This window comes from Allobosea sp. GW823-FHT02B03 (assembly GCF_058797755.1).
In genome coordinates this window covers 508,248-562,775 of sequence record NZ_JBXAJY010000006.1, presented here as the reverse complement: position 1 = coordinate 562,775, position 54,528 = coordinate 508,248, and the positions used below count along the sequence as shown (strand labels likewise).

Genomic DNA, 54,528 nt, shown 5'->3' with positions numbered 1-54,528 from the left:
AGGAATGCTGGCAGGCCCTCGGCTTGCCCGGTCTCGCCGGCGAGGCCGCCTGGCCGGAAGCGGAAACGGATTTGTTACGCGATGACAGCATCATCCTGCCGGTACAGATCAACGGCAAGAAGCGGGCCGAGGTGACCGTGGCGGCGGATGCCGATACGGTGGCGGTCGAGGCTGCTGCCCGCGGCTCGGAAGCCGTGGTCAGGGCGCTGGAAGGCCGGGCGATCCGCAAGATCATCGTGGTTCCGGGGAGAATCGTGAATGTCGTCGTCTGAAGCCGGAACCATCCACCGTCGCGGCCGGCCGTTCGCGCTGGCCGCCGCGCTCACGCTGGCGGCGCTCGCGGGCGGCTGCTTCCGGCCGCTTTATGCCGACGCCACGGTGAGCAAGGTCGGCGACAATGTCCGCAATGCCATGCTCAGCATCGAGGTTCCCGAGATCAAGGGCCTCGTCGGCCACTATCTGCGCAATGAGCTGGTCTTCGAGTTCGATGGCGGCGGCGCTCCGGACCTGCAGAAGAAGTTCCGCCTGGTCGCGAACACCACCGAGTCGCTCGAGGTGATCACCGTCGACTACGCAAATGGCCGCGCCGATTCGGCGATCCTCGTCGCCACGGCCGACTGGCAGTTGCTGCGAAACGGCTCCAACGAGGTCATCGCCTCCGGCCAGAGCGTGGTGCGCGCGCCCTATGAGCGCTCGACCCAGCGTTTCGCCAATCTGCGCGCTGCGCGTGACGCGCAGATCCGGGCCGCCAAGAATCTGGCTCAGCTGATCCGCGCCCGCGTCGCCGCCGACCTGACCGCCTGAGCCGGCGGCACCGCCGCCATGGCGACGATCAAGGCGCATGAGGCGGACCGGGCGCTGGCGCGGCCGGACCCCGCCTGGCGACTCTTCCTGTTCTACGGCCCCGATGCCGGGCTCGTCTCGGAGCGGGCGACGGCGCTCGCCCGCGCCAGCGTGGACGATGTCCAGGATGCCTTCCAGCTGGTCCGCATGAGCGGCGACGACATCGCCGGCGACCCGCTGAGGCTGGTCGACGAGGCCAATACCATCGGCCTGTTCGGCGGACGGCGGGCGATCCGTGTCTCGGTGACGTCCAAGCCCCTGCTCGCGGCGGTGGAGCCGCTGCTGGCGACGCCGTCCAGGGACGCCGTGGTCATCGTGGAGGCCGGCGATCTGCAACGCTCCAACCCGCTCCGGACTGCCTGCGAGAAGGCCCGAACCGCCCTCGCAGTCCCCTGCTATGGCGATGCCGCCCGCGATCTCGGCACGATCGTCGACGAGATGGTTCGTGCCTCCGGCAAGTCCATCGACCGGACGACGCGCGACTCCCTGGTCGGCCTGCTCGGCGGCGATCGCCAGACCTCCCGGCAGGAGATCGACAAGCTGATCCTCTATGCCGGCCAGGACACCGCCGTCACGCTAGCCCATGTCGAATCGGTGGTCGGCGATACCGCCCAGCGCGAGCAGGCAAGCGTCATCGACGCGGTCTTCGCCGGCCGCTTCGCCGCCCTGGATCTCGCCTTCGGCAAGCTTGCCGGCGAGGGGCTCGACATGGGTGTTCTGCTCGGCGCGGTGCTGCGCCATGCGCTGGCGCTGATGAAGGCCCGCTTCGCGCTCGATGCCGGCCGCAGCGCCCGCGATGCCGTGGCGGCGATGCGGCTGCCCTATCCGCGCCTGGCACCGGCGGAAGCCGCGCTTGGCGCCTGGAATGCGACGAAACTCAAGGATGCGGTGTCAGTGCTGGGCGCCGCCATGATCGCGGTCCGCCGCGATGGCGAGATGGGCAAGCCGGTCGCGATGCGAGCGCTCTGGACGCTCGCCCGCATGGCCGGGCCCGGCCGAGGCTGATCAGTCCTTCAGGCGCCGGCACAGCGCGTCGAGCTGCTCCAGCGTCTTGTAAGCGATCTTCATTTCGCCGCCGCCATTGGCCCGGTGCTTGATCGAGACGCCGAGCCCGAGCGCCTCTTCCAGTGCCTTCTCGACAGCGCGGGTATCGGGGTCCTTTTCCCGCTTCGCGACCGCCGCAGTGTTCGGCACGCTTTTGGTCTCGCCGCGTGCCTCCTCCTGGCCGAGGCGCTCGATATCGCGCACCGTCAGCCCCTGCTCGACGATGCGCTTCGCCACCTGTTCCGGGTCCGAAACAGAGAGCAGCGCCCGGGCATGACCGGCGGAAACCGCTCCTTCGCTGACCATCTGCCTTACGGGTTCGGGCAGCTTGCTGAGGCGCAGCGTGTTGGCGACATGGCTGCGGCTCTTGCCGATCACCTTCGCAAGATCGTTCTGGGTATAATCGAATTCGGCGATCAGGCGCTCATAGCCGGCCGCTTCCTCGATGGCGTTGAGATCGGCGCGTTGCACGTTCTCGACAATGGCGATCTCGAGCGCTTCGCGGTCATTGGCCTCGACCAGGATCACCGGGACTTCGTGCAGCTCGGCCCGCTGCGCCGCCCGCCAGCGCCGCTCACCGGCGATGATCTCGTACGCATCGAGCATGCCCGGGAAGGCCCGCACGATGATCGGCTGGAGGATCCCGCGTTCGCGCACCGAGGCCGTCAGATCGTCGAGCTCGGCATCGTCGAAGATCCGGCGCGGATTGCGGGCGCTCGGACGCAGGAACTCGACCGGCACCTTGCGCTGGCCGCGCGAGCGCTCGATCGCCCCGATCTCGTCACCGACATCGCCGATCAGCGCGGCGAGACCACGGCCAAGACGTGAGCGTCCCTGCTCCTCCGCCATCGTCAACCTCTTGAACTTTCTATATTTTCGGAACTAGGCCGCGGCCCGCAGGGTCCGCTCGCGCTTGATCACCTCGGAGGCCAGCCGGAGATAGGCCTGCGAACCCGCACAGCGCAGATCATAAAGCAGTGCAGGCTTGCCATAGGACGGTGCTTCTGACACCCGCACATTGCGCGGGATCACGGTCTCGTAGACCTTGTCGCCGAGGAAGTCGCGAACATCGGCCATGACCTGGCCGGAGAGATTGTTGCGTGGGTCGTACATGGTCAGCACGACGCCCTGGATGATCAGCCGCGGATTGAGGCCAGCGCGCACCTGCTCCACCGTCTTCAGGAGCTGGCTGAGGCCCTCCAGCGCGAAGAACTCGCACTGCAGCGGCACCAGCACGGCATCCGATGCCGTCATCGCGTTGATCGTGATCAGGCTGAGCGAAGGCGGGCAATCGATCAGGATATAGGTCAGGTCGTTGCAACGCTGGTCGTGCTCGAGCTCGTCGACCGCCTTCTTCAGGCGCTGCACCCGGTCCTTTTCCCCTGCGATCTCGAGCTCGACGCCGAGCAGGTCGAGCGTCGACGGCGCAATGAACAAATTGGGAACGGCCGTTGCCTGCATCGCGGCGCCAAGGCCGATATCGCCGCAGAGCACGTCATAGGTCGAGGCGCGCCGGCTTTTCCGGTCGACGCCGAGCCCGGTCGAGGCGTTGCCCTGAGGGTCGAGATCGATGATCAGCACCTTCTCGCCGATCGCCGCCAGCGCGGTGCCGAGATTGATTGCCGTCGTGGTCTTGCCGACGCCGCCCTTCTGATTGGCGAGGGCCAGGACACGAGGCCGGCCGGAGCTTGGCCGAGGGCCTAGGTCGTTCATGAGTCGGTCCGCTTCTGAGCGTTGCGGATCACCAGGATACGCGCCGCCGAATCCGTAACGGAAGGAAACGTTGATGCCTGAATCTTCCAATATTTAGAAGCGTCGGTCAATTCGGCATCTAGATGTTGTCCCTTCGGAAAGACCCCGATCACACCGGTTCTCAACAGCTCTTTGCACCAGTCCAGCAGGAGCGGCAAAGGCGCGAGCGCCCGCGCCGTCACCACATCGACCTTGCCGAGAAATTGCGGCATCGCATCCTCGATCCGAGTCGCATGAACCGTCACCGCCGCGCCGGTCAGTCGGGCCGCATGGCGCAGAAAGGCGCATTTGCGGGCGTTGCTCTCGACCAGATCGATATGTCCGCCGACCTCCGCCAGCCGGATTCCAAGAACCAGACCGGGAAAGCCGCCACCGGAACCGAGGTCGAGCCAGCGCCGGGCTTCAGGGGCATGATCGAAGAGCTGAAGCGAATCGGCGATATGCCGGGTCCAGACCTCGTCGAGTGTCGCGGTCGAGACCAGGTTCTTGGCCCGCTGCCAGCGTTCGAGCTCGGCGACGAGGACAGCCAGGCGCTCCTCTGTTTCACGTGAAACAGGAGTCAAGCTCAAACCGCGTTGGCGGTCCGAATTATCAACTGAACGCACAGTCATGATGCCGCTTCGGTGACGGTTGCGGATTTTCTCCGCCGCGCATGCGCTGCCAGCAAGGTCAGGGCCGCCGGCGTCATGCCTTCGATCCGGCCGGCTTGCGCCAGATTGGCGGGCTGGGCGGCTTCGAGCTTGGCGCGTAACTCATTGGAAAGACCAGAGATTTCAGCGAGGTCGAGATCCCGCGGCAGGCTCAGCGCCTGGTCGCGCTGATAGGAATCGATCTCCGCCGACTGCCGGTCGAGATAGACCGCATAGGTCGCGTCGGCGCTGACGCGCATCGTCACATCCTCGGGATAGCCCGCGAGATCGGGCCAGGCGCTGGCCAAGGCTCCGAACTCGACACCGGGATAGGAGAGGATCTCGAAAAGGCTGCGCTTGACCCCGTCTCGATTGACCTGGAGGCCGGCCCCCGCCGCCTCGGACGGGGTCAGCACGCGCTGCTTCAGCTGCGCCGTCAGCTTCGCGATCTGGTCCTGCCGCGTCGCGAACTTGTCCCGTCGCGTCGCACCGACCAGGCCGAGCGCGATCCCAAGGCCGGTCAGGCGTTCGTCGGCATTGTCCACCCGCAGCGAGAGCCGGAACTCGGCACGCGAGGTAAACATCCGGTACGGCTCCGTAACGCCTCGCGTCACCAGATCGTCGATCATCACCCCGATATAGGACTGCGCCCGGTCGAGCACGATCGGCTCGCTGCCGCCGGCGCGCCTTGCGGCGTTGAGCCCGGCGAGCAGGCCCTGGCCCGCCGCCTCCTCATAGCCGGTGGTGCCGTTGATCTGCCCGGCGAGGAAGAGCCCACGGATCGCACGCGTCTCGAGCCCGGCGGTCAGGGCGCGCGGATCGACAAAATCATACTCGATCGCATAGCCCGGCCGCAGCATCGTGGTGCGCTCGAGCCCCGGGATCGTCTTCAGCAGGCCGAGCTGCACATCCTCGGGCAGCGAGGTCGAGATGCCGTTCGGATAGACCGTCGGATCATCCAGCCCCTCAGGCTCCAGAAAGATCTGGTGGCCGTCACGGTCGCCGAAGCGGCCGACCTTGTCCTCGATCGACGGGCAGTAGCGCGGGCCTCGCCCTTCGATCTGGCCGGAGAACATCGGCGCGCGATGCAGGTTGGCCCGGATCAGCTCATGGGTCGCCAGCGTGGTCCGGGTGATGCCGCAGGAGATCTGCGGCGTCGTGATCGCGCTGGTCAGCGCCGAGAACGGCTCCGGTGGGTCGTCTCCGGCCTGCATGTCCAGTGCAGCCCAGTCGATGGTTCGGCCATCGAGGCGCGGCGGTGTACCGGTCTTAAGCCGTCCCAGCGGGAAATGATGCCGTTCCAGCGTCAGCGAAAGCCCGACCGAAGGCGCTTCGTCGACGCGCCCCGCGGCGATCTTGGTCTCGCCGATATGGACGAGGCCGCGCAGGAAGGTGCCGGTCGTCAGCACGACCGTTCCACAGCCGAATCGACGGCCATCGGCGAGGACCACGCCGCGGACCTCTCCCTCGTGGACATCGAGATCGAACGCTTCGCCCTCGATCAGATCGAGTCCGGAACAACCTGCGAGCGCCGCCTGCACCGCCTCGCGATAGAGCCTGCGGTCGGCCTGGGCCCGCGGCCCACGCACGGCCGGGCCCTTGCGCCGGTTGAGCATGCGGAACTGGATGCCGCCCTGGTCGGCGCAACGCGCCATGATGCCGTCGAGCGCATCGATCTCACGGACGAGATGGCCCTTGCCGAGCCCGCCGATCGCCGGATTGCAGGACATCACCCCGATGGTCGCGAGCTTGTGGGTAAGCAGGGCCGTGCGTGCGCCCAGCCGCGCGGCCGCGGCGGCGGCTTCCGCCCCCGCATGGCCACCGCCGACGACGATCACGTCGTAATGCGTCGTTCCGTTGCTGTCAGACATGGTTCTTCGCTAGCCAAGCCTTTCGGCGCGGTCAATGAAAACACCGGTGATCACGGCCTCGTGCGACGAAATCGCTGCCTGGCAGCCGGCTTACTTGCCGATGCAGAAGCCGGAGAACAGGCTGTCGAGCACGTCTTCGACATCGATCCGCCCGACCAGCCGCTCCAGGGCACGCGCCGCCAGCCGCAATTCCTCGGCGATCAGCTCGGGCTGGCTATGATCGAGAGCCTCCGCACGGATGATGGCCGAGACCGCTTCGCCAACCGCGATCCGCTGCCTCTCGCGGGTCAGCAAGGCCGGCTCGGGGCTCGCCATGTCCCGCAGGCGCGCACCGATCAGCTCGATCAGTTCGTCGACGCCTTCTCCGCTTCGCGCCGAGACCCCAACCTCTCCGGTCCGCTGCTCGCCCGGCAGATCGATCTTGGTCACGATCGCAAGGCTCGACGCGCCCTCCGGCAACGGTACCGGGTCCGAATCGATCGCACGCAGGTGCAGGGTGAGATCGGCATCGGCCACGCGCTGCAGGGCTCGTCTCACGCCTTCGACTTCGATCTCATCTGCGCTTTCGCGTAGCCCAGCGGTATCGACCAGCAAGACCGGTATGCCGCCGAGATCGAGTCGGACCTCGATCGCGTCGCGGGTCGTGCCGGCGATCGGCGAGACGATGGCGACGTCGCGGCGTGCCAGCGCATTCAAGAGGCTCGACTTGCCGGCATTGGGCGGCCCGGCCAGCACGACGACGAAGCCCTCACGGACGCGCTCACCGGCCCTGAAGCTGCCCAGCGCGGATTGAAGACTCGGTAGTACCGTCCGTGCAATGCCGACCGCCTCCGCGATCAGCGGCCCCGAAACATCGCCTTCATCGGCAAAATCGATCTCCGCCTCGAGCAGCATCATCGCCTTGATCAGCGCGGTACGCCATTCGGCCGCGGCGATGCCGAGCGCGCCTTCCATCTGGCGCAGCGCCTGCCGACGCTGCCATTCCGTCTCCGAATCGATCAGGTCGGCCAGGCCTTCGACGGCGGCAAGGTCGAGCTTTCCGGCCTCGAAGGCACGCCTTGTGAATTCGCCGGGCTCGGCAAGGCGCAGGCCGGGCAGGGCGGTCAGGGTCGACAGGAGCCGCGACAGCACGGCGCGCGAGCCGTGGACCTGGAACTCAGCGACATCCTCGCCGGTGAAGCTCCCAGGCCCCGGAAAGTAAAGCACGAGCCCCTGATCGATCACCTCGCCATCGCGGTCGCGCAGGGCGGAGAGCCGGGCCAGCCGCGGTTTCGGCACCGTTCCCAGAATCGTTTCGAGTACGAATCGGACCTGACTGCCCGAGACCCGCACCACCGCGACGCCTGCTCTGCCGGCGGCGGAGGACAGCGCCACGATCGTCGGATAGGCTGTGCCAGTCATACCGCGCTCCTTCACCGGCCTATTGCGTCAGTTTGGCCGGCCCCGACCGGGAAGCCCGCTCATGAACCGCCTCAGGCACGCCGCCAGCCCCTATCTGCTGCAGCATCGCGACAATCCCGTCGACTGGTGGGAATGGAGCGAGGAAGCCTTTGCCGAGGCGAAGGCCAGCCGACGGCCGGTCCTGCTTTCGGTCGGCTATGCCGCCTGTCACTGGTGCCATGTCATGGCGCATGAAAGTTTCGAGGATCCCGCGACCGCCGCGGTGATGAACGAGCTCTTCGTGAACATCAAGGTCGATCGCGAGGAACGGCCGGACATCGACCATGTCTACATGAACGCGCTGCACAGCCTCGGCGAGCAGGGCGGCTGGCCGCTGACCATGTTCCTCGATTCGGACGGCGCGCCCTTCTGGGGCGGCACCTATTTCCCGCCCACGGCGCGCTATGGAAGGCCGAGCTTCGTCTCCGTGCTGCGCCAGCTCGCCGGCATCCACCAGCAGGATCCCGAGCGAATCCGTCGCAATGCCGAGGCCATACGCCATGCGTTGCAGCAGAGCGAGAGCAGGCCGGCAGACGAAGCCGTGCCGGAACCCGATCTCGATGGCCTCGCCCGCGGCATAGCCCGGCGTTTCGACCGCGACCATGGCGGGCTCGCCGGAGCGCCCAAATTCCCCAACCCCGGCCTGATCGAGTTCCTCTGGCGCCATGCCGAACGCAGCGCCGACCATGATTCGCGCCAGGCGGCGAACCGGACGCTGGAGCAGATGGCCCGTGGCGGCATCCATGACCATCTCGGCGGCGGCTTTGCCCGCTATGCGGTCGACGAGCGCTGGCTCGTGCCGCATTTCGAGAAGATGCTCTACGACAATGCCCAGCTCCTGCCGCTCTACGCGCTCGAGGCGGCACGAACCGGCGAGCCGCTCCTGCTCGAAGCGGCGGAAGGCATTGTCGGTTGGCTGGAACGCGACATGCTCCTGCCCGAAGGCGCATTCGCCGCGAGCCTCGACGCCGATTCCGAGGGCGAGGAGGGCAAGTTCTACGTCTGGACCCCGGCCGAGCTCGCGCGGCTGCTCGAAGCCGACGACGCTGCCCTGTTCGGGCAGCACTACGACGTGACCGCCGAGGGCAATTGGGAAGGCCACGCCATTCTCAACCGGCTGGAGACGGCCGATCCTTCGCCGGACATCGCGATAGTCCTCGCCGAGCTTCGCGCAAACCTGCTGGCCGCCCGCAACAAGCGCGTTCCGCCCGGTCGCGACGATAAGATTCTGGCCGACTGGAACGGGTTGATGATCTCCGGCCTCGTCCGCGCCGCCGGAATCCTCGGCCGCAAGGACTGGCTTGCGCTCGCCGTCGGCGCCTTTCGTTTCGTTGCCGAATCCATGGCGGATGGCGCCGGTCTCGCGCACTCTTACCGTGGCGGTCGGTTGATCGCGCCGGGCTTCGCCCTCGACCATGCCGCGATGGCCGAGGCCGCTCTGGCGCTGCATGACTCAACTGGAGATGAGCACTACTTCGCTCTCGCCAGACGTTGGAGCTCGCATCTGGATGGGTACTACCGCGAGGCCGACTCAGGCCTTCTGCGCATGACTCGGGCTGACTCTGCGGAACTTCCGGTCATACCCAGGCCGACTCACGACGATGCGGTGCCGAATGCCAACGGCCTGCATGCCGCCAACCTCCTGCGGATCGCCGCGCAGACCGGCTTGGCCGAAGATCGCAAGCAGGCCGACCGATTTCTCTCGGCCATACTCGCCGTTGCCGCACGCGCGCCGATGGCCCATGGCTCGGTCCTGAACGCCTATGATCTCGCGCGCAACGGCGTCGAGATCGTACTGGCCGGGCCCGGTCGCGAGGCGGCGCTGGCACTACCGCATCTGACGACGATGCTGGTCACCTGTCCCGATCCGGACGGCCTACCGCCCGATCATCCCGCCCACGCCTATGCCAAGCAGGCCGGCAATGGCGCCGCCTTCATCTGCCGGCATGGCCGCTGCCTCCCACCCGTCACGGACCCGAATCGATTGGCCGAAGCGGTTGCAGCTGCGCCGTGAGCTTCGACGAGGACGTCGTCACGAAAAAGGCCCCGGCTTTGCGCCGGGGCCTCTGCATTCCGTGGTGACGATGATCGCCGGTCAGGTGTTCATCGAGTCGAAGAACTCGGAGTTCTGTTTGGTCTGGCGCAGCTTGTCGATCAGGAACTCGATCGCGTCCTGCGGGCCCATCGGGTTGAGGATGCGGCGCAGCACATAGGTCTTCTGCAGATCCGAGCGCGGCGTGATGAGCTCTTCCTTGCGGGTGCCGGACTTGAGGATGTCGATCGCCGGGAAGATGCGCTTGTCCGCCACCTTGCGGTCGAGCACGATTTCCGAGTTACCGGTGCCCTTGAACTCCTCGAAGATGACTTCGTCCATGCGGCTGCCGGTATCGATCAGCGCGGTCGCGACGATGGTCAGCGAGCCGCCTTCCTCGATGTTGCGGGCTGCGCCGAAGAAGCGCTTCGGCCGCTGCAGGGCGTTGGCGTCGACACCGCCGGTCAGGACCTTTCCGGAGGACGGCACGACGGTGTTGTAGGCGCGGCCGAGGCGGGTGATCGAATCGAGCAGGATGACGACATCGCGGCCATGCTCGACCAGGCGCTTGGCCTTCTCGATCACCATCTCCGCGACCTGGACGTGGCGGGTCGCCGGCTCGTCGAAGGTCGAGGACACCACCTCGCCCTTCACCGAGCGCTGCATGTCGGTGACTTCCTCGGGGCGCTCGTCGATCAGCAGAACGATCAGGTAGCACTCGGGATGGTTGGTGGTGATCGACTGCGCGATGTTCTGCAGCAGCACGGTCTTGCCGGTACGCGGCGGCGCGACGATCAGGGCGCGCTGGCCCTTGCCGATCGGCGCGACGATGTCGATGACGCGCGGCGAGAAATCCTTCTTGGTCGGATCCTGGACCTCGAGCCGCAGACGCTCATCGGGATAGAGCGGCGTCAGATTGTCGAAATGGATCTTGTGCCGGATCTTCTCGGGATCCTCGAAATTGATCGTGTTGACCTTGAGCAGGGCGAAATAGCGCTCGCCATCCTTGGGTCCGCGGATCGGGCCTTCGACCGTGTCGCCGGTGCGCAGGCCGAATTTCCGGATCTGCGAGGGCGAGACATAGATGTCGTCCGGGCCCGGCAAGTAGTTCGAATCGGAGGAACGCAGGAAGCCGAAGCCGTCCTGCAGGACCTCGACGACGCCTTCGCCGAGGATTTCGGTCTCCTTCGCCGCGAGCTGCTTCAGGATCGCGAACATGAGCTCCTGCTTGCGCATCGTGCTCGCATTCTCGACCTCCATGCCTTCGGCGAAGGCAAGCAGTTCAGTCGGCGATTTGACCTTGAGTTCGTGGAGTTTGATTTCCCGCATGGGGCACCTGGGTCTGGGTGTTAACGGCCCGGGCGGGGAGCCTCGGGCGGAGGCAGAGGAGGGAATCGACGGGATGGGGCCGGTGGCCCGCATGTCGGAATGTCGTGGTCGCCTGCGGGAGCAGCCGTGGCACGAGCCGTCGACGAGAGGAAGGACGCAAACAGGAAGCGCAACTTCTGATAGCTGCTTTCCCAGCGTCGCTCAAGCGGGAAACCGCGAGCGTGGTTCAGAACGGCTTGACGATGACCAGGATGACGATCGCCGCCATGATCACGGCCGGGACCTCGTTCAGGATCCGGTAGAAGCGCGCCGACTTGTCGTTGCGATCCTCGGCAAAGGCGCGGACCCGGCCGACGAGATAGCCATGGATGCCCGACAGCACCAGTGCGAGCAGGATCTTGCCGTGCAGCCAGCCGCCTTTGAAGGCGAAGCCGCTCCAGGCGAGGTAGAGGCCGAGAATCCAGGCCAGGGTCATCGACGGGTTGATGATGCCCTTCAGCAGCCGCCGTTCCATGATCTTGAACGTCTCGGACTGGATCGAGCCGACCTGCGCCTCGGCATGGTAGACCATCAGGCGGGGCAGATAGAGCATGCCCGCCATCCAGGCGATGATCGCCATCACATGGAAGGCCTTGATCCACTCATAGCTCACGGCGGCTAATCCTTACGAACGAACCAGCTTCACCAGTTGCTCGACATGAGCGACCGGGGTCTGCGGCTGGATGCCATGACCGAGATTGAAGATAAAGGCCCGCTCGGACATCGCCTCGCGGATCGCCGCAACATCATGTCGCAGCGCCTCGCCACCGGCGATCAGCGCCAGCGGGTCGAGATTGCCCTGCAGCGTCACCTCCGGATTGAGCGTCGCGGCGGCCCAGCGCGGATCGACGCCCCAATCGAGGCCGATGCCGTCGGCGCCGCTGCATTGCGCCAGCCCTTCCAGCCGCGGGCCGGCACCGCGCGCGAACAGGATCACCTTGACCTGCGGATGCTTCGCCTTCACGCCAGCGACGATCCGGCGCAGCGGCGCGAAGGAGAGCTTCTCGATCAGGCTCGGCGGCAGGGCGCTGGCAAAGCTCTCGAAGACCTGCACGACCTGGGCGCCGGCATCGATCTGGCGGTTGAGATAAATGATCGAGGCCTCGACCAGTCGTTCGATCAGCCGATCGAGGAAGACCGGGTCGCTATAGGCCACGAGCCTGGCCGGCGCCTGGTCGGGGGTACCCTTGCCGGCAAGCATATAGCTCGCCACCGTCCAGGGAGCGCCGCAGAAGCCGATCAGCGCGGTCTCGGCGGGCAGAGCCGCCCGGACGCGCTCGACGGTCTCGAACACCGGCGCAAGCCGTTCCAGATTGAGCTCCTCGTCAAGCCTTGCAAGGTCGCCCGCATCGGCGAGGGCTTCCAGCTTCGGACCCTCGCCCTCGGCGAACCAGACCTTCTGGCCGAGCGCATGCGGAACGACGAGAATGTCCGAGAACAGGATCGCGGCGTCGAAGCCGAAGCGCCGGATCGGCTGCAAGGTCACTTCGGTGGCGAAGGCCGGATTGTAGCAGAGGTCGAGGAAGCCGCCGGCCTTTGCCCTGACCTCGCGATACTCCGGCAGATAGCGTCCGGCCTGGCGCATCAGCCAGAGCGGAGGAATCGCCGTCTTTTCGCCAGAGAGTGCGCGCAGGAAAAGGGAGGTGGTCATCGTGCTCGCTTACCCTCGGCGGCGGTCCACCGACCGGCCTTAAGAGAATCTTTAAATTTAGAGAGTCTTTTGTTTTGACTCTTGGGACCCCGGACATAGCCCGGCACAATCCCATCCACAACCGATCCACAGCCTGTCCGGGCTCGGGTTCGGAGGTGCGAAGCTGCCCGGCCATCCGTTAAGAGCTTCTTAACGAATTGGAATCGGCGCTGGCGTGCGCTGCGATGCCACGCCTGGAAATGATTCACGTGAAACATCCGCCTCCTGTCCACACAGGCATGCCTGTTGAGCGATCAAGGGGGTTATCCCGGGCTCGTCCGGAGGCTCTGCGAAGAGCCTGACTTGTCCCCAGCCTTCCCCAGGGCTGATTCGCCGGTCTTCGCCGTCCGCGGGCGATTCCAATTGCCGGCTTCGCGCGCTAGACCAGAAACCTCAGGGGGCCTGACGAGGCTGGGAGCAGTCGTGCCGCGCAATTATTTTCATCTGCACCTGGTCTCCGACGCGACCGGCGAAACCCTGATCGCGGTGAGTCGGGCCGCCGCTGCGCAATACGAGGCTGTATCGGCGATCGAGCACGTCTATCCGCTGGTTCGCTCCGAGAACCAGCTTTCGCGTGTGCTCGCCGAGATCGAGTCGTCGCCCGGCGTCGTGCTCTATACCCTGGTCGAACCGGAATGGGCTGAGCGCCTCGAAAGCTTCTGCCGGGAGATCGGCTGCCCCTGCCTCTCGGTGCTGCAGCCGGTGCTCTCGTTGTTCCAGTCCTATCTCGGCCAGGCCTCTGCGACCCGTCCCGGCGCGCAGCACGTCCTCAACGCCGAATATTTCCGCCGCATCGATGCGATGAACTACACGCTGATGCATGATGACGGGCAGCTCGGCGGCGATCTCGAAAGCGCCGATGTCATCCTGGTCGGCATCAGCCGGACCTCGAAGACGCCGACCAGCATCTATCTCGCCAATCGCGGCATCAAGACCGCCAATGTCCCGCTGGTGCCGCATGTGCCGCTGCCGCCGGAGCTGGAGCGTCTCAAGAAGCCGTTGATCGTCGGCCTCGTCGCCAGCGCCGAGCGCATCATTCAGATCCGTCAGAACCGTCTGCTCTCGATGCGGGCGGACGACGAGACGCCCTATGTCGATCCCGATGCGGTCGCCGACGAGATCGCCCAATCACGCAAGCTCTGCGCCAGGAGGGGCTGGCCGGTGATCGACGTCACCCGTCGTTCGATCGAGGAAACCGCGGCGGCGATCCTCGACCTGCTGCGCGACCATCGCTTGAAGTTCATCGCGACGTGAGCGCTTCCGGCTCCTTCTGGCGTGGCGACACGGCCTTGGTCCTGGCGTCCGGCAGCGCGACCCGGCGCAGCATGCTGGAGAATGCGGGCCTGCCGATCGAGGCCATCCGGCCCGAAGTCGACGAGCGTGCCGTCGAGACGGACTTCCTCGCCGGGGGAGGCGAAGCGTTCGGTGTCGCCGCGACGCTCGCCGCCGCCAAGGCTCTTGCTGTCTCGCAGGACATGCCGGGTCGCTGGGTGCTCGGCGCCGACCAGACCCTGACCTGCGAAGGCATCGCCTTCCATAAGCCGGTCGACGAGAATGCCGCTCTGCTGCAGATCGCCGCGCTGTCCGGCAAGCGCCATGAGCTCACCTCCGCCTTCGCATTGGCTCGCGACGGTGTCGTCGTCCGCAACGGAAGCCGGCAGGTCGGCATGCTCATGCGCGAGCTCGATGCTGGCTTCATCGAGCGCTATGTCGCCGAGGCCGGCCCGGCTGCGACCGCGAGCGTCGGCGGCTATCAGATCGAAGGCCTCGGTGCGCAATTGTTCAGCGGCATCGACGGCGACCATTTCACCATTCTCGGCCTGCCCCTGCTCGACTTGCTCGCGGCTTTGCGCGAACTCGAGCTTCTTGCCTGAACCAACGGCTCCGACCCATGACACGCTGCTTCATCATCGGCCATCCCGTCGCCCATTCGCGCTCGCCCGTGATTCATGGCCATTGGCTCGCCGAGCATGGCCTGGGCGGCAGCTATGAGCGCGTCGACGTACCGCCGGGCGAGGTCGCTGCCTTCCTCGACCGCATCCGTTCGGGAGAATTCGCCGGCGGTAATGTCACCGTGCCGAACAAGGAAGCGGTGCTGCCGCTGCTCGACCATGTCAGCGAAACCGCGCGCCGCATGGGCGCCGTCAATACGATCTGGATGGAGGACGGCAAGCTCCATGGCGACAATACCGACGCCTTCGGCTTCCTCGCCCATCTCGATGATCGCGTGCCTGGCTGGGACAGCAGGGTCGGGACAGCGCTGATCCTCGGTGCCGGCGGTGCGGCCCGTGCCGTCGTCCATGGCCTCGCCGAGCGCGGCGTCGGCCGCATCGTCCTGGTCAATCGCAGCCCGGCGCGGGCGCAGGAGCTCGCCGCAGAGTTTGGCGCGAACGTCGAGGCGCGCGGCTGGGGCGAGGCCTACGGGCTGGTCGCGGTGAGCGATCTCATCGTCAACACCACCTCGCTCGGCATGCAGGGCCAGCCGCTGCTCGAACTTGATCTTGCCGGCTTGCGGCCGGGAACCATCGTCGACGATATCGTCTACGTGCCGCTGGAGACCGCCTTGCTCGCCGGGGCGCGGGCGCGCGGCGGCCTGCCTGTCGACGGGCTCGGCATGCTATTGCATCAGGCGATCCCCGGCTTCGAGCGCTGGTTCGGCGTGCGCCCGCAGGTGACGCAGGCACTGCGGGCCCGGCTCGAAGCCGACATCCCGGCGGTTTAGCGGAGGCGGAGCATGACCTTCCTGCTCGGACTGACCGGCTCGATCGGCATGGGCAAGTCGACGACCTCGGATATGTTCCGTGCCGAGGGGGTGCCGGTCTACGACGCCGATCAGGCCGTACACCGACTCTATTCCGGTGCCGCCGCTTCCGAGATCGAGGCAGCCTTTCCCGGGGTCGTCGTCGATGGCGTGGTCGACCGGACGAAGCTCTCCGCCGCGGTGCTTGGCCGCCCCGAAGCGCTGACCAAGCTCGAGGCGATCATTCATCCGCTGGTCCGGGGCGAAGAGCAGGCCTTCCTGGCGCAGTGCCGCAAGGATGGGGCGGACGTTGCCGTCCTGGACATACCCTTGCTGTTCGAGACCGGCGGCGAAGGCCGCTGCGACGCCGTCGTCGTCATCACCGCTCCGGCTGAGGTCCAGCGCGCCCGGGTGCTTGCCCGCCCCGGCGTCACCGAGGACAAGTTCGAGGCGATCCTCGCCCGGCAGATGCCTGATACCGAGAAGCGACGGCGCGCCCACTTCCTTGTGGACACCTCGCGCGGCCTTCTGGCGGCGCGGCGGCAGGTCCATTCTATCCTCGTGGCGTTGGCCGGCCGTCCCGGCCGCGGCGAGCGGAGAGGCTGAACGTGCGCGAGATCGTTCTCGATACCGAGACCACCGGCGTCGAACCGCTGAAGGGCGACCGCATCGTCGAGATCGGCTGCGTCGAGCTGGTCAACCACTGCCCGACCGGCCGCAACTATCACATCTACATCAATCCCGAACGGGACATGCCGGAAGGCGCCTTCAGGGTGCACGGGCTGTCCGAGGCCTTCCTCTCCGATAAGCCGGTCTTCGCCACCATCGCCGGCGAGTTCGCCGCCTTCATCGCGGACGCCAAGCTGGTGATTCACAACGCCGCCTTCGACGTCGGCTTCATCAACATGGAGTTCGGCCGGCTCGGCCTGCCGCCGATCGTTCCGGCGCTGGTGGTCGACACGCTCGCCATGGCGCGGCGCAAGCATCCCGGTGCCAGCAACAGCCTCGATGCGCTCTGCTCGCGCTATGGCATCGACAACAGCCGCCGCACCAAGCACGGCGCGCTGCTCGACTCCGAGATCCTCGCCGAGGTCTATATCGAGCTGATCGGCGGCAAGCAGACCAGCCTCGGCCTCGGCGCCGAACTGGCGGGGCGGCCGGGCGCCGGCCTTGCGGCTGTCATCGAGCGGCCGGTCCGGCTGCGCCCTTTGGCGCCGCGGCTCTCGGACGAGGAGCGCGCGGCGCACGAGGCCTTTGTCGGGAAGTTCAAGGCCGCGCCGCTCTGGCGCGGCTATCTCGGCCTGGCCGAGGAAGGCTGAGGCAAGGCCTCAGCTTCCCTTGCGCCGGTCGGCCCGGCGCGACAGCATGTTGAGGCCTTCGATCAGGGCCGAGAAGGCCATGGCGGCGTAGATGTAGCCCTTGGGCACATGGGCGCCGAAGCCTTCGCCGATCAGTGTGCCGCCGATCATCAAGAGGAAGCCCAGCGCCAGCATCACGATGGTCGGGTTCTTGTCGATGAAGCGCGCCAGCGGGTCGGCCGCAAGCAGCATGACCAGCACCGCGACGACGACCGCAATCACCATCACCGGGATGTGATCGGTCATGCCGACGGCGGTGATGATGCTGTCGATCGAGAAGACCAGGTCGAGCAGCAGGATCTGGAAGATCACGCCGCCGAAGGTCACGGCGGCCGCCGAGCCACCCTCGAACATGTCGGGCCCGTGATTGGGGTCGACCTTGTGGTGGATCTCCTTGGTCGCCTTCCAGACCAGGAACAGGCCGCCGGCGATCAGGATGATGTCGCGCCAGGAGAAGGCCTTGCCGAACACCGAGAACACCGGCGTGGTGAGCTGGACGATGATGGCGACGGTCGAGAGAAGGGCGAGACGCAGGATCAGCGCCAGGCCGATGCCGATCTTGCGGCCGCGCGAGCGCTGATGTTCCGGGAGCTTGTTGGTCAGGATCGAGATGAAGATCAGGTTGTCGATGCCGAGCACGACCTCCATTGCGATCAGCGCCCCGAGAGCCGCCCAGACTGTGGGGTCGGCGGCAAGTGTCATCAGGGCGTCCATCGAAACTCCAGCAAGATTTTGAACCGGACCTTCCGGGGTGGAAGGCGCTTCGGTCATGCCGAAATGGGCGGCCCGGGCGCGGTTGCAAGGCGTGGCCAGTGAAGCAGGCACAAAAAAAGAGCCCCGAAGGGCTCTTCTCGTAGCGGTTTTTCTGTGCTTGTCGCTCAGGAGGCCGGCGTTCCGGCCGGCGGCTGCTGGTTCTGCAGCTCTTCGAGACGCTGGCGATAGAGCGCGGCGAAATCGATCGGATCGATGTAGAGCGGCGGGAAGCCGCCATTGCGCACGGCGTCGGCGACGATCTGGCGCGCGAAGGGGAAGAGCAGGCGCGGGCAGTCGATCATCACCACCGCATGCAGCTGCTCCTGCGGCACGCCGAGGATGCGGAACACGCCAGCATAGCTCAGCTCGAAGGCGAACAGGGTGTCGTTGCCGACGGTCGCCTTGCCTTCCAGCGTCAGGACCGCTTCGAACTCGGTGTCGCCCAGCGCGTTCGCGGTGACGTTGACCTGCAGGCCGATCTGCGGACCCTGCTGCTGCTGGCCGGAGAGCGAGCGCGGCGCGTTCGGGTTCTCGAAGGAGAAGTCCTTGATGTACTGGACAAGCGTGTTGAGGCTCGGCCCCTGCTGGTTGGCGTCGCCCGCGCCATTGCCGTTTTCGTTGGCCATCGGTCCCATCGTCTTCTAGGCGGCCCTGACGGAAAACTCCGCATAATTGCGGAAACTGTCCGCCGTGCCGCGAGCGCCGGACCCGCGTCGGCTATCATGGCGGCCGTGCTGGCACAAGCTAAGGCTCTCTGAGAACGCTTGTCGCGGCCGGGGGGTGGATGTTACGAGCCTCAGTCACCATATCCCGCCGGGAGATGGGCCGTGGTCACGGGCCCGCTTGCGATCGTATTTTTAAGGTTTGGATCAGCCGTCGATGCAAAACTTCGATATGACGACACTGGTCTTCCTGGCCCTGGCGGTCTTCGTCGCCTGGAAGCTGCGTTCCGTGCTCGGCCAGAAGACCGGGCATGAAAAGCCGCCGGCCGATCCGTTCCAGCGCCGCGAGACCTCGGTGCGGCCTGACCAGGCGTCGCCGGCCGATGCGCGTCGCGACAATGTCATCCGCCTGCCCGGTGCCGCCAACGATCCGACCGCTGCCGAAGTCCCAGATGCAGACCGCTGGAAGGATATCGCCCCTGCCGGTTCGCCGATCATCGCCGGCATCGAGGAAATCGCCCGCCAGGAGCCCGGCTTCGATCCGCGCGGCTTCCTCGGCGGTGCCAAGGCCGCCTATGAGACGATCGTCACCGCTTTCGCGCGCGGCGATCGCAAGATGCTGAAGGGCCTGCTCGCCAAGGAAGTCTATGAGGGCTTCGAGCAGGCGATCAGCGAGCGCGAGAAGCGTGGCGAGAAGGCGGAGTCGAACTTCGTCTCGATCGACAAGGCAGAGATCACCGCCGTCGACGTCAAGGGCAAGACCGCTCAGGTCACCATCGCCTTCGTCTCGCAGCTGATCAGCGTCGTGCGCGATGCGCAGGGCAATGTCGTCGACGGCAGCGCCGACAGCGTCTCCGAGGTCAACGACGTCTGGACCTTCTCGCGTCAGCTCGGCAGCCGCGATCCGAACTGGCTGCTGGTCGCGACCGAATCGGCCGCGTGATCCGTGCCGCCGGTCTCGTTCTGGGCCTCTGGGCCGCAGGCGTATCGGCAGTGACGGCCAGCGCCCCACCCGCTCCCGCCGGCGCCCGCATCGAGCCCGTAGCCGCCGGCGAGATCGCCGGCTGGGCGCAGGACGACCACCGGGTCGTGCTACGTCTCTTCGCTCAGGGCTGCGAGACCGACCCGCCGCTGCGCCAGGGCATCAAGCCGCCGCCCGGCCTGCCCGCGCTCTGCACCGAGGCCGCCGCGCTGCTGAAGGCCGGCGAACCCGACCGCGCGACTGCCCGGAAATTCTTCGAGGACCGCTTCTCGTTCTGGCGGGTCCGCCCGGCCGAGACCGGCCGCGGCTTCATGACCGGCTATTTCGAGCCGGAGTTCGAGGGCTCGCTGACGCCAGGCCCCGCCTTCCCGACACCGCTCTATGGCCGCCCCGTCGACCTCGTCACCAAGATGTCGGGCGACGACTGGCCCGGTTTCGATCCGACCCTGTCCTCGGCCCGGCGCGGCAAGCGCGGCCTCGAGGTCTTTCCCGACCGCGCCGCGATCGAGGATGGCGCGCTCGACGGCCAGGGCCTCGAGATCCTCTGGATGCGCGATCCGGTCGACCGTTTCGTGCTGCAGGTCCAGGGCTCAGGCCGGATCCGCCTGCCGGATGGCAGGGTCACGCGGCTGGTCTATGCCGGCCGCAACGGCCATCCCTACACCTCGCTCGGTCGCGAGCTTAGCCGTCGTGAGAACATCCCGCCGGCAGAGATGACCATGGACCGGCTGATCGCACGGCTGAAGGCCGATGCCGGTTTCGCCCGCGAACTGATCCGGCTCAACCGCTCCTTCGTCTTTTTCGCCCGCCGCGATGATCTTCCGCCTGAATCCGGGCCGATCGGCGCCGCTGGCCTGCCGCTGACGCCATTGCGCAGCATCGCCGTCGACCGCACGGTCTGGCCCTATGGCACGCCGGCCTGGATCGCCGGCGAGGTCCCGGACGGGACGGGTGGTTCGGAGGCGCTGTCGCGCCTCGTGCTGGCGCAGGATACCGGCTCGGCGATCCTCGGCCCGGCCCGGATCGACCTCTTCGTCGGCTCCGGCCCGCAGGCCGGCCACCGCGCCGGCCTGATCCGCCATCCCTTCGACCTGATCGTGCTCTGGCCGCGTGGGCGGGGGCGCTGAGGCGATGCCGCGCCGCCGTGGCAAATTGCTCTCCGAGGCCGAGATCGCGCTGTGGCGCCAGGTCGCGCGTACGGTGACGCCGCTCGCCGGTCGCAAGCCGGTCGAGGCTGAGCCCGAGCCCGAGATCCCCGTGCTCCAGCCCGAACCGCCGCGGCCGGCGCCCGCCATGGCCGCACCGAAGGCGATCGCGGCGAAACCGGCGCCGCCGCCGCTCGCGCCGCTGGAGAGGCGTCTGCGCACCCAGCTGCGCCGCGGCAAGCAGGGCGTCGAGGCGGCGATCGACCTGCACGGCATGCGCCAGGACGAGGCGCATGCGGCCCTGCGCGGCTTTCTGCGCAGCCAGCAGATGCGCGGAGCCAAGCTCGTCCTGGTGGTGACCGGCAAGGGCGGCGCCGGCGATTTCGGCTTCGGCTCGGAACGCGGCGTCCTGCGCCGCAATGTGCCGCATTGGCTCAGCCTTGCCGATCTGCGGCCGCTGGTGCTCGGCTTCGACGAGGCCGAGCAGCGCCATGGTGGTTCGGGCGCGCTCTATATCCGTCTGCGCCGCCCCCGCGGGCCGCAGTCATGACGCCCTATGGCCGCAGGGTTCGCGAATTGCGCGCCGCCCGCGGCGTCACCCTAGCCCAGATGGCGCAGGCGCTAGGCGTCACCCCCGCCTATCTCTCGGCGCTCGAGCACGGCAAGCGCGGCCAGCCGACCTTCACCCTGATCCAGGGTGCGATCCATGTCCTTGGCATCATCTGGGACGAGGCCGACGAACTGATCCGCCTCGCCGATCTCTCGCATCCGCGCGTCACCGTCGACACCGCCGGGCTGGAACCGGAAGCGACCCTGTTCGCCAATCGGCTCGCCCGCGAGATCGAATGGCTCGGCCCGTCCGATCTGGCGGCCCTGTCCTCTATCCTCGACAGCGCCGCCCGCCGCCGCGGCGGCGCTTGACCGAAGCTGCGCCCGATGCGACACGCCCGCAAATCCCTCAACCTCCGGAAAGCCTCATGACCTCCAAGCGCTACGACGTGCTCGCTCTCGGCAACGCCATTGTCGACGTCATCGCCACGGCCGAGGAGGATTTCCTCGCCAGCCACGGGCTGGTGAAGGGGTCGATGGCCCTGATCGACGAGGCGCGAGCGGAGTCTCTCTATGCCGCGATGGGGCCGGGCAAGGTCATCTCCGGCGGCTCGGCCGCCAACACCATCGCCGGCCTCGCCTCGTTCGGCGGCAACGGTGCCTTCATCGGCAAGGTCAAGGCCGACGAGCTCGGCGGCCTCTATCGGCATGACCTGACCTCGCTCGGCGTCGCCTTCGACACGGCGGCTGCCACTGACGGGCCGGCGACGGCGCGCTCCTTCATCATCGTCACGCCCGATGGCGAGCGCACCATGAACACCTATCTCGGTGCCTGCCAGGGCCTCTCCCCGGCCGATGTCGATCCGGCCGCGATCGAGAACGCCGACATCGTCTATCTCGAAGGCTATCTCTGGGATCCGCCGGCGGCCAAGGACGCCTTCCGCAAGGCCTCCGAGATCGCCCACAAGGCCGGCGGCCGCGTCGCCATCACGCTCTCGGATTCCTTCTGCGTCGACCGTTACCGCAGCGAGTTCCTCGGCCTGGTGCGCAACCGCACGGTCGATCTCGTCTTCGCCAACGAGCACGAGCTGAAGAGCCTCTACGAGACCTCGGATTTCGATACGGCGCTGGCCGGCCTGCGCGCCGAGAACGTGCTCGCCGTCGTCACCCGCTCGGAGAACGGCGCGCTTGCCGTGACGCCGGAGGGCATCGTCGCCGAGCCGGTCTTCCCGATCGAGCGCCTGGTCGACGCGACCGGCGCTGGCGATCTCTTCGCCGCCGGCTTCCTGTTCGGCCTGACCTCCGGCCGCGAGACCCGCGACTGCCTGCGCCTCGGCGCGCTCGCCGCCGCCGAGATCATCAGCCATGTCGGCGCCCGGCCGGATGTCGGGCTGAAGACGCTCGCCGGCAATAACGGCCTGCTCTGAACCGGCTCTTCCGGCACGATCGTCGGACCTGCGACGACACGAAAAAAGCCCGGGCCGCAAGGCCCGGGCTTTCTCATTTTGGAAGCTCCTGCCGCTCAGGCGGCGCGCTGCAATCCGAGCGCGCCCCAGATCGTGCTCAGCGCCTGGACCAGGGTCTCGATATCCTCGTCCGAATGCAGCGGCGTCGGCGTGATCCGCAGCCGCTCGGTGCCGCGCGGCACGGTCGGGTAGTTGATCGGCTGGACGTAGATCGAAAAGCGCTCGAGCATCTCGTCGCTGATCTGCTTGCAGCGCACGGCGTCGCCGACCATCACGGGCACGATATGGCTGGGGTTCGGCAGATGCGGGATGCCGGCCTCGTCGAGGCGCCGGCGCAAGGTCTGAACCCGGTCCCGCTGGCGGTCGCGCTCGACCGAGCTCGTCTTGAGATGGCGGATCGCGGCGAGCGCCCCGGCCGCCAGCGTCGGCGGCAGCGAGCTCGAGAAGATGAAGCCTGAGGCGAAGCTGCGCAGATAGTCGCAGAGCGCCGCCGAGCCGGTGATGTAGCCGCCCATCACGCTGAAGGATTTTGCCAGCGTGCCCTCGATCAGGTCGAGCCGGTGGCTCAGGCCGTCGCGCTCGCTGATGCCGCCGCCACGCGGGCCATAGAGCCCGACAGCGTGGACCTCGTCGATATAGGTCATCGCCCCGAATTCCTCGGCGATGTCGCAGAAATCGGCGACGGGGGCGATGTCGCCATCCATCGAGTAGACCGATTCGAAGGCGATCAGCTTCGGCCGGGCCGGGTCCATCGCCTGCAGCTTGCGGCGCAGATCGGCGGCGTCGTTATGGGCGAAGATTGCCTTGTCGGCGCGCGAATGCCGGATGCCCTCGATCATCGAGGCGTGGTTCAGCGCATCGGTCAGAACGATGCAGCCCGGAATGCGCGAGGCCAGCGTCGAGAGCGAGGCCCAGTTCGACATGTAGCCGGAGTTGAACAGCAGTGCGCCTTCCTTGCCGTGCAGATCGGCGAGCTCGCGCTCGAGCAGCACATGGTAGTGGTTGGTGCCGGCGATGTTGCGCGTCCCGCCGGTGCCGGCGCCGCAACCGTCGAGCGCATCGTGCATGGCCTTCAGCACCACCGGGTGCTGGCCCATGCCGAGATAATCGTTCGAACACCAGACGGTGACCTCGCGCGGACCGCCGCCGCCATGGAATATCGCGCGCGGAAACCGTCCGGCGCAGCGTTCCAGATCGGCGAAGACCCGGTAGCGGCCCTCCTTGCGGAGCTGGCTCAGCTCCTCGCGGAAAAAGCTCTCGAAATCCATCGCAACCTCCTGCGCCGCCTTCATTGTGCATTGCGCGCCGCAGGTAAAGGCGCAGCAATGTCGCGGGTTGGGCCGGCAAAGCGCGCGCAAGCGCCGATATCGGACCGCAACCAGCTTCCCATTTCCTGCGATCCGGTTCTAGATCGTCCTCAGCTGAAACGGGGACTGGCCATGGCCGTAACGATCGATGGGCGCACGCTGAAGGGCAAGCAGGTGGTGCGCGTGGCGCGGCCGGGTGCTTCCGGCCGCTATGAGAAGGCGAGCCTCGCCCCTGCCGCCCGCGCCGCCATCGCCGCGACGCGCGCGCATATCGACGCGAACTTCATGAACGACGAGGCGCCGTTCATGTACTCCTTCAACACTGGCGTCGGCCTGTTCAAGGACCAGCGCGTGCTGATGACGGAGATGACCGAGTACCAGCGCAAGAGCGTCTATGCCCATGCCACCGGCATCGGCGAGCCCTTTGCCGAGGACGTTACGCGCGCCACGATGCTGCTGCGTGCCAATGCCTTCGCTTCGAACTATTCCGGCCCGCAGGTCGAACTGGTCGAACGCCTGCTCGCCTGCCTCAATGCCGGCGTTCACCCGGTCATCCCGCAGAAGGGCTCGGTCGGCGCCTCCGGCGATCTTGCGCCGCTCGCCCATATGGCGGCTGCGGTCTGTGGCTTTGGCGAGGCCGAGGCCGTCTACAAGGGCAAGCGCATGCCGGCGCGCGAGGCGCTGGCCAAGGCCGGCCTTGCTCCCGATTTCCCGCTCGGCGCCAAGGATGCCTCGGCCCTGATCAACGGCTCGACCGTCTCGCTCGCCCTCGGCGTGCTGGCGACGGAGGACGCCAGGCGCCTGATCAAGGCCGCCGATATCGGCTTGGCGCTCTCGCTCGAGGCGATGCGTGGCGAGCTTGCCGCCTTCGACCCGCGGGTCCATGCGGCGCGCCCGCATCCCGGCCAGGCGCTGGTCGCGCGCAATGTGCTGAAGCTAACGCAAGGCTCGAAGCGCTGCTCCGCTTCGGCGCGCGAGACGATTTATCCCGACGAGATCGGCCGCACGCCCGGAAAGCCGCCGGCGCCCCGCGTGCAGGACGTCTACTCGCTGCGCTGCGCCCCGCAGGTCCATGGCCCGGCTCGCGAGGCACTCGACTATGTCTCCCGCATCATCGCGACCGAGACCAATTCGGCCACGGACAATCCGCTGATCTTCCCCGATGGCGGCGGCTACCAGGTGATCTCAGGCGGCCATTTCCACGGCCAGTACGTGGCGCAGGCCATGGACCTGCTGGCGATCTCGATGACCGATCTCGGCTCGATCTGCGAGCGCCGCCTCGCCAGGCTGATCGACCCGACGCTGAGCTACGGCCTGCCGCGCAACCTGCTCGCCGGCAAGCGCGGGCTGAATACCGGCTTTGCCACCGTGCAATGCTCGCTCTCGGCGCTGGTGATGGAGAACCGCACCTTGTCTTCGCCGGGCTCGGTCGATTCGATCCCCGGCAAGTCGAACGCCGAGGATCACGTCTCGAACTCGACCTGGTGCGGCCGCAAGGCCCGCACCGTCGTCGAGAATGTCGAGATGATCATCGCCGGCGAGATCCTGATGGCTTGCCAGGCGCTGTCGCTGATCGCCGAGACGGCCAAGGCCCATCCGCTCGGCAAAGGCACGCAGGCGGCGCTGGACGCCCTGCGCGAGACGATCCCGCCCGCGCTCGACGGCGATCGCTGGTACGCCGCCGAGATGAACCAGGCAACGGCGCTGATCCGCTCCGGCTCGATCGTCGAGGCGGTCGAGGCGGCGGTGGGGGGATTGGAGTAGGGCTTCGGAGAACCCCTCTCGTGGAAGGAGAGGGGCAGGGGTGAGGTGTTCGGACTGGAAACGTTGGCCTGAACCTCACCGCGCGGTCAGGCCTCGCGGAACTTGGTGAATGGCCAACACCTCACCCTACCCTCTCCTTACAGGAGAGGGTTCCCGCGCCCTCATGGTCGCGGTCGAGCAATCTCGCTCAATACAACGTCGCCCTGACTCGCTCCGGCAGCGCCTTGTCGTAGGCCTCGCCGTCGAACGCTTCCGTTGCCGCGCGCGCCGAGATGTCGCGCAGGATCGTGCCGGCGCTCGGCAGCGAGCGCTTGTCGACCTGCGCCGCCGGGTTCCACAGATCGGCCCGCACCACCGCGCGCGAGCATTGGAAGTAGGCGGCTTCGACAGTGACCACGATCACGCAGGCCGGCAGCTTGCCCGCCATGTCGAAGCGCGCGCAGAGCTCCGGATCGCTCGAAAGCGTCGCAGTGCCGTTCACGCGCAGGGTTTCGCCGTAGCCGGGGACCAGGAAGAGTATTCCGATTCGATTGTCGAACAGGATATTCTTGAGCGAATCCAGTCGGTTATTGCCTCTTCGGTCGGGAATCAGCAGCGTTTTCGCGTCGCTGACCGTGACAAAGCCCGGCAGATCGCCGCGCGGCGAGCAATCCAGCCCGTCTGGACCATTGGTCGCGAGCACGAAAAACGGCGAGGCGGCGATCAGCGCCGCATAGTTCGCATCGACATGGTCGATCTCCTTGAGGAGCGAAGCCGGTGCGACGGGGTTCGGATAGAGCGAGGCGAGCTGATCCAGCGAGGTGATGCGGTGGGCGGTCATGCCGGTCTCCGAGGCAGATAAGTCTAGACTATTTGAGTTCGCTGCGTCGCACCAGAGGAATCGCCAAAAGAAAACGCCCCCCGCATCCTGCGATGCGGGGGGCGTCCTGATTCACGTGAAACGCCTGAGCGCTTCAGGCCTTACTCGGCCTGCTGCTTCTCGCGGCTCTTCTCGGCGTCGCGGGCGGCCTTCAGCTTCTCGGTGATGTCCTCGCCGGTCTGCTGGTCGACGACCTTCATCGAGAGGCGGATCTTGCCGCGATCGTCCTGGCCGAGGAACTTGACCTTGACCTTGTCGCCTTCCTTGACGACGTCCGAGACCTTCTGGACGCGCTGGGCGGCGAGCTCGGAGATGTGGACGAGACCGTCCTTGGCGCCGAAGAAGTTCACGAAGGCGCCGAACTCCATGATCTTCACGACGGTGCCGTCATAGATCATGCCCGGCTCGGCCTCGGAGACGATCGACTTGATCCACTTGATCGCGGCTTCGATCGACTTGCCGTCGGCCGAGGCGATCTTGATGGTGCCGTCGTCCTCGATGTTGACCTTGGCGCCGGTCTTCTCGACGATCTCGCGGATGACCTTGCCGCCGGAGCCGATGACTTCGCGGATCTTGTCGACCGGGATCTTCATCGTCTCGATGCGCGGCGCATACTCGCCGAGCTGGGTGCGCGAGGCCGAGAGGGCCTTGCTCATCTCGCCGAGGATGTGGTCGCGACCGCCCTTGGCCTGGCCGAGGGCGACCTTCATGATCTCCTCGGTGATGCCGGCGATCTTGATGTCCATCTGCAGCGAGGTGATGCCCGCGGCGGTACCGGCGACCTTGAAGTCCATGTCGCCGAGATGGTCCTCGTCACCCAGGATGTCGGAGAGCACCGCGAAGCGCTCGCCTTCCAGGATCAGGCCCATGGCGATGCCCGCGACCGGCGCCTTCAGCGGCACGCCGGCATCCATCAGCGCCAGCGAGGTGCCGCAGACGGTGGCCATCGAGGAGGAGCCGTTCGACTCGGTGATCTCCGAGACGACGCGGATCGTGTAGGGGAACTCCGCCTTGGCCGGCAGCATCGGGCGGATGGCGCGCCAGGCGAGCTTGCCATGGCCGATCTCGCGGCGGCCGGGCGAACCCATGCGGCCGGTCTCGCCGACCGAATAGGGCGGGAAGTTGTAGTGCAGCAGGAAGGTCTCCTTGTAGGTGCCTTCCAGCGAGTCGATAAACTGCTCGTCATCGCCCGTGCCGAGCGTGGTCACGACCAGCGCCTGGGTCTCGCCGCGAGTGAACAGCGAGGAGCCGTGGGTGCGCGGCAGGACGCCGGCCTCGGCGACGATCTTGCGCACCGTCTTGACGTCGCGTCCGTCGATGCGGATGCCGTCGTCGAGGATGTTCCAGCGCACGATCTTGGCCTGGGCTTCCTTGAACTGGGCCCCGACCTTCTCCTTGCTGAAGGTCGAAACGCCGTCCGGCGCATCCGAGACCAGCGCGGCGACGACCTTGGCCTTGACGGCGTCGACGGCGGCATAGCGCTCGGCCTTGGCGGTGATCTTGTAGGCGGCGCGCAACTCGGCCTCGCCGACCTTCATGATCGCGTCGAGCACGGCCTGGTCGTCCGGCGGGTTGAACTCGCGCGGCTCCTTGGCGGCCTTCTCGGCGAGGCGGATGATCGCGTCGATCACCGGCTGGAAGTGCTTGTGGCCGAACATCACGGCGCCGAGCATGATCTCTTCGGAGAGCTCCTTGGCCTCCGACTCGACCATCAGGACGGCGTCCTGGGTGCCGGCGACGACGAGGTCGAGCGCCGATTCCTTCACTTCGTCGATCAGCGGGTTGAGCTTGTAGGCGCCGTCGACATAGCCGACGCGGGCGGCGCCGACCGGGCCCATGAAGGGCACGCCGGAGAGCGTCAGCGCGGCGGAGGCGGCGACCATGGCGACGATGTCGGGATCATTCTCGAGATCGTGCTGCAGCACGGTCACGATCACCTGGGTGTCGTTCTTGTAGCCATCGGCGAAGAGCGGGCGGATCGGCCGGTCGATCAGGCGCGAGACCAGCGTCTCCTTCTCGGTCGGGCGTCCCTCGCGCTTGAAGTAGCCGCCGGGGATGCGGCCGGCCGCAAAGGTCTTTTCCTGGTAGTTCACGGTCAGCGGGAAGAAGTCGAAGCCCGGCTTCGGCTCCTTGGCCGAGACGATGGTCGCGAGCACGACGGTCTCGCCATAGGTGGCGAGCACGGCGCCGTCGGCCTGGCGGGCGATCTTGCCGGTTTCGAGCACGAGCTTGCGCCCGCCCCAGATCAGCTCTTCGGTTTGGATGTCGAACATGGATTTTCTTTCGGTCGGATGCGATCCGCCCCGCGCCCTTTGGCCCATGGGCAAGACGGCAAAACGCTCGGTCGTACAGTTCAGCCGCGCCCGAGCGCTCGGCGATCCTGCCATGGGCGTCCGCGACGCCCGGTGGATCATGCGGAAAGCCGCCCCATGCGGCCGCCGCATTCAAGAAGGGTAATGCCGCACCATTGCGGCCGGCCCCTTGAAGAACCGCCCGGAGCGACGAGGCACCGGGCGGGAATTCGTCTGGCGATCAGCGGCGGATGCCGAGCTTCTCGATCAGCGTGCGATAACGGCCTTCGTTCTTGCCCTTGAGATAGTCGAGCAGCGAACGGCGCTGGGAGACCATCTTGAGCAGGCCGCGACGCGAATGGTTGTCCTTGTGATGGGACTTGAAGTGGCCGGTCAGATTGTTGATGCGCTCCGTCAGGATCGCGATCTGGACTTCCGGCGAGCCGGTGTCGTTCGGCTTGGTGGCGTGTTCCTTCACGAGCGCGGTCTTGCGCTCAGCAGTGATCGACATCGTGCTTTCCTTTGGTTCGAATGTTGATCTGGCGGGCCAGGCCGGGATGTCGTCCAGCAAGGTCCGAAGCCCGCATCGCCTCATCGCGGAGAGGATGCGCCGCCGGCATCTCGGGCCGGTTGGCTGGGGCATATACACGAAAACGCCGGAAAGGCTAGCGCCACGCTCTGGAACCTTGGTCGGCCCCGCTGGTTGACCAGAGCGTGTCAGTCACCAGCCCGGGGGTCGATATCATGCGCCAGCTGCCGAAGGACCGCCTCATCGCCGCGCTTGGCGCCCAGCTCCTGGCCGAGCGCGAGACCCGCGACGCCTTGCGCGAGGTCATCGCCCACGGCCAGCTTGATCGCGAGGTCCTGCTCGCCATCCTTGCCGACCCGGTGCCGGTCGTCACCAGCGACGAACTGGCACGCGCCGAGGCCTGGTTGCGCGAGCTGCCGCCCGCCCTGCCGCCGCGCCGGCCTGCCCTGAGGGCGGCCTGATGGCCCCGCGCCCGGCCTGGAAGGGCTATCTCAAGCTCTCGCTGGTCTCCTGCGCCGTCGAGCTGACTTCGGCGACCGACCATAGCGAGAAGGTCTCGTTCCGCGTCATCAACCGCAAGACCGGCAACACCGTCCGCCGCCAATATATCGACAGCGTCAGTGGCAAGCCGGTCGATCAGGACGACGAGGTCAAGGGCTATGAGATCGGCAGCGACGAATACCTCCTCATAGACGAGGATGAGATCGACGCGGTCCAGATCGAGAGTTCCCACACCCTCTCGATCGAGCAGTTCGTCGACCGCGCCGCGATACCGCAGATCTATTTCGATCAGCCCTATTATCTCAGCCCCTCCGACGAGGTCTCGGAAGAGGCCTTTGCGGTGATCCGCGAAGCGATGGCGAAGCAGAAGAAGGCCGGCATCGCCCGGATCGTGCTCTATCGCCGCGAGCGGCCGGTAATGATCGAGCCCTTCGACAAGGGGCTGCTGCTGACGACGCTGCGCTACGACAAGACCGTGCGCCAGCCGGACGAGGTCTTCGACGGGCTGCGCAAGGGCAAGCTCGACCCGGAACTCGTCGATCTCGCCACCCACATCATCGAGAAGAAGCAGGCCAGGTTCGATCCGAGCGGCTTCGAGGATCGTTACGAGGAGGCGCTGCTGGCGCTGATCGAGGCCAAGCGCAAGGGCAAAAAGCCGCCGGTTGCGAAGCCGGCCGAGCGTCCCACCAATGTGGTCAACCTGTTCGAGGCGCTGAAGAAGAGCCTCGGCGAGGAGGAAGAGGACGCGCCGCGCAAATCCGCCGCTGGTGGCAAGAAGCCAGCGAGCGGCAAGCCGGCGAAGAAGGCCGTCGCTGCCAAGACCAGGAAGAGTGCCTGACCCGCCGCGGAGGGCGCCATGGCCAATCTCGACCTCTACCGCGCGAAGCGGGATTTTTCGCGGACGCGCGAGCCGAAAGGCGCGGCGAAGCGCCGGAGCAGGGCGGAGCAGGCCGGCGGCGTCTTCGTGATCCACAAGCACGCCGCGCGCCGTCTCCATTACGATCTCAGGCTCGAGCATGGCGGCGTGCTCTGGTCCTGGGCGGTGACGCGCGGCCCGAGCCTCGACCCCGCCGAGAAGCGTCTCGCGGTCCATGTCGAGGACCATCCGCTCGAATATGGCGGCTTCGAGGGCACGATTCCCGAAGGCGAATACGGTGCCGGCTCGGTCATCATCTGGGACGAGGGCAAGTGGCTGCCGGAGAGCGATCCAGTCCGCGGCATGGAGAAAGGCCATCTCGCCTTCACGTTGGAAGGCCACAAGCTCGGCGGCCGCTGGCATCTGGTCAGGCTGAAACCGCGCCGGGGCGAGAAGCGCGACAACTGGCTGCTGATCAAGGTCGACGACGATTTTGCCCGTGACGACGAGGATATCCTGGAAAGCGCGCCGGATTCTGTGAAGTCGGGCCGCAGCGTCGCGGAGGTCGGCGAGGATCCCGCAGGCGACGTCTGGTCGACCGAGGAGAAGCCTGCGAAAGGGCGCAAGCCCAAGAGTGCCAAGCTTAAGACCGCCAGGCCCAAGAGCGCCAAGCCCAAGACCGGCGAGCCCAGCGCAGCAAGGGCCAAGGCGGCCGGCCGCCCGGCCAAGGCCGAAGGCGAGGAACTGCCGCGCTTCGTCGAACCTTGCCTCGCGACCCTGCAGGACAAGCCGCCGAGCGGCGACAACTGGCTGCACGAGGTCAAGTTCGACGGCTACCGGCTGCAGGCGCGGATATCCGGCGGAAAGGTCAAGCTGCTTACCCGCACCGGTCTCGACTGGAGCGAGCGCTTCGGCGCGCCGATCGCCGCGGCTCTCGCGGCGCTTGCCTGCGAGACGGCGCTGATCGACGGCGAAGTCGTGGCATTGGGCGAGAACGGCATCTCCTCCTTCTCGGCGCTCCAGGCCGCGCTGTCGGAAGGCGAGACGTCCGATCTTGTCTTCTATGCCTTCGACCTGCTCCATCTCGACGGCGAAGATCTGCGGGCGGAACTGCTGCTCGCGCGCAAGGAAAGGCTGGAGGAGCTGCTGCAGGCTGCGAAACCCGACGCAGCCCTGCGCTATAGCGAGCACTTCGTCGAGCCCGGCCAGACCATGCTCCGCCATGCCTGCCGCATGGGGCTGGAGGGCGTGATCTCGAAGCGGGTGGACGCGCCCTATCGCAGTGGCCGGGGTCGCGACTGGATCAAGTCGAAATGCACGCAGCGCCAGGAATTCGTCATTGCCGGCTATGTCCCGTCCAAGGCGTCGCGCAACCAGCTCGGCTCGCTCGTCCTCGGCTATCATGAAGGCGGGGAACTGAAGCCGGCAGGCCGCGTCGGCACCGGCTTCACCCGCAAATCGGCGGCGGACCTGAAGCGGCGGCTCGACGCGCTCGCCGCTGAAACCGCGCCTTTCGAGGGGCTGGCGGGCCGCGAGCGTGGTATCGTCTGGGTCAAGCCCGAACTCGTCGCCGAGATCGCCTTCGGCTCCTGGACGGCTTCGAAGACGCTGCGGCATTCGGCCTTCCTCGGCCTGCGCGAGGACAAGCCTGCTGATGAAGTGACCGAGGAGAAGCCGACCAAGGCTTCGGCGAGCAGGGCGCGATCAGCGGCAAAGCCGGCGCCGCCGAGGGCATCCCGGCGGGAGACCACCGTGACGTTGAGCAACCCGGACAAGCCGCTCTGGCCGGATATCGGCTTCACCAAGCAGAACCTGTTCGACTACTACGCCAGTATCTGGGAGCGCATGGCACCCTTCGTCGTCGAACGGCCCTTGAGTCTGCTGCGCGCGCCTGATGGTGTCGGCGGACAGGTCTTCTTCCAGAAGCATGCCGGCGCCGGACTGCACAAATCCGTGGCCCGGATGAAGGACAAGGATGGCGAGGAGCTGCTCTTCATCCGCGATTTCGACGGTCTTGCCGCTTTGGTTCAGCTCGGCACGGTCGAGATCCATCTCTGGGGCGCGAAGGTGGATGCCGTCGAGACCCCGGATCAGGTGATCTTCGACCTCGACCCGGACAAGGGCGTGCCGATCGAGCGGGTGCGCGAGGCGGCGCTGACGGTCCGCAATCGCCTTGATGAGCTCGGCTTCGAGAGCTTCCTCAAGATCTCCGGCGGCAAGGGCTTTCATGTCGTCATGCCGCTGAAGCCGAAGTCCGGCTGGGACGAGATCAAGACGTTTGCGCGCGACTTCGCCAAGGCGATGGAGCAGGCCGAGCCGAAGCTCTACACCGCGACCTTGTCGAAGCAGGCGCGGCGCGGCCGCATCTTCGTCGACTATCTCCGCAATGGTCGTGGCGCGACCGCGATCGCCCCGTTCTCGACCCGCGCCCGTCCCGGCGCTGCTGTCGCCATGCCGGTCGCCTGGGAGATGCTGGAGAAGGACCTTGCGCCCGATGCCTTCAAGGCGCTGACGATCATGGAGAGCGGGCCGCCTGAGGATGCCTGGGCGGGCTTCTTCAGCCCGAAACGCGCCCTCAAGGGTCGCTGATCAGGCGGCGACCTCGCCGTGATCATAGCGCCGCTGCGCCTCCTCGACCTCGCCGATATGCTCCTCCGCCCAGTGCGTCAGCGCCTGCACGGTGCCGGCGAGCGTCCGCCCGAGCGGCGTCAGCGCATATTCGACGGTGACCGGCACCGTCGGAAAGGCGCGCCGGCTGATCAGCCCGTCGCGTTCCAGGCTTTTGAGCGTCTGCGACAGCATTTTTTGGGAGATGCTGTCGATCCGCCGGCGCAGTTCGTTGAAGCGCAAGGTCTCCTGCTCGCGCAGAATCAGGATCAGCACCGCCCATTTGTCGCCGATCCGGTCGAGCACGCGCCGGGTCGGGCATTGGGCGTTGAACGGGTCGGGGCGCTGCAGCATGGCGGTTTCCGGCAGGTGACCTTGTGCGGCGAAAGTGCCTTCTTGAGTGAAAGTCGCACAGGCGCCATCTGGTGTCCATCGGGATGCAGGTTCCCAATGGATACCAGGAGATCGACATGAATATCGCTTTGATCGGCGCAACCGGCTTCATCGGCTCGCGCCTGCTCACCGAACTGACGCGCCGAGGCCATAAGGTCACCGCCATCGTCCGCAATCCCGAGAAGGTTCCGGCCGGCGCCGGCATCAGCGCCCGCAAGGGCGATGTCTTCGACCGCGACGGCCTTTCCGCCCTCCTCGCCGGCCATGATGCGGTGATCAGTGCGGTGCATTTTTCGGCGAGCGATGCTGCGACGCTGCTGGCGGCCGTCAAGCAGTCCGGCGTGACGCGCTATCTCGTGGTCGGCGGTGCCGGCAGCCTCGAGGTTGCGCCCGGCGTGAAGCTGTTCGACACCAAGGAGTTCCCGGCAATCTATCTCGACGAAGCCAGGAAGGGCGGTGCCTTCCTCGACCTGCTGAAGGCCGAGACGGCGCTCGACTGGACCTTCCTCTCGCCTTCGGCGCTGATCCAGCCCGGTGAGCGCACCGGTAAATTCCGCCTCGGCAAGGATCAGCTCCTCATCGACGCGGACGGCAACAGCGCGATCTCGGCCGAGGATTATGCGATCGCACTGGTCGACGAGCTGGAAAAGCCGGCGCATTCGCGCCAGCGCTTCACCGTCGGCTACTGAGCGCAGCTCTGGTCTCGGTCGGGGCTTATCGGAGCTGATCGAAGCGGCCGGGTCGTCCCGGGTGACCGCAAGGAAACCCGGGATCCATGCCGGAACGGTTCAGGAATGGATCCCGGATCGGCGCCGCTGAAGCGGCTTGTCCGGGATGACTCGCTTCTTCCGAGAGCGACCCCTCTCGACTCAGAGAAGCCCGCGCTTGGCGAGGTTGCGCATCAGATGCGAGGCGCCGAAGCGCCAGGGCTCGCACTCGTCGGTGCGGCGCATGCGGTTGATCAGCGCGCCGAGCTCGGGCGCGGCGATGGTGACGACGTCGCCGTATTTATGGGTGAAGCCGCCGCCCGGCGCGTCGCGATCCTGGATCGGCGCGAACATCGTGCCGAGATAGAGCGCCGCGCCGTCAGGATAGTGGTGGTGCGGGTTGAGCATCTGCGCGGCGAGATCGGCCGGGTCGCGGCTGATCTTGGCGATCGAGGACGAGCCTTCGAGCTTGAAGCCGTCCTCGCCCTCGACGGTCAGGGTCACCGTCGTCTTGCGGACATGGTCTAGCGAGAATCCGGCATCGAAGAAGCGGATGAACGGGCCGATCGTCGCCGCGGCGTTGTTGTCCTTGGCCTTGCCGAGCAGCAGGGCCGAGCGGCCCTCGACATCGCGCAGATTGACGTCGTTGCCGAGGCTGGCGCCGACGATCCGGCCGTCCGAGGCGACGATCAGCACGATCTCCGGCTCGGGATTGTTCCAGGTCGAGGTCGGATGCAGCCCGGCATCGGCGCCGGTGCCGACCGCCGAAAGCGGCTGGCCCTTGGTGAAGATCTCGGCATCGGGGCCGATGCCGACTTCGAGATACTGGCTCCAGGCGTTCTGGGCGATCAGCACCTCCTTCAGGCGCATCGCCTCGGCCGAGCCGGGCTTCAGCTTGGAGAGGTCGTCGCCGATCAGCTTGCCGATCTCGGTGCGGATCGCCGCCGCGGCGGCCGGGTTGCCGCGCGCCTTCTCCTCGATCACGCGCTCCAGCATCGAGATTGCGAAGGTCACACCGGCGGCCTTGACCGCCTGCAGGTCGACCGGCGTCAGCAGCCAGGGCTTGCTCGTGTCCCGGCCCTCGGCCGGCGTGTTGGCGAGGATTTCGGCGAGGCTGCCGACGCGCTCGCCCTTCGCCGCGGCGAGCGCCGTCGCCGGATCCTTGCTCTCGCAGAGATCGCGCATCGTCGCGAAGGCCGAGCTGATGTCGACGAGGTCGTCGCCGCGCAGCACCACGACGGAGGGGCCGCCGAGCTCAGGGCGCCAGACACGTCCGGCCAGGGCGGCGCGGGCGGTATCGGCCGGCAGGGTGTTGGCGGGCGTGAGCGAGAGCGTCGGCATCGTGATCGGGTCCATTCGGGCGGGCTTTCAGGCCCGGCAGAACAGCCGCTTCCGCAGGATTGTGCAAGTGCCCGGCGCTGCTTCCATCGCAGGGGGGCAATGTCATCGTTTTGTCATTGAAACGTCGCCCCGGCTTCATGCTAGCTTGCGCACCAACGACAAGAGCCGCCTGCTTCCTTTGCAGGGCGGGAAGGGAGAATGCCATGACCGTGAAACTGACGACGCTTGCTTCGGTGGCTGCCTTCGCGATGGCCGCGGCCTCGCCGGCCCTGGCCCAGACCGAGATCCAGTGGTGGCACGCGCTGACCGGCGCCAACAATGACGTGGTCGTCAAGCTCGCCGAGGAATTCAACGCCTCGCAGAAGGACTACAAGGTCGTCGTCGCCTATAAGGGCTCCTATCCCGACACGCTGAACGCCGGCATCGCCGCCTTCCGCGCCGGCAACGCCCCGCACATCCTCCAGGTCTTCGAGGTCGGCACCGGCACGATGATGTCGGCCAAGGGCGCCGTGAAGCCCGTGCACGAGCTGATGAAGGACGCTGGCGAGGCCTTCGATCCCAAGGCCTATCTGCCGGCGATCACCGGCTATTACTCGACCCCGAAGGGCGAGATGCTCTCCATGCCGTTCAACTCGTCGAGCATGGTGATGTGGTACAACAAGGACGCCTTCAAGAAGGCGGGCCTCAACCCCGACGCGCCGCCCAAGACCTGGCCGGAAGTCTTCGAGGCCGGCAAGAAGCTGAAGGCGGCCGGCTTCGACAAGTGCGGCTTCACCAATGCTTGGGCGACCTGGGCGAACATCGAGCAGTTCGGCGCCTGGCACAACATCCCGCTGTCGACCAAGGTCAACGGTATGGAGGGCTTCGATGCCGTCCTGACCTTCAACAAGGACCCGATGTTCCTGAAGCACTGGACCAATCTGGTCGAGCTGCAGAAGGACAAGACCTACGACTATTCCGGCCGCACCAACACCGGCGAGGGCCGCTTCACCTCGGGCGAATGCCCGATCATGCTGACCTCCTCGGGCTTCTTCGGCAACGTCAAGGCGAACGCCAAGTTCGACTGGGCCAACGCGCCGATGCCGTATTATCCGGAGGCCGCCGGCGCCCCGCAGAACTCGATCATCGGCGGCGCCTCGCTCTGGGTGATGGGCGGCAAGAAGGCCGATGAATACAAGGGCGTCGCCAAGTTCTTCACCTTCCTGTCGAATGTCGACCGCCAGGTGAAGCTGCACACCGAGTCCGGCTATCTGCCGATCACCAAGGCCGCCTATGAGAAGGTCAAGGCTTCGGGCTTCTACAAGGACAAGCCCTATCTCGAGACCCCGATCCTCGAGCTCAACAACAAGGAGCCGACCGACAACTCGAAGGGCCTGCGCTATGGCAGCCTCGTCCAGATCCGCGACATCTGGTCGGAGGAACTGGAGGCGGCGCTGAACGGCCAGAAGTCGCCGCAGGCGGCGCTCGATGCCGCGGCCGAGCGTGGCAACCAGATGCTGCGCCAGTTCGAGCGCACGGCCAAGTAAGGCCGCTGACCGAAGGCCGGGACGCGCGTCCCGGCCTTCTTCTTCCTGCCAGGGCGGCCGATGCAGAAATACGCGCACTTCAAGGGCCTGACGATCCCGCTGCTTCTGCTCTTGCCGCAGCTCGCGATCACGCTCGTCTTCTTCTACTGGCCGGCGAGCCAGGCGGTCTGGCAGAGCTTCCTGCTGCAGGACGCCTTCGGCATCTCGACCGAATTCGTCTGGTTCGAGAACTACCGCCAGCTCTTCTCCAGCCCGGAATACTACAAGGCGCTGGTCAACACGGCGATCTTCTCGGTCTTCGTCGCGGCGCTCTCGCTGTCGATCGCCCTGCTCTTCGCGGTGATGGCCGACCGGGCGATCCGCGGCGCCGAGATCTACAAGACGCTTCTGATCTGGCCCTATGCGGTCGCGCCCGCCATCGCCGGCGTGCTCTGGATCTTCATGTTCGATCCTTCGCTCGGCATGCTGGCGCGCGGCCTGCGCAGCCTCGGCATCGCCTGGAATCCCAAGCTCGACGGCACCGACGCGATGACGCTGGTGATCATGGCGGCGACCTGGAAGCAGATCAGCTACAATTTCCTGTTCTTCCTCGCCGGCCTGCAGTCGATCCCGAAGAGCGTGATCGAGGCGGCGGTGATCGACGGGGCCCGGCCGATGCGCCGCTTCTGGACGATCATCTTCCCGCTGCTCTCGCCGACGACCTTCTTCCTGCTGGTCGTCAACCTCGTCTACGTCTTCTTCGATACCTTCGGCATCATCGACACCGTGACGGGCGGCGGGCCGTCGGGCGCCACCACCACCCTGGTCTACAAGGTCTTTTCCGACGGCAAGGGCGGCTCCGATCTCGGCGGCTCGGCGGCGCAGTCGGTCGTGCTGCTGATCATGGTGATCGCCATGACCGCCTTCCAGTTCCGCTTCATCGAGCGCAAGGTGAACTACTGATGGCCTCCGTGCTCACCCTCCCGTCATGGTCGGGCTTGTCCCGACCATCCACGCCATTTGTGGTCGAGGGCCGTGTTCAAGACGTGGATGCTCGCCACCAGGGCGAGCATGACAGCTGGACGAGCGGAGGCGCGCGCTGATGGCGTCCGTGCTCTGGCAGGAACTCACCGCCGAGGAATTGCGGGCCAAGGCGGCGAACGATGCCGTTGTCGTGCTCCCCGTCGCCTCGATGGAGCAGCACGGGCCGCATCTCGCCGTCGGCGTCGACACCGTGCTCTGCGGCGCCGTCTGCAAGCTCGCCGCCGAGCGCGCCGGGGATCTCGAGGTCGTGGTGGCGCCGACGCTCTGGTGCGGCATGGCCGAGCACCACATGGCCTTCGGCGGCACCTTCACCTTCGACATCCCGACCTATCGCGCCGTGCTGCTCTCGCTGCTGAAGAGCCTGGAGCGGCATGGCTTCCACCGCGTCGTGATCGTCAACGGCCATGGCGGCAACATCGCCGCGCTCTCGGCCTTCCTGCCGGATTTCGCCCGCGAGACCTCGCTCTCGATCCGGGCGACGACCTATTTCCTGCTGGCGCAGCAGGAGATGGCGCCGTTCATGGAGGACCAGACCAGCGTGATGCATGCCTGCGAGGTCGAAAGCGCGATGATGATGGCGATCGCGCCCGATCTCGTCCGCAACGACCGGCTGCCCGAGGCCTTCGGCATGCGCGACGCCGACCCGGCGGCGCTGATGCGCCCGACAGTGGCGCGCTATCGACCCTTTCGCGAGATGACCGAGACCGGCGTGATCGGCGATGCCCGCAAGGCGACGCCGGAAAAGGGCCGCGCCTTCCTGGATGCGGCGGCGGACACGCTCGCAAAGCTGCTGCGCGAACGGGGAGGGCATGGCTGATGGTCGAGGACCGCCGCCTGGGCGATGCGATCGCCTACACCATTCTGACGATCGGCGTGCTGATCGTCGCCTTCCCGGTCTGGCTGACCTTCGTCGCCTCGACCTGGGACAACGCCACCATCATCAACGGCCAGTTGCCGCTCTATCCCGGCCCGCACTTTTTCGAGAACTACTACCGCATCCTCTTCGTCGGCACCTCCGGCACGACCCGTGAGCCGGTGATCGGGATGATGTTCAACTCCTTCGTGATGGCGATGACGATCGCGCTCGGCAAGATCTTCATCTCCGTGCTCTCGGCCTATGCGATCGTCTATTACCGCTTCCCGTTCCGGATGGCGGCCTTCTGGATCATCTTCGTCACGCTGATGCTGCCCGTAGAGGTCCGCATTTTCCCGACCTTCAAGGTCGTCTCCGATCTGCGCATGCTCGACAGCTATCAGGGCCTCGCCGTGCCGCTGATCGCCTCGGCGACCGGCACGCTGCTGTTCCGGCAGTTCTTCATGACCATCCCCGACGAACTGCTCGAAGCCTCGAAGATCGATGGTGCTGGCCCGTTCAAGTTCTTCAAGGACACGGTCTGGCCGCTCTCGCTCACCACCATCGCGGCGCTGTTCGTCATCCAGTTCATCTATGGCTGGAACCAGTATCTCTGGCCCCTGTTGGTCACCACCAAGGATTCGATGCAGACCATCGTCATCGGCATCCGCAAGATGATCGTCACCTCCGACGCCCTGACCGAATGGCAGCTCGCCATGGCCACCGCCATGCTGGCCATGCTGCCGCCGGTCTTCGTCGTCATCGCCATGCAGAGGCTCTTCGTGAAGGGCCTCGTGGAAACCGAGAAGTAAGCCGCCAATGGCTCAGGTCACGCTCAGCAACGTCAAGAAGGTCTATGCCGGCGGCGTCGAGGCGGTGAAGGGTGTCTCCTTCGACATCCCCGATGGCGGCTTCTGCGTCCTCGTCGGCCCCTCCGGCTGCGGCAAGTCGACCCTTCTGCGCATGGTCGCCGGGCTGGAGACGATCTCGGCCGGCGAGGTCGCGATCGGCGAGCGCGTCGTCAACCAGGTCGAGCCGGCCGACCGCGACATCGCCATGGTCTTCCAGAACTACGCGCTCTATCCGCATATGAGCGTTTACGACAACATGGCCTATGGCCTGCGCAATCGCGGCACGCCCAAGGACGAGATCGAGAAGCGCGTCGCCGAGGCCGCCCGCATTCTCGCGATCGAGCCCTTCCTGCAGCGCCGGCCGCGCCAGCTCTCCGGCGGCCAGCGCCAGCGCGTCGCCATGGGGCGCGCCATCGTGCGCAAGCCGCAGGTCTTCCTGTTCGACGAGCCGCTCTCCAATCTAGACGCCAAATTGCGCGTCCAGATGCGCGTCGAGATCAAGAAGCTGCAGCGGGCGCTGGGTGTCACCTCGATCTACGTCACCCATGACCAGGTCGAGGCGATGACGCTCTCCGACAAGCTCGTCGTGATGAATGGCGGCCAGGTCGAGCAGATCGGCGTGCCCTCGGAGGTCTACCGCAAGCCGGCGAGCCGGTTCGTCGCGACCTTCATCGGCTCGCCGCCGATGAACCTCCTGCCCGGCAAGGTCGACGGCCCCGGCATCGTCGCGCTCGGCGAGGCGATCCTGCAGGCCCGCGACCTGCGCGAGGATCTGCCGGCCGGCACGGCGGTCGAGGTCGGCTTGCGGCCCGAGGATGTCGAGATCGCCTCGGAAGGCGCCGCCGGCTCCCTGCCCTTCGACGTCGATTTCGTCGAGGAGCTCGGCGCGACCCAGCTCTTCCACGGGCGCCTCGCCGAGCATGGCTTCGTCATGCAGGCCGGGACGGGCGAGGTCGCGGCGCAGCCGGGCCGGCTCTGGATCACCGTCGACCCCGACCGCGTCCATGTCTTCGACGCCGCCACCGGCTTGCGTCTCGGCCGGGCCTGACGCCTTTTTCGCTCAGTATCCCGCGGCGCGGCGCAAGAGGTCGAGGCCGACCAGGGTCAGCGCTGCCTTCACGGTGATCAGGAACCAGCGCTCGGGCAGCCGGTCGAGCAGCTTGGTGCCGGCGATCGTGCCGGCGAAGCCCGAGGCGATCATCGCCGCGATCAGCGGCACCCAGTCGGTGAAGGCGAAGCCGAGGGCGCCGAAGGCGAAGACCTTGAGCAGATGCTGGAAGGTCTGGCAGGCGGCATGGGTCGCGACCAGCTGGCGCTTCTCCAGGCCGAGCGGCAGCAGCAGCGCCTGCACGAACGGGCCGACGGCGCCGACGAACATGCTGACGATGCTGGCGAGCGCCCCGCCGATCACCAGCCCCGAGGAAGCGAGGCCGGGAATCCGTGGCTTCGGCACCCAGGTCATCGCCAGGATGAAGCTGCCGAGCACGCCGAGCAGGATGCGCTCGGGCAGGGCGATCACGACATAGGCACCGATCACCACGCCGATGACCGATCCGGCGGTGAAGCGCGCCACCAGCGGCCAGAGGGTATGCGCCCGCTGCACGATCGTCCGGCCGACATTGGAGCCGAACTGGACGAGGCCGTGCACCGCGATGACCACGCCGGGCGGCACCGCTCCTGCGAGCGCGCCGAGCATCGCGACTCCGCCGCCAATGCCGAAGGCCGCAGTGAAGGCCGAGGTCAGGAAGCTGATCGCGATCAGCAGGAACGCGATGGCCGGCGAGAGGCCGGTCGGGAGCAGCGTCGGGAGCATGGCGGGAGATTCCAGGCGAGGCTGCCCTTGTGGCATCGCCTGCCTGCTTCGGCAACGCGGCCTGCGGAAACCATTCCGTCGATTTGCGCTTTACAAGCGCCGCTGCAAGGCCTTCCCTCACGTCAAGGCTGGAGCTGCCCGCATGAGGTCGTTCGACCCGCCCGGCGCGGCAAGCAGAGAGCCGTCTCAGGTAGCGTCATTCGGGAGTAGCGTCATGTCCCGCTTTTTCGGCATTCTGGCCTTCGCCTTCGCCGTGCTTTTCAGCCTCAGCCCCGCGCAGGCCGGGGTCAACGTTCGCATCGACATCGCCGCCCAGAGGATGACCGTTACGACCAGCGATGGCGAGGTCCACAATTGGGCGATCTCCTCCGGCCGCAAGGGCTTCCGCTCGCCGAACGGCGTCTATCGGCCGACCCGGCTCGAGCGTAGCTGGTATTCGCGCAAATATGGCGGCGCCATGCCCCATTCGGTCTTCTTCCGCGGCGGCTACGCCATCCATGGCACGACGGCGGTCGGCGCGCTCGGCCGGCCGGCCTCGCATGGCTGTATCCGGCTCCACCCGGCTAATGCCGCCAAGCTCTTCGCGCTGGTCAAGAAGCATGGGGCCGGCGCGACCCGCATCGCGCTCAATGGCGCCGCGACCGATAATTACTCTCGCTTCGCCAACGCCTCGGGCGGCAGCAAGGTCGCCAAGGCGAAGGTCAAGAGCAGCAGGAGCCAGATCGTCCAGGCCAAAAAGATCAATGCCGAGAAGGCGCAGTTCGCCGCCAGGCAGCGTAATGCCCCGGGCTGGGGCGAGGCGCGCGAGCAGATCCTGCTGCGGCCGGCCCTGCCGCCGGGCGCCTATGGCTATCAGCCCTATTATGGCGGCTCGGGCTATGGCGGCTCCGGCTGGCGCTGAGATCTCCGGTTAGAGCGCCTCGGCCGAGATCCGCATCCAGCCTTCTAGCGTCTCTCCGGGCTGAAGCCGCCTGAGCGGCGAGGCAGCGCGGACGACGGCTTCGCTCGGCGCGCCCGCGGCGTGGCTCTGTGGCTCGACGCAGAGGAAATCGGCGCCGGCCGGTGCCCAGACCACAGGGCAGCGCAGGCTCTCGCTCGCGCTGATCGTGATCGCAAGCCCGGCGGAGGGTGTCTCGATCCGCGCCGTGCCATCCCAGCCGAGGAAGCTCCAGGCCGTCTCGGCCCCGGTCGCGAAGACTGGTTTGCCGGCATAAGGTCCGCCGGCTTCCAGCGCCTGCGTGCCGGTGGCGCGGAACTTCTCGCCGAAGATCAGTGCGCCGGTCGCGGTCATACCGAGCCGCGTATCGGCCGCGCAGGGAAACCAGGGGTGCAACCCCATGCCGAAGGGTAGGGCCGCGTCCGACTCGTTGGCGAGTGAAAGCGCAATGGTCATACCGGCCTCGCCGAGGCGGATGTCCTGCCTTGCCAGGTAGCGATAGGGGTCGGGACCGGCACCACGGCGGTGGACCAGGACGGTATGGCCGATGCTCTGTTCCACGACCTCCCAGGCGGCCTGCCAACCGAAGCCGTGAATCGTCCCGGAAGGATCGTTAGCCGGCACGGTAAAGCGGATTTCACCATCGTCGATGAGGCTGTCGAAGGCGCGGTTGGCGAAGGGCAGCATCGCCCAGCAGCCGAACTTGTTCGGTGCGTTCGTCCAGGGCGCGAGTCCCTCCGGCGCGTGCAGCAGCCGGTGCGCGCGGCCATCGGAGCCGCGCCATTCCAACGCGGCGACGATGCCGCCATGCGCGGGCGAGATCCGGGCGACATAGGGGCCGGCAGCGAGGGCGAGCATGGGGTGGCTCCGTTCAGGCGATCAGGGGCTGCAGAAGCTTCTGCATCGCGCGCATGCGCGGCAGCAGATTGGTCTCGATCTCGTCGCTGGCGACGCGCTGGGACTGGACCGAGAGGTTGAAGGCGGCGGCGACCTGGCCACGGCCATTGACCAACGGCATGGCGAGCGAGACCAGGCCGAGCTCGAGCTCCTGATCGACGATCGCATGGCCCTGGACCCGGACCTCGGCAAGTTTCGCCATCAGCGACTCGATTTCGGTCACCGTATGCGGTGTCAGCGCCGCTGGCTTGCCGGCGAGGATGCGCACTCGCGCCTCTTCCGGATCGAGCGCGGCCAGCAGCACGCGGCCCATCGAGGTACAGAAGGCCGGCAGCCGGGAGCCGACCGAGAGCCCGACCGACATGATCCGGCGCTGGGCCGAGCGGGCGATGTAGACGATCTCGTGCCCGTCGAGCAGGCTGGCCGAGGAGGATTCGTGGGTCTCTTCCGAAAGCCGCTCCAGGAAGGGCTGGACGAGCTTGGGCAGCGCCGTCGAGGACAGCCAGGCGTAGCCGAGCCGCAGCACTCGCGGCGTCAGGCGGAAGAACTTTCCGTCGAATTCGGCATAGCCGATGCTCGTGAGCGTCAGCAGACAGCGCCGGGCGGCGGCGCGGGAGAGATCGGTGGCGCGGGCGACATCGGCGATGGTCAACCGGTCATGGCCGGCATCGAAGCACTCGATCACCGCCAGCCCCTTTTCGAGGGCGGCCATATGGTCGGGCGAGGGCGGCGGGCGCCCCGCTGCGCTGCTTGACCCTGTCAAGGCCTGTCCGTAAAGTTCGAAAATGAAAACGATGTGCGATTAACGCACAAACTCGGAGGAGATGTCAAGGTGGCGAAATTCGTCTCCCTTCAGGAGGGGATCGAGGAGGTGCTGCGCGACGGCGACTCGGTCTCGATGGAGGGCTTCACCCATCTGATCCCGCATGCCGCCGGCCATGAGGCGATCCGCCAGGGCCGCAAGCGGCTGACGCTGATCCGAATGACGCCCGACCTGATCTACGACCAGATGATCGGCATGGGCTGCGCCGAGAAGCTGATCTTCTCCTGGGGCGGCAATCCTGGCGTCGGCTCGCTGCACCGCCTGCGCGACGCGATCGAGAATGGCTGGCCGCATCGCCTGGAGATCGAGGAGCACAGCCACGCCGCCATGGCTAACGCCTATGAGGCCGGCGCCGCCAACCTGCCCTTCGCGGTCTTCCGCGGCTACAAGGGCGTCGACCTGCCCAAGGTCAACCCGAACATCCGCTCGGTGACCTGCCCCTATACCGGCGAGGTGCTGGCGACCGTGCCGGCGCTGCGGCCCGATGCGGCGGTGATCCACGCGCTGCGGGCCGACCGCGAGGGCAATGTCCTGCTCGAGGGCATCGTCGGCGTGCAGAAGGAGGCGGTGCTGGCGGCCAAGCGCTCGCTCGTCACGGTCGAGGAGATCGTCGAGGATTTCGGGCCGCGCAATGCCAATGCGGTGATCCTGCCGGCCTGGACCGTCACCGCCATCGCTCACGTCCCGGGCGGCGCCTACCCGTCCTATGCGCATGGCTACTACAAGCGCGCCAACGAGTTCTACATCGGCTGGGATAAGATCGCGCGCGAGCGCGATAGCTTTTTGTCATGGATCAAGGCGAACGTCCTGGAAAAGGGCCCTGATGCGTTCGCGCAATACGCCCGGCCCCAGCGTCAGGCGGCGGAGTGAGCGAGATGAGTCACACCCCTTCGGAGATGATGACCATCGCCGCGGCGCGGCTCCTGGGCAATGACGATGTCTGCTTCGTCGGCATCGGCGCGCCTTCGGCCGCCTGCAATCTCGCCCGGCTGACCCATGCGCCCGGCATCACGCTGATCTACGAATCCGGCACGCTCTCGACGCGGCCGAGCGTGCTGCCGCTCTCGATCGGCGATGGCGAGCTCTGCGACACCGCGCTGACCACCGTGCCGGTGCCGGAGATGTTCCGCTATTGGCTGCAGGGTGGGCGCATCACCATCGGCTTCCTCGGCGGCGCCCAGATCGACCGCTTCGCCAATCTCAACACCACCGTGGTCGGCGATTACGCCTCCCCCAAGGTCCGCCTGCCGGGCGGCGGCGGCGCGCCGGAGATCGCCAGCAATTGCGGGCAGATCTTCATCACCATGGCGATGGGCTCGCGCGCCTTCGTCGAGACGCTGCCTTTCATCACCTCCTTCGGCCACGGCACCGGCAAGGGCGACCGCGAGAAGCTCGGCCTCAGGACCAGGGGGCCGACCCGGGTGATCACCGATCTCTGCGTCATGGCGCCGGATCCGGAGACCGCCGAGCTCAGCGTGATCTCGCTGCACCCCGGCGTGACCCGCGAGCAGGTCCAGGCCGGCTGCGGCTGGCCCTTGCGCTTCGCCGCCGATCTCACCGAAACCCCGGCGCCGAGCGACCAGGAACTCGAGGTGCTGCGCGGCCTGCATGCGCGCACCCGGCAAGCCCATGGAGTGGCGGCATGAGCCTGATCTTTCCCCGCACCGGGCTGCAAGCCCATCCGCTCAACAACTCGCCGGAGTACAAAAGCACGCTGAAGCGGGCGCCCTCGCAGCCGCTGATCCTGCTGCCGCATACGCTGTCGGAGACCAGCGGCCCGGTCTTCGGCCACAGCGCGGTCGCCGAGGGCGATTCCGATCTCACCCGCCAGCACGCCGGCGAGCCACTCGGCGAGCGCATCATCGTCACTGGCCGCGTGCTCGATGAGGACGGGCGGCCCGTGCCGCACACGCTGATCGAGATCTGGCAGGCCAATGCCGGCGGCCGCTATGTCCACGTCAAGGATCAGCATCCGGCGCCGCTCGACCCGAACTTCACCGGCGCGGGCCGGGCCCTGACCGATGCCGAAGGGCGCTATCGCTTCGTCACGATCAAGCCCGGTGCCTATCCCTGGCGCAACCACCACAATGCCTGGCGCCCGGCCCATATCCATTTCTCGTTGTTCGGGCCGAGCTTCCTGTCGCGCGTCATCACCCAGATGTATTTCCCGGGCGACCCGCTCTTCCCCTTCGATCCGATCTTCCAGTCGATCACCGATGCGAGGGCGCGCGAGCGTCTGATCTCGCGCTTCGACCTTGACACAACCGAGCCTGAATGGGCGCTCGGCTACCAGTTCGACATCGTGCTGCGCGGCCGCGAGATGACGCCGACGGAGGAGCCGCATGAGCACTGATCCGAAGGCTCCGCTCGAACTCACACCGTCCCAGACGATCGGGCCGTTCTTCGCCTATGCCCTGACGCCGCGCGCCTATGGCGGCAAGGAGCTCGCCACCGAGCAAGTCGCGACAGAGGGCGTCGCCGGCGAGCGCATCCGCATCGAGGGCGTCGTCTATGACGGTGACGGCGTCCCGGTTGGGGATGCCATGATCGAGACCTGGCAGGCCGATGCCGAGGGGCGCTTCAGCGCCGCCGGCAATGCCGGCTTCACCGGCTTCGGCCGAGCCGAGACCAATGCCGAAGGCGCCTATTTCATCGAGACCGTGCGTCCCGGCGCCCTGCCGGGTCCGAACGGCGCGATGCAGGCTCCGCATCTCACGATCTCGGTCTTCGCGCGCGGCCTGCTGATCCGGTTGGCGACGCGGGTTTATTTCGACGGCGAGCCCGGCAATGCCGGAGATCCGGTGCTGGCCCTGGTGCCGCAGGAGCGGCGCGCTACGCTGATAGCGAAGCGCGGCGCCGATGGCGTCTACCGCTTCGACGTCCGGCTGCAGGGCGAGGGCGAGACGGTCTTCTTCGATGTCTGATCGGCGCGCCGCTGCTCTCATGACGAGGGCTGGGAGCGAAATGACGGGCACGCGCCTCGGCCCATGCGGATCGCGATTGATCCCACGCTCCGCTTGAGGCATCGCTGACCCGGTCATTCGCCCTAACCCCCGCCCACCTCCTGAGGGGGCGGGGGGCACGCCGGAGCCTGCCATGCCCAATCCCCTGATCGCGCTCGACTGGGGCACGACCCGCGCCCGCGCCTTCCTGATCGGCGAGGACGGCACGGTGCTCGACAAGCGCACCGCAGATCGCGGCATCCAGTCGGTTCCGGCCGGCGGCTTTCCCGCCGCTTTCGAGGCGATCGCCGGCGACCTGCGCCGGGCCAATCCGGAGGCTGCCATCCTGCTCGCAGGCATGGTCGGCAGCCGCAATGGCTGGATCGAGGCGCCCTATGTCGCCTGCCCGGCGAGCCCGGCCGAGATCGCCGCCGCCGGCCTGCGCGTCACGCTCGACGACGGCACCGCCGCGACCGTTCTGCCCGGCCTCTCCTGCGACGAGGACGCCTTCGACGTGATGCGCGGCGAGGAGACGCTGGTTGTCGGGCTCGGCCTCAGCGACGGCGTCGCCTGCCTGCCGGGGACGCATTCGAAATGGGCCAAGGTCGAGGGCGGCCGCATCACCCGCTTCGCCAGCTTCATGACCGGCGAGGTCTACGGCCTCCTGCGCGAGCATTCGATCCTGTCGCGTCTGGCGGAAGAGCCGGCCGGTGAGGATGCCGCCGAAGGCGCGCGTCGCGGTATTGCCGCTGCCGCGCGGCCGGGCGGACTGCTCAATGCCGCCTTCGCCGCCCGCTCCGAAGTGCTGGCCGGGCGGATGAGCGGCGGCGCGGTTGGCCCCTATCTCTCCTCGCTGCTGGTCGCGCAGGAGATCGCGGCAGCGCGCGCCATGTTCGGCGGGCTCGAGAACCTGCATCTCGTCGCCGACGGCGTGCTCGCCCAGAGCTATGGAAGGGCGCTCGCGGCCGCCGGTCTCGACCATCAGCTCGTCACGCCGGAGGCCGCCTTCGTTGCCGGCGTGGCGCGTCTTGCTTCGGACCTGCCAGCGTGATCGTCGTCTTCGGATCGCTCAACCTCGATCTGGTGACACCGGTCGAACGCCTGCCCGGTGCCGGCGAGACTGTGCTCGGCCCCGGCTATGCCCTTCATCCCGGCGGCAAGGGCGCCAACCAGGCGCTGGCGGCGCGCCGGGCCGGTGCCCCGGTCGTGCTCGTCGGCGCCGTCGGTCGCGACGCATTCGCCGAGCTCGCAGTGGAATTGCTGGCCGCCGATGGCGTCGACCTGACCCATATCGCCCGCGTCGCCGCGCCGACCGGCGCGGCCTTCATCGCGGTCGATGCCCAGGGCCAGAACCAGATCGTCGTCGCCGCCGGGGCCAATGCCGAGGCCAGCGCCGATGCGCTGGCGGCGATGGGTCTCGGCGAGGGCGATCTGTTGCTGCTTCAGCGCGAGGTGCCGGAAGAGCAGTGTCTTCGCGCGGCGAAGGCCATGCACGCGGCCGGCGGTCGCGTGATCCTCAACCTCGCCCCGGCCGGCGTGCCGGTTCCGGAACTGCTCGGGCTGACCGATATCCTGATCGCCAACGAGCACGAGGCGGCGCTGCTCGCGCAGGGCCTCGGTTGGGCGGAGACCGAGCCAGATGCAATCGCCCAGCGGCTCGATGCCGAGCGCGGCATCGCCTGCATCGTCACGCTCGGCGCCGAGGGCGCGGTCGGCTGGCATGGCGGCGTACGCCGCCGGCTCGAGGCGCCTCGGGTCGCGGTGGTCGATACCGTCGCCGCCGGCGACAGTTTCGTCGGAGCCTTCGCCGCGGCGCTGCAGGCGGGCTTCGGCTTTTCGGGCGCGTTGCAGCGCGGCCTCGCCGCCGGCTCGCTTGCCTGCACCGTCGCCGGCGCGCAGCCGAGCGTGCCCCGCCGCGAGGCGATCGAGGCCCTGGTCGGGCAGAGCTTCCTGTAGATTTTGTGTGATCGGTTTGAGCAGGCGTTAAGCCTGCCGATAGGGCACCCAGGCGGATCTCGCTGGGTTCGGCTTCCGATTCACGCTTCGTCAGCACTCGGCGCGGCTATCTCGCAGCGGAAACGCGTGAAAGGACGTTGGATGGCGCCGCGGCCGATCGTCTGGTCCCTGGGCATAGCCGGCATCACCGGCCTGCTGGCACTCAACCATGCGAACAATCTCGCCTTGGATACCAAGGACGGGGCGGCTCTCGCTGTCGCCCGCCCGGAGCGACCCGCTGGGAACCTGGGGGAGCGTCGTTCCCTGACGATCAGCGCCGATTATCGCGGCCAGTACATCGTGCACCCTTCGATCGACAATTATCGGGTCAGGATGATGGTCGATACCGGTGCGAGCGTCGTCGCGCTGATCGACTCCGATGCGCGGGCGCTGGGCGTGAAGCCGGATCGCTCGGCCTATAATTACCCCCTTGGCACCCCCAATGGCGTGGTCAGGGGCGCGCGGATACGTCTGCGCGAGATTCGGCTCGGCGACATTCTCGTTCGCGACGTCGACGCCGTGGTGCTGCCCGCGGGCGTATTCGGCGTGAGCCTGCTCGGCACCTCCTTCCTGCGCAAGCTTTTCGGCTATGAGGTCCAGGGCGGAAGGATGGTCCTGCGCGGTTGAGGCTTTCCGTTCCCATCGCCATTCCGATGGGCTATGCCGGCCTTGCGTCCTTGCCCTCTCATGCTCAGGCTCCGTTCATGTAGCCTGTGGCCTTTCCGCTCAGCATGTCTCCTGCGGGCTCTGCCTGGCCCGCTCTCCTCGAAGATGGATGGCCCGATGTTTCCGAAGCCCCTGCCCGAGCTCTTCCCGAACACCTTCGACTATGAATCGCTGCCGATGGTGAAGCCGACCGGCTTCCGCGAATACGATGCGCGCTGGTTCTTCGGAAAAGAGCTCAACCTGATGGGCGTGCAGGCCGTCGGCATGGGGCTGGGCACGCTGATCCGGCGCATGGGCGTCAAGCCCGAGATCGTCACCGCGCACGACTTCCGCAGCTACTCCTCCTCGATCAAGATGGCGCTGGTTACCGGCCTGATGGCGGCCGGCTGCAAGGTCCACGACATCGGCCTCGCCATGTCGCCCATGGCCTATTTCGCTCAGTTCGAGCTCGACGTGCCCTGCGTCGCCATGGTCACCGCCTCGCATAACGACAATGGCTGGACCGGCATCAAGATGGGCGCCCAGCGCCCGGTCACCTTCGGTCCCGACGAGATGGGCCAGTTGCGCGACATCGTGCTCGCCGGCGATTTCGACCTGCCGGGCGGCGGCTCCTACCAGTTCGTCCCGGATTTTCCGGCACGCTACATCGCCGATCTGACGAATCGCCCGAAGATCAAGCGCAAGCTCAAGGTCATCGCTGCCTGCGGCAACGGCACTGCCGGCGCCTTCGCGCCGCAGATCCTGGAAGCGCTCGGCTGCGAGGTCATCCCGATGGATGCCGAGCTCGACCACACCTTCCCGCGCTACAATCCGAACCCCGAAGACATGAAGATGCTGCACGCCATGGCCGACGCCGTGAAGCAGCACGGCGCCGATGTCGCGCTCGGCTTCGACGGTGACGGCGACCGCTGCGGCGTCGTCGACAATCATGGCGAGGAGATTTTTGCCGACAAGATCGGCGTGATGCTGGCCCGCGATCTCGGCAAGCTCAATCCGGGCGCGCAGTTCGTCGTCGACGTCAAGTCGACCGGCCTGTTCTCGACCGATCCGGAACTGCAGAAGCTCGGCGTCAAGACCGATTACTGGAAGACCGGCCACTCCTACATCAAGCGCCGGGTCCGTGATCTCAACGCGCTCGCCGGCTTCGAGAAGTCCGGCCACTTCTTCTTCAACGCTCCGGTCGGCCGCGGCTATGACGACGGCGTCGTCACCGCCATCGCGGTGATCGACATGCTCGACCGCAATCCCGGCAAGTCGATGGCCGAGCTCTACGCTGCCGTGCCCAAGACCTGGGGCACGCCGACCATGGCCGCCAAATGCGCCGACGAGATCAAATACGGCGTCAGCGACAAGATCACCCAGCGGATCCAGGCGATGCAGGCGGCGGGCGAGAAGATCGCCGGTCAGAAGATCGTCGACGTCATCACCGTCAACGGTGTCCGCGTCGTCAACGAGGACGGTACCTGGGGCCTGATCCGCGCCTCCTCGAACAAGCCGGAGCTGGTCGTGGTCTGCGAGAGCCCGGTCTCGGAAGCCCGCATGCGCGAGATGTTCAAGGCGATCGACGGCGTGCTCCGCGAGAATCCGGAAGTCGGCGCCTACAATCAGACGATCTGAGCGGAAGCGACGGAGCCGTGCGGGCATGGCCTGGCACGGCTCCGTCTGACCTCGCCATCCCGTGCTTTTGGAGCGCGCTTCGGCGCTGCGCAATAAGGACTGATCCGGCCGGCCTTCCCCGGCCGACAGACCGTTTACCCAGCTTGAGCTGCCCAGTGCCGGCTCAGCTTTAGAATCGACGCCTCGACATGCAGGCAGATCGCACAGTTGTGCCCGGCCGCGCAGGCCGCTTGGTTAGCGCCGATCGCCCGTCGCGGCGGTGTTGCGGGCTTTGTTCTGTCCGCCGACCTCGTCGAAGAAGCGCTTGACGTCGCCGAGCTGCGCCGCCGGCTGGCAGACAGGCGTGCAGGAATAGCTTTCACGCTCGAGGCCGCGCTGCACGGTCAGCATCGAATCGCTGGCGGCCTGTACCCGTACGGAGGACTCGGCCAGCAGCGTGCCGCTGCCGTCGAGCGCGATCAGGTTGGTCACCCCGAAACTCTTGCCGGTGACGACCATCACGCCGTTTCGCTGGACTGAGACGTCGGCGATTGCGGGGTTGCCGACGATCACGGTTTGCGCCCTTTCGGGCAGGCGCACCACCTTGGCGTGATCGACGGTCACGACCACCGACCCCTGGTGGCTCGCTGCGGCGGCCGGAGCGGGCGCCGGTGCCGGGCGTGTCTGAGCGATTGCCGGGGACCAGACGGGCGCGCTGGCCGCGATGGCGGCGATGAGAACAAGCCGCGAGGCGGTCATCGCAATCAACATAGCTGGCGCCCCAAGATTTCCAACAGGCCGAGCAAAGCCGAAAATGATGAACCAATCCCTAAGATGGCGATCTGGCCGATGCAGAGAGGTACGGTTCGGACGCCAAGGCTTGGGGTAGTGCGTCGAAATTGGGTAGTCTGGCGCTCGGTCGAGGGGGAAATGAAAGTCGTCAGCTTTCGAGGATGGGAACAAATACTGTAGTTCGTAAAATTGTATCAATATATATACGCATAGTTAACTTCTGAATTGAGATAGGATCGTGTTAACCATCCAAGAAACACATGCGCAATTCTCCGAATTCTTGAGTCGCTTTAACTGATCAGCAATGCGGTCCGTGTAGCTTCGCAATTGTCGCTGACCGAAGCCGATCCAGAGCAAGGCAGCAGTCAAACCGTGGTGCAAAAGGAGACTACCATGACCAAGCTTTTCGCTCGCTTCGCCAAGAACGAGTCCGGCGCGACCGCCATCGAGTACGGCCTGATCGCCGCCCTGATCGCCGTCGTCGCCATCGCCGGCATGAACCTGGTCGGCTCGGCCCTCAACGGCATTCTGGGCCGTATCGCGACTGCCCTCGGCGGCGCCTGATCGGCGACCGGACGGTCCCGTATCGCCTTCTGGGCGAGTGCTTCGAACGCCCCGGCTCCACCGGGGCGTTCCTGTTTTTAGAGGGCGGCGCTTGCCCGTCATGCCTCCTCGCCAGCCAGCCGGTTTCCGGCTTTTCCGTAAGGCTTTGGTGAGGCGTCGCAGCCCATGCTTGCTGCGCTGAAAGTCCGGGAGACGAAACATGTCGCTGCCGCTGATCGCCATCCTCGTCATCTTCCCCGCTGCCATGGCCTATGCGGCGGCCAGCGACATCGTCACGATGACGATCTCGAACCGTCTCTGCCTGCTGTTGGTCGCGGCCTTTGCGATCTGCGCCATCAGCCTCGGCCTCAGCTGGAGCCAGATCGGCTGGCATCTGGCGGCCGGGGTCATCGTGCTCCTCGTCGGCATCGCTCTTTTCGCGGCCGGTTGGGTCGGGGGCGGCGACGCCAAGCTTGTCGCCGCGACGGCGCTCTGGTTCGGCTTCGAGCCACTCCTGCCCTATCTGATGGTGACGGCGATCGCCGGGGGCGTGCTGACCCTCCTGCTGCACCAGTTGCGCCAGGCGCCTCTGCCGGGCCCGGCAGCGAACTGGGCCTGGGCCAAGCGGCTGCATGGCGTGCAGCAAGGCGTACCCTATGGCGTGGCGCTGGCGTTCGGTGCGCTTGCCGTTCTGCCGCAAACTGCGATCTGGCGGGCGGCGATTGGGCTCTGAACTCCGCAAGCCGCGCCAGGACTAGGCGATTGCAGCAAAAAGATACGTTCAGTTAACCATAAGTTGACGATTCCAACAGCACGATCCGGCCGAGGGCCAGTTCGTGCTGGCTGAGGATCGTCAGCCATGAGTGCCGCCAGAATCATCATTCTCGCAATCGCCCTGGTCTCCGGACTGGGTGCTGCGCTGCTGATCAGCCGGCCCTCCAAGAACGCCCCCGCCGTGAAATACGAGCCCGCACCGACCACGGAGGTGCTGATTGCGGCGGCCGACATCCCTGTCGGCAATCGGCTCACCGCCAGCGATCTGCGCTGGATTCCCTGGCCGCTCGCCAGCCTGCCCACCGGCGTGATTCGCCGCGAGGATGCTCCCGAGGGCGAGGCCGAGTTCGTCGGCCAGGTTGCGCGGGCCCAGCTCTTCGGTTCCGAGCCGATCCGCCGCGAGAAACTCATCCGTACCGATGCAGGCGGCTTCCTCTCCGCGATCCTGCCGCCCGGCAAGCGTGCCGTCGCCATCACCACCGACAGCCGCGGCGCCAACACCGCCGGCGGTTTCGTCCTGCCCAATGACCGGGTCGACGTGATCAGCACCACGCGCGACGACAACAGCAAGGATGGCTCGCCGCCGTTCAGCGAGGCCATCCTGGTCAATGTCCGCGTGCTGGCGATCGGCCAGAACGTCCAGGACAAGAATGGCGACAAGGTCGTGATCGGCGAAACCGCCACCCTCGAGCTCGACCCGAGCCAGGTCGACATCGTGACCCTGGCGCAGAAGACCAGTTCTCTCACACTGGTGCTGCGCAGCCTTCAGGATGCCGGCGACCAGAATGCGCCGGCCAGTGAGGGCGGAATGACCCTCGTGCGCTACGGCGTGACCAGTAAGGGCGTGAAGCCATGATCCCCGCCGTGAACGCCTTGCGCACCTTCCGCCGCCCCGCCATGCGGCGGCGCCTCGGTCTTGCCTTGCTGCCGCTCGCCGCGCTGACAGCCGGCGCGCCGGCCCTGGCCCAGGCCACCGGCGCCGCGCCGGTGCTTAATGTTGGCGCGAGCGAACACGCGA

Annotated in this window: 57 protein-coding genes (2 of these 57 running past the window's edge); 37 read left to right on the top strand and 20 right to left on the bottom strand. The window is 66.8% G+C overall.

Features of this window, described 5'->3' with window-relative positions; translation table 11 throughout:
* The 3 genes in view from leuS to holA are tightly spaced (at most 18 nt apart) and all read left to right on the top strand, a layout consistent with a single transcriptional unit that may run on beyond the window.
* A protein-coding gene (leuS, locus tag AC1REK_RS22785) for a leucine--tRNA ligase (protein WP_492270095.1) crosses the window boundary here: on the top strand, positions 1 to 272 show its final stretch. Its footprint begins 2,353 nt before the window's first position; the window shows 272 of its 2,625 coding nt (coding positions 2,354–2,625); its start codon lies beyond the left edge, outside the window; it ends in the stop codon at positions 270 to 272.
* Positions 259 to 804: an LPS assembly lipoprotein LptE gene (gene lptE, locus AC1REK_RS22780; RefSeq protein ID WP_492270096.1), complete on the top strand. Its 546-nt coding sequence runs from the start codon at positions 259 to 261 to the stop codon at positions 802 to 804. Before leuS ends, lptE begins: the two co-directional genes overlap by 14 nt.
* Before the next feature lie 18 nt (positions 805 to 822).
* Positions 823 to 1,848: a DNA polymerase III subunit delta gene (holA, locus tag AC1REK_RS22775; RefSeq protein WP_492270097.1), complete on the top strand. Its 1,026-nt coding sequence runs from the start codon at positions 823 to 825 to the stop codon at positions 1,846 to 1,848.
* On the opposite strand, the gene AC1REK_RS22770 is transcribed toward holA, so the two are convergent.
* From AC1REK_RS22770 to mnmE, 5 genes are all read right to left on the bottom strand, one after another.
* Positions 1,849 to 2,736: a ParB/RepB/Spo0J family partition protein gene (locus AC1REK_RS22770; RefSeq protein WP_316020994.1), complete on the bottom strand. Its 888-nt coding sequence runs from the start codon at positions 2,734 to 2,736 to the stop codon at positions 1,849 to 1,851.
* A gap of 33 nt (positions 2,737 to 2,769) precedes the next feature.
* Positions 2,770 to 3,600: a ParA family protein gene (locus AC1REK_RS22765; protein ID WP_066473557.1), complete on the bottom strand. Its 831-nt coding sequence runs from the start codon at positions 3,598 to 3,600 to the stop codon at positions 2,770 to 2,772.
* Positions 3,597 to 4,250: a 16S rRNA (guanine(527)-N(7))-methyltransferase RsmG gene (gene rsmG / locus AC1REK_RS22760; RefSeq protein ID WP_492270098.1), complete on the bottom strand. Its 654-nt coding sequence runs from the start codon at positions 4,248 to 4,250 to the stop codon at positions 3,597 to 3,599. The genes AC1REK_RS22765 and rsmG overlap by 4 nt, the downstream gene beginning before the upstream one ends.
* A complete protein-coding gene (mnmG, locus tag AC1REK_RS22755; RefSeq protein WP_492270099.1) occupies positions 4,247 to 6,139 on the bottom strand; it encodes a tRNA uridine-5-carboxymethylaminomethyl(34) synthesis enzyme MnmG in 1,893 nt (630 codons plus the stop codon). The genes rsmG and mnmG overlap by 4 nt, the downstream gene beginning before the upstream one ends.
* A gap of 90 nt (positions 6,140 to 6,229) precedes the next feature.
* Positions 6,230 to 7,540, bottom strand: coding sequence for a tRNA uridine-5-carboxymethylaminomethyl(34) synthesis GTPase MnmE (gene mnmE / locus AC1REK_RS22750; RefSeq protein ID WP_492270100.1), 1,311 nt, complete (start codon positions 7,538 to 7,540; stop codon positions 6,230 to 6,232).
* 61 nt (positions 7,541 to 7,601) lie between these two features.
* Here mnmE and AC1REK_RS22745 point away from each other — a divergent pair, with 61 nt between their 5' ends.
* Complete coding sequence (locus AC1REK_RS22745) at positions 7,602 to 9,593, top strand: thioredoxin domain-containing protein (protein WP_492270101.1); 1,992 nt, start codon at positions 7,602 to 7,604, stop codon at positions 9,591 to 9,593.
* 81 nt (positions 9,594 to 9,674) lie between these two features.
* On the opposite strand, the gene rho is transcribed toward AC1REK_RS22745, so the two are convergent.
* The 3 genes from rho to hemE all read right to left on the bottom strand — a co-directional run bounded on the left by rho (position 9,675) and on the right by hemE (position 12,630).
* Complete coding sequence (gene rho, locus AC1REK_RS22740) at positions 9,675 to 10,940, bottom strand: transcription termination factor Rho (protein WP_066473551.1); 1,266 nt, start codon at positions 10,938 to 10,940, stop codon at positions 9,675 to 9,677.
* 226 nt (positions 10,941 to 11,166) lie between these two features.
* Complete coding sequence (hemJ, locus tag AC1REK_RS22735) at positions 11,167 to 11,592, bottom strand: protoporphyrinogen oxidase HemJ (RefSeq protein WP_327520544.1); 426 nt, start codon at positions 11,590 to 11,592, stop codon at positions 11,167 to 11,169.
* Between the two features lie 12 nt (positions 11,593 to 11,604).
* Positions 11,605 to 12,630, bottom strand: a complete 1,026-nt coding sequence (hemE, locus tag AC1REK_RS22730) for a uroporphyrinogen decarboxylase (RefSeq protein ID WP_492270102.1) — start codon at positions 12,628 to 12,630, stop codon at positions 11,605 to 11,607.
* 462 nt (positions 12,631 to 13,092) lie between these two features.
* On the opposite strand from hemE, the gene AC1REK_RS22725 reads away from it, so the two are divergent.
* From AC1REK_RS22725 to dnaQ, 5 genes are read left to right on the top strand one after another with little or no spacing between them, the layout of a single operon-like run.
* A complete protein-coding gene (locus AC1REK_RS22725) occupies positions 13,093 to 13,923 on the top strand; it encodes a pyruvate, water dikinase regulatory protein (protein WP_316020987.1) in 831 nt (276 codons plus the stop codon).
* Entirely contained in the window at positions 13,920 to 14,543 is a 624-nt protein-coding gene (locus tag AC1REK_RS22720; protein ID WP_492270103.1) for a Maf family protein, read from the top strand. Before AC1REK_RS22725 ends, AC1REK_RS22720 begins: the two co-directional genes overlap by 4 nt.
* Positions 14,544 to 14,560: 17 nt before the next feature.
* A complete protein-coding gene (locus tag AC1REK_RS22715; protein WP_492270104.1) occupies positions 14,561 to 15,391 on the top strand; it encodes a shikimate dehydrogenase in 831 nt (276 codons plus the stop codon).
* Positions 15,392 to 15,403: 12 nt separating this feature from the next.
* Positions 15,404 to 16,015, top strand: coding sequence for a dephospho-CoA kinase (coaE, locus tag AC1REK_RS22710; RefSeq protein WP_492270105.1), 612 nt, complete (start codon positions 15,404 to 15,406; stop codon positions 16,013 to 16,015).
* A gap of 2 nt (positions 16,016 to 16,017) precedes the next feature.
* Positions 16,018 to 16,728 (top strand): DNA polymerase III subunit epsilon, encoded by a 711-nt coding sequence (gene dnaQ, locus AC1REK_RS22705; protein WP_327520538.1) that lies wholly within the window; start codon positions 16,018 to 16,020, stop codon positions 16,726 to 16,728.
* Between the two features lie 9 nt (positions 16,729 to 16,737).
* Here dnaQ and AC1REK_RS22700 read toward each other — a convergent pair whose 3' ends face one another.
* The gene (locus AC1REK_RS22700; RefSeq protein WP_327520537.1) at positions 16,738 to 17,481 is read right to left on the bottom strand and encodes a TerC family protein; all 744 of its coding nucleotides are present in this window, start codon (positions 17,479 to 17,481) and stop codon (positions 16,738 to 16,740) included.
* A 164-nt stretch (positions 17,482 to 17,645) separates the two neighbouring features.
* Positions 17,646 to 18,155, bottom strand: a complete 510-nt coding sequence (gene secB / locus AC1REK_RS22695; RefSeq protein WP_390893531.1) for a protein-export chaperone SecB — start codon at positions 18,153 to 18,155, stop codon at positions 17,646 to 17,648.
* 244 nt (positions 18,156 to 18,399) lie between these two features.
* On the opposite strand from secB, the gene AC1REK_RS22690 reads away from it, so the two are divergent.
* The 5 genes from AC1REK_RS22690 to AC1REK_RS22670 are packed head-to-tail and all read left to right on the top strand — an operon-like array spanning position 18,400 to position 22,285.
* Positions 18,400 to 19,125, top strand: coding sequence for a Tim44/TimA family putative adaptor protein (locus tag AC1REK_RS22690; protein ID WP_316020980.1), 726 nt, complete (start codon positions 18,400 to 18,402; stop codon positions 19,123 to 19,125).
* Positions 19,122 to 20,291, top strand: a complete 1,170-nt coding sequence (mltA, locus tag AC1REK_RS22685; RefSeq protein ID WP_492270106.1) for a murein transglycosylase A — start codon at positions 19,122 to 19,124, stop codon at positions 20,289 to 20,291. The genes AC1REK_RS22690 and mltA overlap by 4 nt, the downstream gene beginning before the upstream one ends.
* 4 nt (positions 20,292 to 20,295) lie before the next feature.
* On the top strand, positions 20,296 to 20,859 hold the full coding sequence (locus tag AC1REK_RS22680; RefSeq protein ID WP_492270107.1) for a Smr/MutS family protein: 564 nt from the start codon (positions 20,296 to 20,298) through the stop codon (positions 20,857 to 20,859).
* The gene (locus tag AC1REK_RS22675) at positions 20,856 to 21,230 is read left to right on the top strand and encodes a helix-turn-helix domain-containing protein (RefSeq protein WP_291637511.1); all 375 of its coding nucleotides are present in this window, start codon (positions 20,856 to 20,858) and stop codon (positions 21,228 to 21,230) included. Before AC1REK_RS22680 ends, AC1REK_RS22675 begins: the two co-directional genes overlap by 4 nt.
* A 56-nt stretch (positions 21,231 to 21,286) precedes the next feature.
* Complete coding sequence (locus tag AC1REK_RS22670) at positions 21,287 to 22,285, top strand: adenosine kinase (protein WP_327520534.1); 999 nt, start codon at positions 21,287 to 21,289, stop codon at positions 22,283 to 22,285.
* A gap of 95 nt (positions 22,286 to 22,380) precedes the next feature.
* Here AC1REK_RS22670 and hemA read toward each other — a convergent pair whose 3' ends face one another.
* Entirely contained in the window at positions 22,381 to 23,592 is a 1,212-nt protein-coding gene (gene hemA / locus AC1REK_RS22665) for a 5-aminolevulinate synthase (protein WP_492270108.1), read from the bottom strand.
* A gap of 171 nt (positions 23,593 to 23,763) precedes the next feature.
* On the opposite strand from hemA, the gene AC1REK_RS22660 reads away from it, so the two are divergent.
* Positions 23,764 to 25,395 (top strand): HAL/PAL/TAL family ammonia-lyase, encoded by a 1,632-nt coding sequence (locus AC1REK_RS22660; RefSeq protein WP_492270109.1) that lies wholly within the window; start codon positions 23,764 to 23,766, stop codon positions 25,393 to 25,395.
* Between the two features lie 187 nt (positions 25,396 to 25,582).
* Here the strand turns inward: AC1REK_RS22660 and AC1REK_RS22655 are convergent, their stop codons facing one another.
* From AC1REK_RS22655 to rpsO, 3 genes are all read right to left on the bottom strand, one after another.
* Positions 25,583 to 26,215, bottom strand: coding sequence for a pyridoxamine 5'-phosphate oxidase family protein (locus AC1REK_RS22655; protein ID WP_492270110.1), 633 nt, complete (start codon positions 26,213 to 26,215; stop codon positions 25,583 to 25,585).
* A 140-nt stretch (positions 26,216 to 26,355) separates the two neighbouring features.
* Positions 26,356 to 28,527, bottom strand: a complete 2,172-nt coding sequence (gene pnp, locus AC1REK_RS22650) for a polyribonucleotide nucleotidyltransferase (RefSeq protein WP_316019838.1) — start codon at positions 28,525 to 28,527, stop codon at positions 26,356 to 26,358.
* 259 nt (positions 28,528 to 28,786) lie between these two features.
* Complete coding sequence (rpsO, locus tag AC1REK_RS22645; protein WP_066473509.1) at positions 28,787 to 29,056, bottom strand: 30S ribosomal protein S15; 270 nt, start codon at positions 29,054 to 29,056, stop codon at positions 28,787 to 28,789.
* A gap of 233 nt (positions 29,057 to 29,289) precedes the next feature.
* Between rpsO and AC1REK_RS22640 the strand changes: the two genes are divergently transcribed.
* From AC1REK_RS22640 to ligD, 3 genes are read left to right on the top strand one after another with little or no spacing between them, the layout of a single operon-like run.
* Positions 29,290 to 29,535: a hypothetical protein gene (locus AC1REK_RS22640; protein ID WP_492270273.1), complete on the top strand. Its 246-nt coding sequence runs from the start codon at positions 29,290 to 29,292 to the stop codon at positions 29,533 to 29,535.
* On the top strand, positions 29,535 to 30,413 hold the full coding sequence (gene ku / locus AC1REK_RS22635; protein WP_492270111.1) for a non-homologous end joining protein Ku: 879 nt from the start codon (positions 29,535 to 29,537) through the stop codon (positions 30,411 to 30,413). Before AC1REK_RS22640 ends, ku begins: the two co-directional genes overlap by 1 nt.
* 18 nt (positions 30,414 to 30,431) lie before the next feature.
* Positions 30,432 to 33,020, top strand: coding sequence for a DNA ligase D (gene ligD / locus AC1REK_RS22630; protein ID WP_492270112.1), 2,589 nt, complete (start codon positions 30,432 to 30,434; stop codon positions 33,018 to 33,020).
* Here the strand turns inward: ligD and AC1REK_RS22625 are convergent, their stop codons facing one another.
* Complete coding sequence (locus tag AC1REK_RS22625) at positions 33,021 to 33,392, bottom strand: winged helix-turn-helix transcriptional regulator (protein ID WP_492270113.1); 372 nt, start codon at positions 33,390 to 33,392, stop codon at positions 33,021 to 33,023.
* 116 nt (positions 33,393 to 33,508) lie between these two features.
* On the opposite strand from AC1REK_RS22625, the gene AC1REK_RS22620 reads away from it, so the two are divergent.
* Positions 33,509 to 34,120 (top strand): NAD(P)-dependent oxidoreductase, encoded by a 612-nt coding sequence (locus tag AC1REK_RS22620; RefSeq protein WP_492270114.1) that lies wholly within the window; start codon positions 33,509 to 33,511, stop codon positions 34,118 to 34,120.
* Between the two features lie 180 nt (positions 34,121 to 34,300).
* Here AC1REK_RS22620 and AC1REK_RS22615 read toward each other — a convergent pair whose 3' ends face one another.
* Positions 34,301 to 35,479, bottom strand: a complete 1,179-nt coding sequence (locus AC1REK_RS22615) for a fumarylacetoacetate hydrolase family protein (RefSeq protein ID WP_492270274.1) — start codon at positions 35,477 to 35,479, stop codon at positions 34,301 to 34,303.
* A gap of 209 nt (positions 35,480 to 35,688) precedes the next feature.
* On the opposite strand from AC1REK_RS22615, the gene ugpB reads away from it, so the two are divergent.
* The 5 genes from ugpB to AC1REK_RS22590 all read left to right on the top strand — a co-directional run bounded on the left by ugpB (position 35,689) and on the right by AC1REK_RS22590 (position 40,780).
* On the top strand, positions 35,689 to 37,005 hold the full coding sequence (ugpB, locus tag AC1REK_RS22610) for a sn-glycerol-3-phosphate ABC transporter substrate-binding protein UgpB (RefSeq protein ID WP_390893455.1): 1,317 nt from the start codon (positions 35,689 to 35,691) through the stop codon (positions 37,003 to 37,005).
* A 60-nt stretch (positions 37,006 to 37,065) separates the two neighbouring features.
* Entirely contained in the window at positions 37,066 to 37,947 is an 882-nt protein-coding gene (ugpA, locus tag AC1REK_RS22605) for a sn-glycerol-3-phosphate ABC transporter permease UgpA (protein WP_316019833.1), read from the top strand.
* A gap of 139 nt (positions 37,948 to 38,086) precedes the next feature.
* Positions 38,087 to 38,845 (top strand): creatininase family protein, encoded by a 759-nt coding sequence (locus AC1REK_RS22600; protein ID WP_492270115.1) that lies wholly within the window; start codon positions 38,087 to 38,089, stop codon positions 38,843 to 38,845.
* Entirely contained in the window at positions 38,845 to 39,693 is an 849-nt protein-coding gene (gene ugpE / locus AC1REK_RS22595; protein WP_316019831.1) for a sn-glycerol-3-phosphate ABC transporter permease UgpE, read from the top strand. The genes AC1REK_RS22600 and ugpE overlap by 1 nt, the downstream gene beginning before the upstream one ends.
* Positions 39,694 to 39,700: 7 nt before the next feature.
* Positions 39,701 to 40,780, top strand: a complete 1,080-nt coding sequence (locus tag AC1REK_RS22590) for a sn-glycerol-3-phosphate import ATP-binding protein UgpC (protein ID WP_316019830.1) — start codon at positions 39,701 to 39,703, stop codon at positions 40,778 to 40,780.
* Between the two features lie 12 nt (positions 40,781 to 40,792).
* On the opposite strand, the gene AC1REK_RS22585 is transcribed toward AC1REK_RS22590, so the two are convergent.
* Positions 40,793 to 41,545: a sulfite exporter TauE/SafE family protein gene (locus AC1REK_RS22585; protein ID WP_316019829.1), complete on the bottom strand. Its 753-nt coding sequence runs from the start codon at positions 41,543 to 41,545 to the stop codon at positions 40,793 to 40,795.
* A gap of 214 nt (positions 41,546 to 41,759) precedes the next feature.
* Between AC1REK_RS22585 and AC1REK_RS22580 the strand changes: the two genes are divergently transcribed.
* On the top strand, positions 41,760 to 42,446 hold the full coding sequence (locus tag AC1REK_RS22580) for a L,D-transpeptidase (protein WP_492270116.1): 687 nt from the start codon (positions 41,760 to 41,762) through the stop codon (positions 42,444 to 42,446).
* Positions 42,447 to 42,455: 9 nt separating this feature from the next.
* On the opposite strand, the gene AC1REK_RS22575 is transcribed toward AC1REK_RS22580, so the two are convergent.
* Together AC1REK_RS22575 and AC1REK_RS22570 are read right to left on the bottom strand one after the other, a co-directional pair.
* Positions 42,456 to 43,340, bottom strand: a complete 885-nt coding sequence (locus AC1REK_RS22575) for an aldose epimerase family protein (protein WP_492270117.1) — start codon at positions 43,338 to 43,340, stop codon at positions 42,456 to 42,458.
* A gap of 13 nt (positions 43,341 to 43,353) precedes the next feature.
* A complete protein-coding gene (locus AC1REK_RS22570; RefSeq protein ID WP_492273823.1) occupies positions 43,354 to 44,091 on the bottom strand; it encodes an IclR family transcriptional regulator domain-containing protein in 738 nt (245 codons plus the stop codon).
* Between the two features lie 120 nt (positions 44,092 to 44,211).
* Here AC1REK_RS22570 and AC1REK_RS22565 point away from each other — a divergent pair, with 120 nt between their 5' ends.
* The 8 genes from AC1REK_RS22565 (at position 44,212) to AC1REK_RS22530 (ending at position 51,422) form a co-directional block, all read left to right on the top strand.
* Positions 44,212 to 45,072 carry a CoA transferase subunit A gene (locus tag AC1REK_RS22565; protein WP_492270119.1) on the top strand — a complete coding sequence of 287 codons (861 nt, stop codon included), beginning with the start codon at positions 44,212 to 44,214 and terminating at the stop codon, positions 45,070 to 45,072.
* Between the two features lie 5 nt (positions 45,073 to 45,077).
* Positions 45,078 to 45,848, top strand: coding sequence for a CoA-transferase subunit beta (locus AC1REK_RS22560; RefSeq protein WP_492270120.1), 771 nt, complete (start codon positions 45,078 to 45,080; stop codon positions 45,846 to 45,848).
* The gene (gene pcaH / locus AC1REK_RS22555) at positions 45,845 to 46,555 is read left to right on the top strand and encodes a protocatechuate 3,4-dioxygenase subunit beta (protein ID WP_492270121.1); all 711 of its coding nucleotides are present in this window, start codon (positions 45,845 to 45,847) and stop codon (positions 46,553 to 46,555) included. Before AC1REK_RS22560 ends, pcaH begins: the two co-directional genes overlap by 4 nt.
* Complete coding sequence (gene pcaG, locus AC1REK_RS22550) at positions 46,545 to 47,126, top strand: protocatechuate 3,4-dioxygenase subunit alpha (RefSeq protein ID WP_492270122.1); 582 nt, start codon at positions 46,545 to 46,547, stop codon at positions 47,124 to 47,126. Before pcaH ends, pcaG begins: the two co-directional genes overlap by 11 nt.
* A gap of 172 nt (positions 47,127 to 47,298) precedes the next feature.
* Positions 47,299 to 48,195 (top strand): 2-dehydro-3-deoxygalactonokinase, encoded by an 897-nt coding sequence (locus AC1REK_RS22545; protein WP_492270123.1) that lies wholly within the window; start codon positions 47,299 to 47,301, stop codon positions 48,193 to 48,195.
* A complete protein-coding gene (locus AC1REK_RS22540; protein ID WP_492270124.1) occupies positions 48,192 to 49,100 on the top strand; it encodes a ribokinase in 909 nt (302 codons plus the stop codon). The genes AC1REK_RS22545 and AC1REK_RS22540 overlap by 4 nt, the downstream gene beginning before the upstream one ends.
* 141 nt (positions 49,101 to 49,241) lie before the next feature.
* On the top strand, positions 49,242 to 49,766 hold the full coding sequence (locus AC1REK_RS22535; protein WP_492270125.1) for a retropepsin-like aspartic protease family protein: 525 nt from the start codon (positions 49,242 to 49,244) through the stop codon (positions 49,764 to 49,766).
* A gap of 156 nt (positions 49,767 to 49,922) precedes the next feature.
* Positions 49,923 to 51,422: a phosphohexomutase domain-containing protein gene (locus tag AC1REK_RS22530; protein ID WP_316019818.1), complete on the top strand. Its 1,500-nt coding sequence runs from the start codon at positions 49,923 to 49,925 to the stop codon at positions 51,420 to 51,422.
* A gap of 234 nt (positions 51,423 to 51,656) precedes the next feature.
* On the opposite strand, the gene AC1REK_RS22525 is transcribed toward AC1REK_RS22530, so the two are convergent.
* Positions 51,657 to 52,172: a pilus assembly protein N-terminal domain-containing protein gene (locus tag AC1REK_RS22525; protein WP_492270126.1), complete on the bottom strand. Its 516-nt coding sequence runs from the start codon at positions 52,170 to 52,172 to the stop codon at positions 51,657 to 51,659.
* Positions 52,173 to 52,586: 414 nt separating this feature from the next.
* Between AC1REK_RS22525 and AC1REK_RS22520 the strand changes: the two genes are divergently transcribed.
* The 4 genes from AC1REK_RS22520 to AC1REK_RS22505 all read left to right on the top strand — a co-directional run.
* Positions 52,587 to 52,757 carry a Flp family type IVb pilin gene (locus AC1REK_RS22520; RefSeq protein WP_316019817.1) on the top strand — a complete coding sequence of 57 codons (171 nt, stop codon included), beginning with the start codon at positions 52,587 to 52,589 and terminating at the stop codon, positions 52,755 to 52,757.
* 199 nt (positions 52,758 to 52,956) lie between these two features.
* Positions 52,957 to 53,469, top strand: coding sequence for an A24 family peptidase (locus AC1REK_RS22515; RefSeq protein ID WP_327521557.1), 513 nt, complete (start codon positions 52,957 to 52,959; stop codon positions 53,467 to 53,469).
* A gap of 126 nt (positions 53,470 to 53,595) precedes the next feature.
* Entirely contained in the window at positions 53,596 to 54,366 is a 771-nt protein-coding gene (gene cpaB, locus AC1REK_RS22510) for a Flp pilus assembly protein CpaB (protein WP_327521558.1), read from the top strand.
* Positions 54,363 to 54,528: the beginning of a type II and III secretion system protein family protein gene (locus tag AC1REK_RS22505; protein ID WP_327521559.1), read on the top strand. 1,334 nt of this gene lie beyond the right edge of the window; 166 of the gene's 1,500 nt are visible here — the first part of the coding sequence; its start codon is at positions 54,363 to 54,365; the stop codon falls past the right edge of the window. Before cpaB ends, AC1REK_RS22505 begins: the two co-directional genes overlap by 4 nt.

Bases quoted from the DNA above. Each gene is read 5' to 3' on its own strand.
- hemE (WP_492270102.1), bottom strand. From the start codon at position 12,630: ATGACCACCTCCCTTTTCCTGCGCGCACTCTCTGGCGAAAAGACGGCG.
- ligD (WP_492270112.1), top strand. From the start codon at position 30,432: ATGGCCAATCTCGACCTCTACCGCGCGAAGCGGGATTTTTCGCGGACG.
- AC1REK_RS22765 (WP_066473557.1), bottom strand. From the start codon at position 3,600: ATGAACGACCTAGGCCCTCGGCCAAGCTCCGGCCGGCCTCGTGTCCTG.
- AC1REK_RS22530 (WP_316019818.1), top strand. From the start codon at position 49,923: ATGTTTCCGAAGCCCCTGCCCGAGCTCTTCCCGAACACCTTCGACTAT.
- pcaH (WP_492270121.1), top strand. From the start codon at position 45,845: ATGAGCCTGATCTTTCCCCGCACCGGGCTGCAAGCCCATCCGCTCAAC.
- AC1REK_RS22620 (WP_492270114.1), top strand. From the start codon at position 33,509: ATGAATATCGCTTTGATCGGCGCAACCGGCTTCATCGGCTCGCGCCTG.
- secB (WP_390893531.1), bottom strand. From the start codon at position 18,155: ATGGGACCGATGGCCAACGAAAACGGCAATGGCGCGGGCGACGCCAAC.
- AC1REK_RS22600 (WP_492270115.1), top strand. From the start codon at position 38,087: ATGGCGTCCGTGCTCTGGCAGGAACTCACCGCCGAGGAATTGCGGGCC.
- pnp (WP_316019838.1), bottom strand. From the start codon at position 28,527: ATGTTCGACATCCAAACCGAAGAGCTGATCTGGGGCGGGCGCAAGCTC.
- AC1REK_RS22525 (WP_492270126.1), bottom strand. From the start codon at position 52,172: ATGTTGATTGCGATGACCGCCTCGCGGCTTGTTCTCATCGCCGCCATC.
- lptE (WP_492270096.1), top strand. From the start codon at position 259: ATGTCGTCGTCTGAAGCCGGAACCATCCACCGTCGCGGCCGGCCGTTC.
- AC1REK_RS22625 (WP_492270113.1), bottom strand. From the start codon at position 33,392: ATGCTGCAGCGCCCCGACCCGTTCAACGCCCAATGCCCGACCCGGCGC.
- cpaB (WP_327521558.1), top strand. From the start codon at position 53,596: ATGAGTGCCGCCAGAATCATCATTCTCGCAATCGCCCTGGTCTCCGGA.
- ku (WP_492270111.1), top strand. From the start codon at position 29,535: ATGGCCCCGCGCCCGGCCTGGAAGGGCTATCTCAAGCTCTCGCTGGTC.
- AC1REK_RS22660 (WP_492270109.1), top strand. From the start codon at position 23,764: ATGGCCGTAACGATCGATGGGCGCACGCTGAAGGGCAAGCAGGTGGTG.
- rpsO (WP_066473509.1), bottom strand. From the start codon at position 29,056: ATGTCGATCACTGCTGAGCGCAAGACCGCGCTCGTGAAGGAACACGCC.
- mnmE (WP_492270100.1), bottom strand. From the start codon at position 7,540: ATGACTGGCACAGCCTATCCGACGATCGTGGCGCTGTCCTCCGCCGCC.
- AC1REK_RS22585 (WP_316019829.1), bottom strand. From the start codon at position 41,545: ATGCTCCCGACGCTGCTCCCGACCGGCCTCTCGCCGGCCATCGCGTTC.
- AC1REK_RS22570 (WP_492273823.1), bottom strand. From the start codon at position 44,091: ATGGCCGCCCTCGAAAAGGGGCTGGCGGTGATCGAGTGCTTCGATGCC.
- ugpE (WP_316019831.1), top strand. From the start codon at position 38,845: ATGGTCGAGGACCGCCGCCTGGGCGATGCGATCGCCTACACCATTCTG.
- AC1REK_RS22545 (WP_492270123.1), top strand. From the start codon at position 47,299: ATGCCCAATCCCCTGATCGCGCTCGACTGGGGCACGACCCGCGCCCGC.
- coaE (WP_492270105.1), top strand. From the start codon at position 15,404: ATGACCTTCCTGCTCGGACTGACCGGCTCGATCGGCATGGGCAAGTCG.
- AC1REK_RS22590 (WP_316019830.1), top strand. From the start codon at position 39,701: ATGGCTCAGGTCACGCTCAGCAACGTCAAGAAGGTCTATGCCGGCGGC.
- AC1REK_RS22655 (WP_492270110.1), bottom strand. From the start codon at position 26,215: ATGACCGCCCACCGCATCACCTCGCTGGATCAGCTCGCCTCGCTCTAT.
- AC1REK_RS22770 (WP_316020994.1), bottom strand. From the start codon at position 2,736: ATGGCGGAGGAGCAGGGACGCTCACGTCTTGGCCGTGGTCTCGCCGCG.
- rho (WP_066473551.1), bottom strand. From the start codon at position 10,940: ATGCGGGAAATCAAACTCCACGAACTCAAGGTCAAATCGCCGACTGAA.
- rsmG (WP_492270098.1), bottom strand. From the start codon at position 4,250: ATGACTGTGCGTTCAGTTGATAATTCGGACCGCCAACGCGGTTTGAGC.
- hemA (WP_492270108.1), bottom strand. From the start codon at position 23,592: ATGGATTTCGAGAGCTTTTTCCGCGAGGAGCTGAGCCAGCTCCGCAAG.
- ugpA (WP_316019833.1), top strand. From the start codon at position 37,066: ATGCAGAAATACGCGCACTTCAAGGGCCTGACGATCCCGCTGCTTCTG.
- AC1REK_RS22700 (WP_327520537.1), bottom strand. From the start codon at position 17,481: ATGGACGCCCTGATGACACTTGCCGCCGACCCCACAGTCTGGGCGGCT.
- AC1REK_RS22690 (WP_316020980.1), top strand. From the start codon at position 18,400: ATGCAAAACTTCGATATGACGACACTGGTCTTCCTGGCCCTGGCGGTC.
- AC1REK_RS22615 (WP_492270274.1), bottom strand. From the start codon at position 35,479: ATGCCGACGCTCTCGCTCACGCCCGCCAACACCCTGCCGGCCGATACC.
- AC1REK_RS22515 (WP_327521557.1), top strand. From the start codon at position 52,957: ATGTCGCTGCCGCTGATCGCCATCCTCGTCATCTTCCCCGCTGCCATG.
- AC1REK_RS22670 (WP_327520534.1), top strand. From the start codon at position 21,287: ATGACCTCCAAGCGCTACGACGTGCTCGCTCTCGGCAACGCCATTGTC.
- AC1REK_RS22520 (WP_316019817.1), top strand. From the start codon at position 52,587: ATGACCAAGCTTTTCGCTCGCTTCGCCAAGAACGAGTCCGGCGCGACC.
- AC1REK_RS22680 (WP_492270107.1), top strand. From the start codon at position 20,296: ATGCCGCGCCGCCGTGGCAAATTGCTCTCCGAGGCCGAGATCGCGCTG.
- mnmG (WP_492270099.1), bottom strand. From the start codon at position 6,139: ATGTCTGACAGCAACGGAACGACGCATTACGACGTGATCGTCGTCGGC.
- AC1REK_RS22640 (WP_492270273.1), top strand. From the start codon at position 29,290: ATGCGCCAGCTGCCGAAGGACCGCCTCATCGCCGCGCTTGGCGCCCAG.
- AC1REK_RS22560 (WP_492270120.1), top strand. From the start codon at position 45,078: ATGAGTCACACCCCTTCGGAGATGATGACCATCGCCGCGGCGCGGCTC.
- AC1REK_RS22580 (WP_492270116.1), top strand. From the start codon at position 41,760: ATGTCCCGCTTTTTCGGCATTCTGGCCTTCGCCTTCGCCGTGCTTTTC.
- AC1REK_RS22535 (WP_492270125.1), top strand. From the start codon at position 49,242: ATGGCGCCGCGGCCGATCGTCTGGTCCCTGGGCATAGCCGGCATCACC.
- AC1REK_RS22575 (WP_492270117.1), bottom strand. From the start codon at position 43,340: ATGCTCGCCCTCGCTGCCGGCCCCTATGTCGCCCGGATCTCGCCCGCG.
- AC1REK_RS22675 (WP_291637511.1), top strand. From the start codon at position 20,856: ATGACGCCCTATGGCCGCAGGGTTCGCGAATTGCGCGCCGCCCGCGGC.
- holA (WP_492270097.1), top strand. From the start codon at position 823: ATGGCGACGATCAAGGCGCATGAGGCGGACCGGGCGCTGGCGCGGCCG.
- AC1REK_RS22715 (WP_492270104.1), top strand. From the start codon at position 14,561: ATGACACGCTGCTTCATCATCGGCCATCCCGTCGCCCATTCGCGCTCG.
- AC1REK_RS22745 (WP_492270101.1), top strand. From the start codon at position 7,602: ATGAACCGCCTCAGGCACGCCGCCAGCCCCTATCTGCTGCAGCATCGC.
- pcaG (WP_492270122.1), top strand. From the start codon at position 46,545: ATGAGCACTGATCCGAAGGCTCCGCTCGAACTCACACCGTCCCAGACG.